The organism is Bradyrhizobium sp. Mp27, from assembly GCF_029953005.1.
In the GTDB taxonomy this organism is placed as follows: Bacteria; Pseudomonadota; Alphaproteobacteria; order Rhizobiales; family Xanthobacteraceae; genus Bradyrhizobium; species Bradyrhizobium barranii.
Genome location: NZ_JASAUS010000033.1, coordinates 1 through 56,885 on the forward strand (window position 1 = coordinate 1; position 56,885 = coordinate 56,885).

Below are 56,885 nucleotides of genomic sequence, written 5' to 3' on the forward strand. Positions count from 1 at the left end.
CGTCAACGCATACAACGACAGAGCCGAGCCCTTCGTCTGGACCAAGAAAAAGGTCCGTCAACGCCGTTTCAAAGGCCGCCGTATCACTCAGCTCTGATTCCGGGTACTAGCATGAATTTCAACGTCCTGTCCTCCCCTGCCAGCAGCTGCATCGGCCCATGCGCCTCGCCCACCCGTCAGCTCAAGACGCCGCTTGCGCTCGCCTCTCGATCAACGGCGCCGCGTCGTGATGGAGCGCGTAACACTCGTAGCCGCAATAGGGCAGCAGCGTCTTCGCGTCGCGCAGATAGCCGCCGCTGATCTCCTCGCAGCACCATAGACAGAATGTCTTGCGGAAAGGGGTCCTGCCGTTCACCAATATGAATCTCACGTGGCACCTCCCAACGCAAAGCAGTAGACCGTGTCGACCAGAGAGGCGGACGGCGGCGGCGCGCAAAGATGGTTACGACCGTCGGGATTGTCCCTGTTTCGCTCGACCTTCTGGGATGGAATGAGGATGTACTTCCCGTCTTCCCGGCGCCGCGCGTAGATCCGGCCGTCGACGTATCGCACCTCGGTCGGATAGCAATCCGCGCTGTTGCAGCAGCTGAGCACGGGATTATCGGGCATGTGCCAGCTGGAATAGAACTTCTCGTGCAGGAGCTGATCCTGGAGCGGATGATGACGATGTGCACCATCCTGTCCGAGCTCGTCGGCCTTTACTCCCGTTACCAACGGAAGCGGCAGCGCGATCATCAAGAGGAGCTTGCAAGCACGGTTCAGCACGCAGCCTCCGGTTCAGAATTGCCGAATGGAGCCGATCGAAGGGCTAGTCCTCATGCCACCTGAAATCGAAACAACCATCGGCGGTCGCGTTCGCGGCGCGCCCTGAAGCGATCGAGACATTTTCTGGAGCACAGCGGCGTTCGCCAGGAATAATATCGGATCAGGCCAAACTTGCCGCTACAGACAGCGCAGGCTTTTACAGCAGGACCGCGCTCGGAGTGTTCAGGCGTATCGCACATCATGCTCTCCTCCCGGCTCTCATGGTCGTGGCTTCGCGCGTACGCTGACGCCCGACCATCCACGCTCGTTACTGAAATGCGGCCTCTCAATCGCGACCAGCCAATCGTGCGGCAGGTCGGGCAATGGACGCGGAGCTATCAGCAGCACATCGAGCTAATCGCCGGCTTGTGGCCTTGCACATCGCGTCCCTTCGATGGTTGTAAGACTAGTCCGCATGCAACGGACGACTCAATTGTACGGAGGTAAATGTGCGCTATGACTTGGGATGCGCGAGCTATACGTAGGTTTGTCCCGTAGTTTTTCGGGCCTTCGCCGCACCTTCGCAACGAGACGGCGCAAGGCCGGCAAGCTGCACGGCTGCCGCGAGTTTCGTCGCGGAGTCTACTTTGGTCGGAGGGAATTGCTCCCCTGGTTGCAAAGTGCTCTACTTGCTTCGACCCCTGCGAGCCGGGACGCCCGCGATGATGCCTGGCCAAATCGCGAAATTTGGGAATTCGGCCGCACAATTGCTGCTCGGCGGCCTCGCGGCGCTTCGATCTTTCGGCACCGGCGAGAAGGACAGTTCCGCGGTCGGTGATGACTCGCGACAGGACATCGTCGATCTACGCGACGCCGTGAAGCAGTGGCGCGAGGTGTTCGAGCACAATCCGGTCATGTACTTCATGGTCGATCCGGCCGGGACGGTGCTCAACGTGAACACGTTTGGCGCCGCACAATTGGGTTACACGGCGACCGAGTTGACCGGCCAATCCGTACTGAACGTCTTTTTCGAGGAAGACCGCGACTTCGTCCGTCAATGCGTAGGGCTGTGCCTGGAAACCGTGGACCAGTCGCACACCTGGGAAATTCGCAAGATCCGCAAGGACGGCTCGGTTCTCTGGGTCCGTGAAAACGCCAAGGCGATGCTGCGCGGCGACGGCACGCCGGTCGTGCTGGTCGCCTGCGAAAACATCACCCAGCGCAAAGAAGCGGAGGATGCGCTGCGGCAGAGCGAGGCCTACCTCGCCCAGGCTCAGGAACTAAGCCGCACCGGCAGCTTTGGCTTGAGCCCCGCGACCGACGAGATCTTCTGGTCGAGGGAAACCTTTCGCATTTTCCAATGTGACCCGACCATGCAGCCGAACCTGGGCTTCGTGTTTCAGCGCATCCATCCGGAGGACCGCGATGCGGTCCGCAAGACCCTTGATCGAGCCTTCCGCGAAGCGGAGGATTTCGACCATGAATATCGCCTGTTGATGCCGGATGGATCCATCAAATATCTCCATTCCGTGGCACGCGCGGTGAGACATGAATCCGGGCGCATCGCGTTCGCCGGCGCTGTCACCGATGTCACGATTGCAAAGGAGACAGAACAGAGGCTGCGCCGCAGTGAGGCCTATCTGGCCGAGGCCCAACGCCTCAGCCATACGAGCAGCTGGGCCTGGGACGTGCGTCGTCAGGAGTTTGCCTATCGATCGGCTGAACTCTACCGCCTGTTCGGATTTGAGCCGGACCAGATCGATATCCCGGCGCGGGCTTTCCAGCAACGGATCCTCGCCGATGACTTTCGACGAATTGCCGATGTGGAACGTCGCGCAATCCACCAGGGGGAGCCCTTCCAAATCGACTTTCGGATTGCGCGTCCGGACGGCTCGATAAGACGTGTCCATACGGAGGGACATCCCGTGAAAGGCGGCGATGGCGATGTGATGGAAATCATCGGCACGCACGTGGACGTCACCGAGCAGTTCGTCGCAAAAGAAGCCCTGCAAAAGGCCTTTGACGAGCTCAAGCAATCGGAGCAACGATTCCGCGACTATGCCGAAACCGCATCGGACTGGTTTTGGGAGACCGGGCCGGATCACCGCATCACACGGATATCGGAACACGCCGATACGGCCAGTCCGGTGCCGACGGGCTTGATCGGGCTGACCCGTTGGGACATTCCGCCCGATGCCGAGTTCGAGCCCGAGAAATGGGAGCAGCATCGCGCGGCGCTCGATGCCCACCTTCCGTTCCGCGACCTGGTTTACCGCAGCAAGGATCGCAACGGATCTCCGATTTACGTGCGCACCAGCGGCAAGCCCTTCCATGACGAGAACGGTAACTTCCTCGGCTACAGGGGCGTCAGCAGCGACGTGACGGCGGCGATCCGCACCGAGCAGGCCGAAGATGCCCTGCGCAAAGCGCAAGCCGAGCTCGCTCATGTCACGCGCATCACGACGCTCGGCGAGCTCACCGCCTCGATTGCCCACGAAATCAACCAGCCTCTCGCCGCCGTCATTTCCAATGCCGACGCCTGCATCGGCTGGCTCGGCCGCGACCCGGCCGATCTCGACGCTGCGCGCCGTTCGGTGGAATGGATCGTCGAGGACGCCAATCGGGCCAGCGAGGTGATCCGCCGGATCCGGGCGCTCGCGAAAAAGACCGAGATCGAGATGGTCCCAGTCGACATCAATCAGGTCGTGAGGGAGGTGATGGCTCTCGTGCGGCGCGAGCTCGCCACCCATGCCGTGTCGGTGCGGATGGAGTTGTCGTCCGGCCTGCCCAACATTTGCGGCGATCGGATCCAGCTCCAGCAGGTGCTGATCAACCTCGTCATGAACGGGATCGAAGCCATGCAAGCCAATGTCCAGCTCCCGCGCGAGCTGGCGATTCGCTCCAGTCAGGACGGCGACGGGCACCTGCTCCTTACCGTGACAGATCGCGGTGTCGGCCTTGACAGCGACGTGACCGACCGCATGTTCATGCCGTTCTTCACCACAAAGTCGAGCGGCCTGGGGATGGGACTGTCGATCTGCCGATCGATCATCGAGGCTCACGCGGGCCGGCTGTCGGCATTTCAAAATGATGGGAGCGGTGCAACATTCCAGATTGCCCTGCCCTTCCCACAAGAGGCCGCGTCGTGACTGACCAGGCCAAGCCAACACAGGTGCACGCACAAGCGGGGGCCGATGATCCGATCGTCCTGATCGTCGATGACGATCCGTCGATGCGGCGGGCGCTCACCAATCTCTTCCAATCGGTCGGCCTCAGGGTGGAGGCCTTCGGCTCGGCGGCGGAGGTCTTGGAAGCCAAGCCGCCGGTGGTCCCCAGTTGCCTCGTGCTCGACATCCGCCTGCCCGGCTCGAGCGGCTTCGACCTCCAGGCGGACCTCGTGAAGGCCGACATTCGCACGCCCATCATCTTCATCACCGGTCATGGCGATATCCCGATGACCGTCAGGGCCATGAAGAGTGGCGCCATCGATTTTCTGACCAAGCCGGTGCGCGACCAGGACATGCTGGATGCAGTCCAGGCTGCGATCGAACGCGATCGCAGGCGGCGCGATGCCGAGAAGTCGGTATCAAGCGTGCGCGCTCGCTTTGAAGGCCTGACGGCGCGTCAACGGGACATTCTCGCCCTGGTTGCGTCCGGCCTGATGAACAAGCAAGTCGCTGCCGAGCTCGGATTGGCTGAGATTACCGTCAAGATCTATCGCGGGCAGATCATGCGGAAGATGGGCGCGAAGTCATTGGCCGATCTCGTCAGAATGACCGAGACGCTCGGAATCCCACGCCCGGGGGGAAAAGTGCAAACCTAAGTATGCTTTTCAAGCTCGCCCCGAGGGCCCAACCTCCGGTGGGTGCTGTACCATGATCGGCGGCTCCCCGATCAGGAGCGATCATCTTGTCAGTCCTCTCGGTCATTTCCATCATTGACGATGATCCATCAGTCCGCCTCGCGACGAACAATCTCCTGACGTCGCGGGGATATACCGTCTGCATCTTTGGCTCCGCTCTCGAATTTCTCCAGTCGGCCGAACTGAAGACGACGTCCTGCGTGATCGCGGATGTGCAGATGTCGGTCATGGGCGGGGTTGATCTCCTGATGCATATGCGCGGCCTTGGTCACCGGACGCCGTTCATCTTCATGACCGCCTTTCCCGACGATGCCGTGCGCGACCGCGCGCTGAAAGCTGGCGCCATCTGCTTTCTCGCGAAACCGTTTTCAACGCCGGCTCTGATCAATTGCCTGGAGAAGGCCCTGTCGAAGCACAGCGAAGCCAAGACGTAACGCCGCGCCGCCACGGGTGCGGCGACTTGACGTTGTGGCCGGATCCGAAGAGGCAAGCCGCCTCAATCCACCTTGATGTTAGCGGCCTTGATAATTGGCCACCATTTGGCGATTTCCGCCTTCTGGCGGGCACCGAGCGCTTCGGGCGTGAGCTGATCCTTGGGCGTCATCTCAAGGCCCTGGCTCTCGAGCTGCTTCTTCACGGGGGGATCGTTCAGCGCTTCCACGGCGGCCGCATTGAGCTTGGTAACGATCTCCTTCGGCGTGCCCTTCGGCACCCAAAGGCCCGACCACAACGTCATGTTGAAGCCTTTCAGCCCCGCCTCGGCGGCCGTCGGAATGTCCGGCGCCGACGAGAGCCGCTTGTCGTCGGTAATGGCATAGGCGCGGATCGTGCCGGCGCGGACCTGGTTGATGGAGTTGGAGGTCTGATCGATGATGACGTCAATCTGGCCGGCGATGAGATCGTTCAGCGCGGGCGCCGTGCCGCGATACGGCACATATTGCAGCTTGATGCCGCTGACGCTCTCGAAATAGACACCGGCGATATGGCTGCCGGAGCCCGCGCCGGCGGTGCCGGCGGTCGGCGGCGACGGCCGCGACTTCAGCCACTCGATGAGCTCCTTCAGCGAAGTCGCGGGCACCGCGTTCTTGCTCACCACGATCATCGGATTGCTCGGCAGCAGCACCACCGGCTCGAGATCCGCGACGAGGTCGTATTTGAGCTTGTAGACGGCGCCGTTGGCAACATGGGTGCCGAGATGACCGAAGGAGATGGTGTAGCCGTCCGGCGCCGATTGCACGGCGCGCCCGACGCCGATCGAGCCGCCCGCGCCGGTGACATTCTCGATCACCAGCGGCTGGCCGAGCGTCACCCGCATGCGCTCGGCGAGCACGCGCGCCATCGCGTCCGACGGGCCTCCGGCGGCGAAGGGAACGATAACGGTGATGGGATGCGAGGGATAGTCGTCGGCGCGCGCGGCGCCGGTCACAGCGAGAATACCGAGCAGCCCGGCCCAGATGGCTTTCTTCATTGTCTTCTCCCCAGCGATGTCTTTGTTGTTTTTTGCGCCCTCCCGCGTACGGGAAGAGGGATCGGTCGTGAAGAGACGAAATGACGCGCCAGAGCGCGATCATCGCGCTCCGGCGGTCTGGTCGTGCCTAGAACTGCGTGTAGTCGATCGGCTTGTGGCGATCGAGCGTGCGGGTCACCGGCGGCAGCGGGTATTTCAAGCCGGTCGCGCAGTTGAACAGCATCACGCGGTCGGTCTTGCTGACGCGGCCGTCGGCAAGGCTGTCCTTGTAGGCGGCGTAGGTCGCGGCACCCTCGGGACAGAGCAACAGCCCCTCCTCGCGTGCGACTTCGTTCAGCGCCGCCGAGATCTTGTCGTCGTCGACCGCAATGGCGAAACCCTTGCTCTCGCGCACGGCGCGCAGGATCAGGAAGTCGCCGATCGCCTGCGGCACGCGGATGCCCGACGCAATCGTGCGGGCGTCCTCCCAGCGCGTCGCGTGCTCGGTGCCGGCGTCATAGGCCCGCACCATCGGCGCGCAACCCGACGCCTGCACCGCGACCATGCGCGGGCGCTTGGAGCCGATGAACCCGATCTTCTCCAGCTCGTCGAAGGCCTTCCACATGCCGATCAGGCCGGTGCCGCCGCCGGTCGGATAGAAGATCACGTCGGGCACGTCCCAGCCGAGCTGCTCGGCGAGCTCCAGGCCCATCGTCTTCTTGCCCTCGATGCGGTACGGCTCCTTGAGCGTGGACGTATCGAACCAGCCGACTTTTGCCTTGCCTTCGCCGACGATCTTGCCGCAATCGTCGATATAGCCGTTGACGCGATAGACGGTCGCACCCTGAAGCTCGATCTCGCTGACGTTCACCTCGGGCGTGTCGGCCGGGCAGAAGATCGTGGTCTTGATACCGCACGACGTGGCATAAGCCGCGAGCGCCGCGCCGGCATTGCCGTTGGTCGGCATCGCCATGTGCTTGATGCCGAGCGCCTTGCCCATCGACACCGCCATCACGAGGCCGCGCGCCTTGAACGAGCCGGTCGGCAGGCGTCCCTCGTCCTTGACGATGATCTCGCCGCCGCCAAGCTTGGCGCCAAGCTTCGGCAGCCGGATCAGCGGCGTCGTGACCTCGCCGAGCGAGACGATGTCCTTGCATTTGCGCACAGGCAAGAGCTCGCGGTAGCGCCACATGTCGCCGGGACGCTGGGCAAGCGCATCCTTGGTCAGCGCCTTCTTCACGCCCGCGAGGTCGTAGCGCACCAAAAGCGGCTTGCCGGCCTTGGAGAGATTGTGGACCTGGTCGGCGGCGTAATGATCGCCCTCCATCGCGCATTCCAGGTGCGTGACGAAGGTCGGGCGTTCGATGGTGAGATTGTCGTTATCGTGCATGGGTTGGTTTCCTTCTTATTTTACAAACGTCTCTCTGCTCGTCATTGCGAGCGAAGCGAAGCAATCCAGAATCTTTCCGCAGACACCGTCTGGATTGCTTCGCTGCGCGCGCAATGACGGCGGCGGGCGGCAATGGCGCCCATCAAATATTCAACACCCTTCCATACGCATCAAGCACGGCTTCCTTCATCATCTCCGACAGGGTCGGATGCGGGAACACCGTGTGCATCAGCTCTTCTTCGGTCGTCTCCAGGTTCATCGCGACGACGTAGCCCTGGATCAGCTCGGTGACTTCAGCACCGACCATGTGGGCCCCGAGGAGCTGGCCGGTCTTCTTGTCGAAGATCACCTTGACCAGGCCCTGGTCTTCGCCGAGCGCAATCGCCTTGCCGTTGCCGACGAACGGGAAACGGCCGACGCGGATCTCCCGGCCGCTTTCCTTGGCCTTGGCTTCGGTGAGGCCGACGGAGGCGACCTGCGGCTGGCAATAGGTGCAGCCCGGGATCAGGTTCTTGTCGATGGGATGCGGATGCAGGCCCTTGATGGCCTCGACGCAGATCACGCCTTCATGCTCGGCCTTGTGCGCCAACATCGGCGGACCGGCGACGTCGCCGATGGCGTAGATGCCGGGGACGTTGGTCTTGCCGTAGCCGTCGATCACGATACAGCCGCGGTCGGTCTTCACGCCGAGCTTTTCCAGGCCGAGATCCTCGATATTGCCGACGACGCCGACCGCCGAGATCACGCGCTCGAACTCGGTGGTGACGGGCTTCCCCTTGCCGTCGTCGATGGTGGCGACGACGCTGTCGGCCTTCTTCTCCAGCTTCGTGACCTTGGTCGAGGACATGATCTTGATGCCCTGCTTCTCCAGCCGCTTGCGCGCAAGGCCGGCGATCTCGGCGTCCTCGACGGGCAGGATCTGCGGCAGCACCTCGACCACGGTGACGTCGGAGCCCATGGTGTGGAAGAACGAGGCGAACTCGATGCCGATCGCGCCGGAGCCGACGACCAGCAGCGATTTCGGCATCTTCTCCGGGACCATCGCCTCGAAATAGGTCCAGATCAGCTTCTTGTCGGGCTCGAGCCCCGGCAGCACGCGCGGCCGCGCCCCGGTCGCAATGATGATGTGCTTGGCTTGGTAGCTCCCCTCGCCCAGCGCACCCTTGGGGCCCTCGACGTCGGACTTCTTCACGGTGACCTTGCCGGGCGCGTCGATCGAGGCCGCGCCCCAGATCACGCTGACCTTGTTCTTCTTCATCAGGAAACCGACGCCGTCGTTCAGCCGCTTCGAGACGCCGCGCGAACGCTGCACCACCGCCTTCGGGTCGAACGAGACCTTCTCCGCCGACAGGCCGTAATCCTTGGCGTGCTGCATGTAGTGGTAGATCTCGGCGGAGCGCAGCAGCGCCTTGGTTGGAATGCAGCCCCAGTTCAGGCAGATGCCGCCGAGATAGGATTTCTCGACGATCGCAACCTTGAAGCCAAGCTGGGCGGCTCGGATCGCGGTGACATAGCCGCCGGGGCCGGAGCCGATGATGATGACGTCGAAGGATGTATCGGCCATGGCGGCTCCCGTTCAACTCAAGCGGTCGTTGCGCCGCGGGCGCGGCGATTGCGGATGTAGCTTCTGATCAGCCATTCCGAGAGAATGGCGGCCGCCATGACGGCGAAGATTGTGAGCGCGATCGGCGCCCAGATGTTGCGCGACAGCGCCTCGCCGGCGAAGAAGGCGGAGTCAACGATGTCGCGGCCGAGCGGGCTGAGCGTGAGGATCAGCGAGACCAGCATCGAGATCCCGGGCCAGCGCGTCGTCATGCGCCATCTCAGACCATCATCATGACGGGATTTTCGATCAGCTGCTTGAACGCGCCGATCAGCTCGGCGCCAAGCGCGCCGTCGATGGCGCGGTGATCACAGGACAAGGTCACGCTCATCATGTGCGCAATCTCGATCTTGCCGCCACGGACGACGGGCCGCTCCTCGCTGGTGCCGACCGCGAGGATCGTCGCATGCGGCGGATTGATCACGGCGGTGAAGTGGCTGATACCGAACATGCCAAGGTTGGAGACCGCGGTGGTGCCGCCCTGGTATTCCTCGGGCTTCAGCTTGCGCGAGCGGGCGCGCGCGGCAAAATCCTTCATCTCGTTGGAGATGGTGGAGAGCGTCTTGGTCTCTGCCTTGCGGATGATCGGCGTGATCAGGCCGCCGGGCATCGCCACGGCGACACCGACGTCGGAATGGTGGTGCTTGACCATGCCGCTTTCGGTCCAGCTCACATTGCAGTTCGGGATTCTCTGGAGCGCAACGGCCATCGCCTTGATGACGAAGTCGTTGACCGAGATCTTGTAGAGCGGCTTCTTCTCCTTGTCCTTGGGAGCAGCCGCATTGATCTCCTCGCGCGCGGCGAGCAGCTTGCCGATGTCGCAGTCGATGGTGAGGTAGAAGTGCGGGACGTTCTGGATCGATGCGGTCAGGCGCTGCGCGATCGTGCGGCGCATGCCGTCGTGCGGGACGATCTCGTAGGAGCCGGGCTCGAACAGCGACAGGATCTGCTTGTCCGACATGGTCGGCGCGATCGAGGGCGCCCCCGACGGCGCAGCGGCAGGCGCCTTCAGGCCCTTGCCGGACTTGGCCTGCTCGACGTCACGCGCCACCACGCGGCCGTGCGGGCCGGTGCCCGTCACCATCGACACGTCGATGCCTGCATCCTTGGCGAGACGGCGCGCGAGCGGCGATGAGAACACGCGGCCGCCATGGCCGTTGCTCTGCGCGGCTGGAGCAGCGGCCTGCGGCGCCGGTGCAGCGGCAGGCGACGGCGCAGCCTTGGGTGCGGCAGGCATAGCTGCGGGAGCCGGCGCGGCGGCGGGCGCTTCAGCAGCTTTCGGAGGTGCGGCCGAAGCAGTGGGCTTGGCGGCACCAGCCGCCTTCACGTCCTCGCCCTCGCCGGCGAGCACGGCGATCACGTCGTTGACCGGGACGTCCTGCGTGCCCTCGGGCACGAGGATCTTGGCGATCGTGCCTTCGTCGATCGCCTCGACCTCCATGGTCGCCTTGTCGGTCTCGATCTCGGCGATGACATCGCCGGATTTGACCTTGTCGCCTTCCTTCTTCAGCCATTTGGCGAGGTTGCCCTTCTCCATTGTCGGCGAGAGAGCGGGCATCAGGATGTTGATGGGCATGCTGACCTCAAGAAGAACTTTGCAATACGTCGTCTCCGACAGCGAAGACGACCAGGTTTAGTTGCCGATGTCGCCCTGCCACAGGCGCTCGTTGGCAGGGATGGAACGCCAATTCTTCATCATGGTGATGGAGCGGTCGTCGGCAAGGTCGATCCAGGGGATGTCGAACTTGTCGAGGATGTCCTTGGAGCCCGGGAAGGTGACGGATTCCCCGATCACCACCAGCTTCACCTTGAACAGAGCGAGTGCGCCGGCGCACATCGAGCATGGCGACAGCGTGGTGTACATGACGGTGTCGTGGAACGAGATCACGCCGGCTTCGCGCAGGCAGCTCATCTCGCCGTGGAGGATGACGTTCTTTTCCTGCACGCGGTTATTGTGGCCGCGGGCGATGATCTCATTGCCGCGCGTCAGCACGGCGCCGATCGGCAGGCCGCCCTGCGCGATCGAGGCCTCCGCCTCGCGGATCGCCTCCAGCATGAAATCGAAATGACGGGCTTCGATCGCCACGATCAGTGCCCCTTCCCGCGCGGTGTCGTCGTGCCCGTATCGGTCGGCCGTTCAATCTCCGCCTGGAACATCTCGAGGATCCGGCTCAGCGCGTCCTCCTCGGTATATTCGCTCTCGCGCGCATAGGCGCGCGCGGCGTGACGGGCGAGATCGACGAGCAGGAGGCCCCACATGTCGGGCTCCTCGAAGGCGCGCTGGAACGCCATCGACAGCCCGCCGTCCAGCACGAATACGCGCAGGATCTCGACCGCATCGTCGCGGGCGAGGACGTCGGGTGGCAATGGCTGCTCCTTCGGGCCCGCCATGATCTACCTGTAGCAGACGGCTTTGGCGGCCTCGACCACTTCGGCTGCCGACGGCAGCGCGAGCTTCTCCAGGTTCGCGGCATAGGGCATCGGGACGTCCTTGCCGGAGACGCGCGCGACCGGCGCATCCAGATAGTCGAAGGCGTTCTCCATGATGCGCGCGGCGATCTCGGCGCCGACGCCGCTCTGCGCCCAGCCCTCTTCCACCGTGACCGCACGACCGGTCTTCTTGACCGAGTTGACGATGGTCTCGGTGTCCATCGGCCGCAGCGTGCGCAGGTCGATCACCTCGGCCTCGATACCGTCCTTGGCGAGTTCGTCGGCGGCCTTCAGCGCATAGGTCATGCCGTTCGACCAGGAGATGATGGTGACATGGCTGCCCGAACGCACGATGCGCGCCTTGCCGATCGGGATGACGAAGTCATCGAGCTTCGGCACTTCGCCGGTATGGCCGTAGAGCACCTCGTTCTCGAGGAAGATCACCGGATTGGGGTCGCGGATCGCAGCCTTGAGCAGGCCCTTGTAGTCCGCTGCGGAGAACGGCGCGACCACCTTGAGACCCGGGACGTTGGAATACCAGGACGAGTAGTCCTGGCTGTGCTGGGCGGCGACGCGCGCGGCGGCGCCGTTCGGGCCGCGGAACACGATCGAGCAGCCCATCTGGCCGCCGGACATGTAGAGCGTCTTCGCCGCTGAGTTGATGATCTGGTCGATCGCCTGCATGGCGAAGTTGAAGGTCATGAACTCGACGATCGGCTTCAGCCCGGTCATGGCAGCGCCGACGCCGATGCCGGCAAAGCCGTGTTCGGTGATCGGCGTGTCGATCACGCGCCTGGCGCCGAACTCCTGGAGCAGGCCCTGCGTCACCTTGTAGGCGCCCTGGTATTCGGCGACCTCTTCGCCCATCACGAAGACGTCGGCGTCGCGGCGCATCTCTTCGGCCATCGCGTCGCGCAGCGCTTCGCGGATGGTCTGCGTTACCATCTCGGTGCCGGCGGGCACTTCGGGATCGGGTTCGGCGACGGCCTGGGGTGCAGGCGCGGCCTTGGGCGCCGAGATCATCGGCTTGCCTTCGCCGACCGGCGAGCGGGATTCGGCGACTTCCTGCGCGACGCTCGGCGCGGGCGCGGCCGGCGCCTTGGCGAGATCGGCGGCCGTCTCGCCATCGGCGAGAATGGTCGCGATCGGCGTGTTCACGGCAACGTCGGCGGTGCCCTCGGGGATCAGGATCTTGCCGAGCGTACCTTCATCGGTCGCCTCGACCTCCATGGTCGCCTTGTCGGTCTCGATCTCGGCGATGACGTCGCCCGACTTGATCGTCTCGCCCTCTTTCTTCAGCCACTTGGCAAGGTTGCCCTTCTCCATCGTGGGCGACAACGCGGGCATCAGCACTTGAATTGGCATATCGACTCCAAGAGAAAGCTTGCGCGCGTTCAGCGATAAATGTCGGTCCAGAGCTCGGCGGCATCCGGCTCGGGATCATGCTGGGCGAAGTCGGCGGACGCATTGACGATGTCGCGGACCTCGGCGTCGATCGCCTTGAGATCGGCCTCGCTCACCTTGGCCGCGAGCAGGCGGTTGCGCACCTGCTCGATCGGGTCCTGGTCGTGGCGGACTTTTTCGACCTCTTCGCGCGTTCTGTACTTGGCGGGGTCGGACATCGAGTGGCCGCGATAGCGGTAGGTCTGCATCTCCAGGATGAAGGGGCCCTTGCCGGCACGGCACCAGGCCGCCGCCTCCTCGCCCGCGGCCTTCACGGCGCGGACATCCATGCCGTCGACCTGCATGCCGGGGATGTTGAAGGACGCGCCGCGCTTGGAGAAATCCTGCTGTGCCGAAGCGCGCGACACCGCGGTGCCCATGGCGTAGCGGTTGTTCTCGATGACGTAGATCACCGGCAGCTTCCAGAGCTCCGCCATGTTGAAGCTCTCATAGACCTGGCCCTGGTTGGCCGCGCCGTCGCCGAAATAGGTGACGCTGACATTGTCGTTACCACGATAATGGTTGGCGAAGGCCAGACCCGTGCCGAGCGAGACCTGGGCGCCGACGATGCCGTGGCCGCCGTAGAAGTGCTTCTCCTTGCTGAACATGTGCATGGAGCCGCCCTTGCCCTTGGAATAGCCGCCGCGCCGGCCGGTGAGCTCGGCCATGACGCCGTTGGCCTCCATGCCGGTGGCAAGCATATGACCGTGGTCGCGATAGCCGGTGATGACCTGATCGCCCTGCTTGAGGGCCATCTGCATGCCGACCACCACGGCCTCCTGGCCGATATAGAGGTGGCAGAAGCCGCCGATCGCGCCCATGCCGTAGAGCTGGCCGGCCTTTTCCTCGAACCGCCGGATCAGGAGCATGTCGCGGAGCGCTTTGAGCTCCTGCTCTCTGGTGAATTCCGGGGGCGAACCGCCGTCGGTCTTGTCCTGTGGAGTGCTTGCGGCGGCTTTCTTGGGTGCGGCCATGGGAATTCCGGGTCAGAGAAAACTTCAGCCCTCTCTAACCCAAGTCAAACGCCCTTGGAAAGGACCGCGGCGGCATGGCTCGACTTTCATTATGCCGCACTGCAACGTGGCCGAAACTTTGCAAAACCTTTGGCGCCGATCGGGCAACTTTAGCTCACCGGTCAGCGAAGGGAACGTGAGCAGCCAACGCAAAGAAATCGGACGCGCTGTTTTGTATCCGAAATCCCACGCGCGTCCGATTCGCCGTGCCGGCCTTACCAGCCCAACTCGCGTAAATACGCGGCGCGGACGGCAACGCCGGTATGCGTGAAGTCGCTGAAGACCCCATCGACGCCGAGCCGGTAGAATTTGAGATATTCAAGGCTCGGGTCGCCGCGATAGTCGGCAGCAAGATATTTCTTCTCGTTCCGAAACGTGAAGACATGGACGAAAAGACCGAGCTTGTGCGCGTCCGCGACAAGGCTGGTCGCGTCCTGCGTCGAAGCCTCCGGCGTCGATCCCTTGTAGGGCGTGCCGTCGGCATTTGCGTCCTTCCACGGCGCGATCTTGAGCGGAACGATATATGCCTTCCACGGACCGATGCCCTCGGCATAGGTCTTGATCTCGGCAAGCCCCTCGGGCGTCAGCATCGCATCGTACAAGCGCGCATCGCCCGCAACCGTCCAGTCGAACGGGCGCGAATTCGTGATGTTGTTGAGGAGAACCTTGCCGGTTTTGAAGTCGATTCCGTTGCCGTCGACGAGTTGGACCTGCCGCGTCTGGAGGCCGTGGCTGCGCATATATTTCAGGCTGCCGGGTTCGAAGCTCTGGACCAGGATGGGAGCGTCCTTGGTATTGAGGCTGTTATCCCTGATGATCTTGATCAAGGCATCCTCGAGCGGACGGCTGCCGGCCGCGCCGCAGCCATTGGCGATCGCCTGGGCATTGTTCCAGGTCGGGTTCTTGGTTTCGGGATAGACGAGGCTGGACCGCCCGGTCTCCTTGCTCTTGACCTTGGCGATGTCGATGACGTCCTGGAAGCTGATGATCGAGAGCTTGCCGTTGAAGACTTTCGGCCGCTCGTTGGCCGCGTCATAGGTGGTGCCGCCGATCCATTGCTTCAGCTCGGCCATGGTGAAGTCGCTGATCGACCAATCGTTGGTATGATCCTCGCCGTCCACGATCAGCGACTTCAGCACCGACTTGGGATCGGCCGGGTCGCTGAGATCCGTCAGGTAGTCGGCAGGCACGCCGGTGGCCGACGGGGCCTTGACGCGCACACCGGGCACGGTGCGCTTGCGGGCGGCGACGGCCGCATTGGTCTTCGCCACCTCGGCAATGTTGGTGTTGTCGCTCAGCCAGGGGTTATGACGCACGACCAGAACGCAATCCTTGGTCAGGTGCAAATCCTCTTCGAGTGCATCGGTCCCGAGCGCCGCGGCGAGGTCGTACGACGCCTCGGTCTCTTCAGGTACCAGGCCCGGCAAGCCGCGATGGCCAAGGACCAGTGGCGCCTTTCCATCGACGGTCAGGAAGGGCTTGGCGCTGGCCGGCGCCGGGCCGGACTGTGCAAAGGCCATCGACAGCGGCAGCACTGCCGCGCCGAGCAGCATCGCTGCGACACTCATTGTCCGTCCTGAACGACTGTTCCGCATCACCAAGCCTCCGTCTTTGCCCGGCATCGCTTCGAATGCCGCGGGCGCCGAACCGGATACGGTCGGCGCTGTCGTATTGTCTCAAGACTCTGACAGACGGATGACGACGGAGAGGGCAGCGCAAAGTTGCGCCACCCTCTCCTACCCCATCAGATCTTGCCCGATCGGATCTAGCCCGATCAGAAGAAGCCAAGCTTCTTCGGGCTGTAGCTGACCAGGAGATTCTTGGTCTGCTGGTAGTGATCGAGCATCATCTTGTGGGTCTCGCGACCGACGCCCGACTGCTTGTAGCCGCCGAACGCGGCATGCGCAGGATAGGCATGGTAGCAGTTGGTCCAGACCCGGCCGGCCTGGATGGCCCGGCCGAAGCGGTAGCAGCGGTTGGCATCGCGACTCCAGACGCCGGCTCCCAAGCCGTAGAGCGTGTCGTTGGCGATCGCGAGCGCTTCGTCATCGGTCTTGAAGGTTGTGACCGAGACGACGGGACCAAAGATCTCCTCCTGGAAGATTCGCATCTTGTTGTGGCCCTCGAACACCGTCGGCTGGACGTAGAAGCCGCCGGACAGATCGCCGCCGAGCTCGGCACGGCCGCCGCCGGCCAGCACCTTGGCGCCCTCCTGCTTGCCGATGTCGATATAGGAGAGGATCTTGGCGAGCTGCTCGCTGGATGCCTGCGCGCCGATCATGGTGTCGGCCGCACGCGGATCGCCCTGCTTGATCGCGGCGACGCGCTTCAGCGCCCGCTCCATGAAGCGGTCGTAGATGTCGGCGTGGACAATCGCCCGGCTCGGACAGGTGCAGACCTCGCCCTGGTTCAGCGCGAACATCACAAAACCTTCGATCGCCTTGTCGAAGAAGTCGTCGTCCTCGGCGGTGACGTCGTTGAAGAAGATGTTCGGCGACTTGCCGCCGAGCTCGAGCGTGACCGGGATCAGGTTCTGGCTGGCATATTGCATGATCAGCCGGCCCGTGGAGGTCTCGCCGGTGAAGGCGATTTTCGCGATCCGCGGGCTGGACGCGAGCGGCTTGCCGGCTTCGAGGCCAAAGCCATTGACGATGTTGAGGACGCCGGGCGGCAGGAGATCGCCGATGATCTCGGCCCAGACCATGATCGAGGCCGGGGTCTGCTCGGCCGGCTTGAGCACGACGCAATTACCGGCGGCGAGCGCCGGCGCGAGCTTCCAGCACGCCATCAGCAGCGGGAAGTTCCAGGGGATGATCTGGCCGACCACGCCGAGCGGCTCGTGGAAATGATAGGCGATGGTGTCGTGGTCGATCTCGCCGATCGAGCCTTCCTGTGCGCGCACCACGCCGGCGAAATAGCGGAAATGATCGATCGCGAGTGGCAGGTCGGCGGCGCGGGTCTCGCGGATCGGCTTGCCGTTGTCCCAGGTCTCGGCAATCGCAAGACGCTCCAGATTCTCTTCCATCCGGTCGGCGATCCGGTTCAGGATCGCGGCGCGCTCGGCGACGCTGGTGCGTCCCCAGGCGCCCTTGGCGGCGTGCGCCGCATCGAGGGCGGCATCGACGTCCTGCGCATCGGAACGCGCGATCTTGCAGACGATCTGGCCGTTCACCGGCGAGGCGTTGTCAAAGTACTTGCCGGAGATTGGCGCGACGAATTTGCCGCCGATGAAATTGTCATAGCGTTCGGCGAAGGGAACCTGGGTGACGCCGAGGAATTCCACCTTGTTCATTGATCACTCCCGATGTTTGCTGTTTGCGCAATTCGTCGCGTGTTCACGACTTGCGCCGACGATGTCGCGGGAGCGTTTTCCTGTCAGCCCGGGCGGGAGCGATGTCCGGGGTAACCTGTCGCAGTTCTGCGACAGTCATGGGCGAGGCAAGCGCCCTCAGTGCTTCAGCTCGAACCGCTTGAGCTTCCTGTGCAGCGTGGCGCGACTGACGCCGAGCGCCTTGGCGGCGGCCGAAACATTGCCGCCCGCGCGCAGCAGCGCCCGCTGCAACACCGCGCGCTGGCCGCCCGCAAGCTGGTCATGCGCGGGTTCGCCGCCGAGGAGGTCAGCCGCGGGCACCGGCTGCAAGGGACGACCGGGCGCAACACCTAATCCCACCCGCGCGGACCGGGTCGCGCCGATCACGAGATCATCCGCATCGACCGCGACGAGGCCGCCGGCCTGGCCGTCGGCGCCTTGCGTCAGCACGATGCGGGCATGGGCGAAGGCGCGGCGAAACAGATCAGCCTCGATTCGCCTCGCCGCCTCACCTGCCGCGAGCGCGATCAGATTGGAAAACGCATCGGTCCGGTCGGCGCGGCAGGAGGAGACATCGAGCACGCCCGCAAACGCCGCCTCGTGGTCGTAGATTGGAACGGCGGTGCAGCTCAGAAGCGTGTTGCGGGTGAAGAAATGCTGGTCGCGGTCGATCGTCAGCGGGCGCTGCTCGACGACGCAGGTGCCGATGCCGTTGGTGCCTTCATGCTCCTCGCTCCAGAGCGCGCCGGTCCACAGGCCCCAGGCTTGGAACGTCGCATCGTCCACCGCCGTGCCGCGGCGGTCGACCGGCACGCCCGCACCGTCGGCCAGCAGCACGCAGCAGCCGCTCGCGCCGACCGCCTGATAGAGCCTGTCCATCGCGCCTCGCGCGGCGGCGAGCAGCGGCCCGACGCGCTCGCGCGCCTGCCGCAACTCGACATCACTCAGCCGCATCGGCGCGCTGCGGCCGGCGGGATCGAGATGATGCAATCGGGACGAACGGCGCCATGAGGCCACCAGCGCAGAGCGCGCGGCCTGGCCCGACGCAATGGCGGCCTCGACGCGGGCCGCGTGATGCCGGGACATTGGCCCATTCATCACTGTTTCCTCCGGGTGGCAGTCTAGGCTGCGCCGGCACGGCCCGGTTGATCTGCGTCAACTCAGGCCGACGGCGGCAGAAGCCATGGGGCCGTTGCTGCGTTGCCGTCAAGGCGGCAGCCCGGTTCCAAGCCTAAGACTTTCGGTAGAATTGCTACACGGTCGTCGGATTTCGGCAGCGGCTTTCGATGCCGGTTTCGAATGCTGCGGAAAGCGCTACTTCGCCGGGATCATCCGAACGAGATCGTGCGGATTGACATAGTCGAGCTGATAGCGCGCCCGCTCGTCCAGCATGTCAGGATCGATCCGCGACGTCCGCAGCAGCGACACGCGCTGCTCGCTCTTCGCGCGCTCGCGCTTGAGCTGGGCGAGCTCGCTCGTCAGCGCGATGATCTCCTGGTCGAGTTCCTGGCGGGCGTTGAGACCGTATTTGCCGGTGTAGGCGTTGACGCCGAAATAGCCGACGATAGCGGCCGCCATCGCATAGAGGGCAAGGCCGGTCAGGATCGATTTCAGGCGCGCGCGGGAGACCATCCTGGGAAGATGCGGCAGGTTGGTTAAGGGAGTGCTAATCGCTTCCCCCTTCGCGTTCCAATCGCTACCCCCAGCCGTCATGCCCGGCCTTGTGCCGGGCATCCACGTTCTTCGTCACCACGAGCCAAGAAGTGGATGGCCGGGACATCTAGCGCGAAGACGCGCTTCGCGCTTTTGCCCGGCCATGACGAAGAAAGACCTCAGCCGTGGTGTTTGGCCACGTGCGCAGCAAACGCGTCGATATAGGCCTGGAGGACGGGCTTCAGAGATTCCTTGGTCAGGTTCCCCTCCGCATCGAAGGCATCGCCGACCGCGTTCAGATAGATCTCCGGCTGCTGCAGGATCGGGCCGGCAATGCCCGGCAGGATGTTCTGCAGCGTCTTGGCGGCGCTGACGCCACCGAGCGGGCCCGGCGAGTTCGAGATGATGCCGACCGGCTTGCCGTTGAACGAGCTCTTGCCATAGGGGCGCGAAGCGACGTCGATGGCGTTCTTGAGCACACCCGGGATGGCGCGGTTGTATTCGGGGGTGACGAAGATGACGCCGTCCGACTTTTGCAGCTTCTCGCGGAAGGCCAGCCAGTCCGCTGGCGGCGCGCCCTCGAGGTCCTGGTTAAAGAACGAGATGCCTGCCAGCGTGACGACCTCGAGCTTGAGCGAGGCCGGCGCGAGCTTTGCGATCGCATTGGCGATCTTCAGCGAAAAGCTGTCCTTGCGCAGGCTGCCGGCGATCACGACGATGTTGTAGGCCATGGATTGTCCTTGGGGGCTTGAGCGGAAGTTCCGGGGCGGCACTTAAGCGATCCGGGTCGATGGATGCAAGTGCATGAACCGGTCCTGTTTGGAAACGCTGAGTTTCTCGAAAGCAGATGGTCGCTACGATCCAAAAACAATCAGGCCGCCCGAAGGCGGCCTGATGTTTCTCGCAAACCCCTGGCCCGGTTCAGATCGTCGGATTCCAGGCCGACGGGAGCGCCGTCCTTCTCGACATGCCCCACCGATGGGAAGGTGAAGTGGAAACCGATCACGGTCGCCTTCTCGGCCGCCGCCATGTCATAGAATTTGTGGCGGGTGGCCTGCGCCAGCGCGGCGTCGTTGTCGAACGCCACATGCCAATCCGGATTGCGCAGGAAGAACTCCGGAATGTTGGTGACGTCAGACTGGATCAGCACCTTCTTGTCGCCAGAGGCTACCGCGAACGAGGTATGACCCGGCGTATGGCCGGGCGTCGCGATCGAGGTGATGCCCGGGGCGACCTCCTTGCCCCACTCGTATTTCGTGACCTTGGATTCGAGGCCGGCAAAGGTCTTCTTCACGTTGGCGAAGTAGTTCTTCGTCATGTCGTTCGGAGCCTTGGCCGCGTTCTCGTCGCTCGCCCAGAACTCCCAATCCTTCGCCGGCACCATGATCTCCGCATTCGGGAACGCGAGCGCGCCGTCGGCGAGACGAATGCCGTTGGTGTGATCAGGATGGAGATGCGACAGCAGCACGACGTCGATGTTCTTCGGGTCGACGCCGGCAGCGGCGAGGTTCTGCAGCGTCCGGCCGACCGCGCCCTTGCTCGGCTCGAGATTGGCAACGCCGTTGCCGGTGTCGATCAGGACCAGCTTCGAGCCGGTGTTGATGAGCTGCGGATTGAACGGCACCGTGACCATGCCCTTCGGCATGTACGCCGCCTCACCTGCGGCCAGCGCTTCCTCCTTCGGCAGGTTGACCACGAACTTGTCCGGCATCGGGAAGGTGCGCGCGCCGTCGTTGATCGAGGTGCACTCGTAGCTGCCGACCTTGTAGCGATAGAAGCCCGGCGCCTGCGCCCCGCTTGGCGGCACCGAGGCACTGGCAGTGGTCGCTCCAAGTCCGGTTACGGACGCCGCGCCAATAGCGGCCGCGCCCGCGAGCAGGTCGCGGCGATTCAGATCAGTCATGGAAGTGTCCCCTTCTATGCTTGCGGTTGCCCCGCTTTCAATTGCGGCGCGAATGTTCCCCCGCTTCGCTCAGAAGGCAAGTCCTTCTTTGGATGGTGTGCCGCGGCACATCACGAAGATTTATTCGGGTTGATGAGGAATTTTTCGCCGGTGGCCCGTTTGGCGTAGACTGCGATGTTGGCGGGATCGAGCGCCTCCTGAAGCGACACCACCTTGGTGTAGTGGCTGGCGAAGGTCGTCTTCAATTCGTCGACGACGCGCTGGCGCAGCCTGGCTCCGTCCGCCTGCCCGATCTTCATCAGGAACGGAAACAGCAGCCAGCCGCCGACGCCCCAGGCCATGCCGAAGCCGCGGGGCAGCTCGATCGGGCGGATGTCGAGCGCGCCGTAGACGTAGACCTGCTTGTGCACGTTGGAGCCGTAGCGGCTGTATTCCTTGGCGGTCTTGTTGATCGCGGCTTCCATGCAGTTGAGGATGTCGCCGGCCAGCTTGCCGCCGCCGATGGCATCGAAGGCGATGGTGGCGCCGGTCTCGACCAGCGCATTGGTGAGATCGCCGAGGAAGCTCGGTGCGGTGGAATCGACGACGTATTTGGCGCCGATCTTGTGCAGGATGTCGGCCTGCTCCTTGCTGCGCACGATGTTGACCAACGGAATGCCGTCCTTGATGCAGATCCTGTTCAGCATCTGGCCGAGATTGGAGGCGGCCGCGGTGTGCACCAGCGCCTTGTGCCCCTCGCGCCGCATGGTCTCTGTCATGCCGAGCGCGGTCAGCGGATTGACGAAGCAGGAGGCGCCTTCCGCCGGGGTGGTGCCAGCCGGCAGCGGCAGGCACTCGCGCACTTTCAGCGTGCGGTACTGCGCGTACATCGCGCCGCCGATCATGGCGACGGTCTTGCCCATCAATGCCTTCGCGGCATCGGACGAGCCGGTCTTGATGACGACGCCCGCGCCTTCGTTACCAACCGGCATGGACTCGTCGAGCCGGCCGGCCATCGCCCGCATCGCGCCCTCCGGCACCTTCGCGGTGATGACAGGAGCGTCCTTGCTGCCGGACGCCTTCGCCGTGCTCATATCGGCCGCGCCGACGAGGAGGCCGAGGTCGGACGGGTTGATCGGCGCCGCCTCGACGCGGACGACGACCTCGTCCGCGGCGGGCTCGGGGGTCGGCACGTCGACGAGCGCGATTTCGAGCTCTCCGCTGGTCTTGATCAGCGAACGCAGTTGCAGTCCGGTCTTGCCGTCGCTCATGTCGATCCTCCCTGTCCTTGCCAGAGCGCCGGCTTATGCCAGCGCCTTCAGTGCCGCCTTGCCGCCGTAGAGTGCCTGCTTGCCGAGCTGTTGCTCGATGCGCAGGAGCTGATTGTATTTGGCGGTGCGGTCGGAACGCGCAAGGGAGCCGGTCTTGATCTGCCCGCAATTGGTGGCGACCGCGAGGTCGGCGATGGTGGAATCCTCGGTCTCGCCGGAGCGGTGCGACATCACCGAGGTATAGCCGGCCTTGTGCGCCATCTCGACGGCAGCGAGCGTCTCGGTCAGCGTACCGATCTGGTTGACCTTGATCAGGATCGAATTGGCGCGGCCGGCCTTGATGCCTTCGGCCAGGCGCTTGACGTTGGTGACGAAGAGATCGTCGCCGACCAGCTGGCACTTCTTGCCGATGAGGTCGGTGAGCTCCTTCCAGCCGTCCATGTCGTCTTCCGACATGCCGTCCTCGATGGTCACGATCGGATAGCGCGACACCAGGTCCGCGAGGTACTTGGCCTGCTCGGAGATCGAGCGGGTCTTCCCCTCGCCTTCATAGACGTACTTGCCGTCCTTGAAGAACTCGGTCGAGGCGCAGTCGAGGCCGATCACGATGTCGGTGCCGGCCTTGTAGCCCGCCTTGCCGATCGCGTTCATGACGAATTCGAGCGCGGCGTCCGCCGACGGCAGGTTCGGGGCGAAACCGCCCTCGTCGCCGACATTGGTGTTGTGGCCGGCCTTCTTCAGCTCGGACTTCAAGGTGTGGAACACTTCCGCGCCGTAGCGCAGGCCCTCGGCAAAGGACGACGCGCCGACGGGAAGGATCATGAACTCCTGGAAGTCGATCGGATTGTCGGCATGCACGCCGCCATTGATGATGTTCATCATCGGCACCGGCAACAGCCGCGCCGAGGTGCCGCCGACGTAACGATAGAGCGGCATGTCGAGCGAGTTCGCGGCAGCCTTGGCGCAGGCGAGCGAGACGCCGAGGATGGCGTTGGCGCCCAGCCGGCTCTTGTTCGGCGTACCGTCGAGGTCGATCATGATCTGGTCGATCTGGGCCTGCTGCTCGACATCGAGGCCGCTCAGGGCCTCGAAGATCTCGCCATTGACGGCGCCAACCGCCTTGGTGACGCCCTTGCCGAGATAGCGGGCCTTGTCGCCATCGCGCAGTTCCACCGCCTCATGGGCGCCTGTGGAGGCGCCGGACGGCACCGCGGCACGGCCGAGCGCACCATCTTCCAGCACGACGTCGACCTCGACGGTGGGATTGCCACGGCTGTCGAGAATTTCGCGGCCGATGATGTCGATGATGGCGGTCATGATGTGCACTTCCGTTCGTTAGGGCTGATCGGTGCCGGGGGTCTTACACGGGCCGCAAGCAAATGTGAACGCTTGGACGGCGTGCTTCGACTGACGCGTGAGCGGGCTCGGACTATCCTTGAAGTCGCCTGCTCTGCGCGTCCAACCTCAATCTGAAACAGTCGGGGTAACGCCATGAACCGCCGCCAGTTTCTTGCCTCGAGCACCGCCCTCCTCGCCGTCCGCCCAAGTTTTGCGCAGGAAGGCCTGTTCCGGACGAAATATTTCCCCATCAGCGCCGGCATCGGCCTGCACGACCTCGCCCCCGCTCGCGACGGCACGGTCTGGTTCACGGCGCAGGGCAAGGGCATGCTGGGCAGGCTCGACCCCCGGGATGGCAGTTTCAAGACAGTCAGCCTCGGTCAGGGCGCAGCACCACACGGCGTGACGATCGGCCCCGACGGTGCCCCCTGGATCACCGAGGGCGGCCAGAACGCGATCGCCCGGGTCGATCCCGGCGATCTCAAGGTCACGCTGTTCCGCCTTCCCGAAAAATTCGCTTCCGCCAATCTCAACACCGGCGTGTTCGACAAGGAAGGCACCTACTGGTTCACCGGCCAGTCCGGCTATTACGGCCGGCTCAAGCCGGGATCGGGCGAGATGGACGTGTTCAGGGCGCCCAGGGGTGTTGGCCCCTACGGCATCGCGGTGACGCCCAAGGGTGAGGTCTGGTACGCCTCGCTGGCCGGCAGCCATATCGCGAAGATTGATCTTGCGACCGGCAATGCCGCCATCGTCGAGCCGCCGACGCCGAGCCAGGGGGCGCGGCGGGTCTGGTCAGATTCGATGAGCCGGATCTGGGTCAGCGAGTGGAACAGCGGTCACGTCTCGGTGCACGATCCCGCCAACGGCTCCTGGAAAACCTGGAAGCTGCCGGGCGATCGCCCCCGCACCTATGCCGTCTATGTCGACGACAAGGACAAGGTCTGGCTGACGGATTTCTCCGCCAATGCCATCGTCCGCTTCGATCCCACGACCGAACGGTTCAACGTTTTCGCCAGCGACAAGGCCAATGCCAATGTGCGCCAGCTCGACGGTCGCCCGGGCGAACTGTGGGGCTGCGAGTCCGGCAACGACCGGATCGTCATGATCCAGACGATCGCGGTTGGTTGACGACGGCGTCATTTGCGTCCATCCCGGCATCCTCTGGAGCGCGATCTTATCGCGCTCCGGTTTTTAGTTGAGCATGATCTTTCGGAAAACCGGTGCCCACTTTTCCGGATCATGCTCGAACAGGATGTGACGACGATGGCGAAGAAATCCCTCCAGCTCGGCCGCGCGGTCGAATGGCCGCACACACCGGAAGAAGCCCAGCTCGACCGCGTGCCCAATCCGCAAAAGGGCACGGACTATCTGGTGCGCTTCACCGTGCCGGAATTCACCTCGCTGTGCCCGGTCACGGGACAACCGGATTTCGCGCATCTGATGATCGACTACGCGCCCGGCCCGTGGCTGCTGGAGTCGAAGTCGCTCAAGCTCTACATCGCGAGCTTCCGCAATCACGGCGCATTCCACGAGGATTGCACCGTCATGATCGGCAAGCGCATCGCGAGCGAGATCAAGCCGAAGTTCCTGCGCATCGGCGGCTACTGGTATCCGCGCGGCGGGATCCCGATCGACGTGTTCTGGCAGACCGGCCGCGTGCCGAAGGGATTGTGGGTGCCGGAACAAGGCGTCGCACCGTATCGCGGGCGGGGTTAGTTGGAGACGAATGACGATGACATCGATATCAGCAACATTCCGCAACATCGCCTTCGGCGTTCTAACCGTCCTGTGGCTGACCGGCGCGGCCGAAGCTGCCGAGGTCCATGTGATGATCTCGGGCGGATTGACGGCTGCCTACAAGGCGCTCGTGCCGGAATTCGAAAAGGCCACCGGCAACAAAGTGCTGACGGAATATGGGCCGTCGATGGGGACGACCACCAATGCGATCCCGGTCCGGCTGGAGCGCGGCGAACCCGCCGATGTCCTGATCATGGTGGGCTATGCCCTCACCGACCTCGCCGGCAAGGGCAAGGTCGTGGCCGGCAGCCAGGTCGACCTCACCAGATCACCGATCGGCGTTGCCGTGAAATCGGGTGCGCCGAAGCCGGATATCGGCTCGGTGGAGGCGGTCAAGCGCGCGCTGCTGGCGGCGAAGACGATCGCCTATTCCGATAGCGCCAGCGGTGTCTACGTCTCGACCGAGATGTTCGACAAGCTCGGCATCGCCGACGTCATGAAGGACAAGGCACGAAAGATTCCGGCAACGCCGGTCGGCGAGATCGTCGCGCACGGCGAGGCCGAGCTAGGCTTCCAGCAGATCAGCGAGCTGAAGCCCGTGAAGGGCATCGATATCGTGGGACCGCTGCCGAACGAATTGCAGAAGATCACGATCTTCTCGGCCGGGATCGCGGCCGGTTCGAAGGAGCCCGAGGCCGGCCGTGCCCTCATAAAATTCCTCGCCTCCCCCGCCGCACGCGAAGCGATCATCGCAAGCGGGATGGAGCCGATCCCGGCGGGGGGCGCGAATTGAGGCAGGCCTACTCCACGCGCTGCTCCTGATACGCCCTCAACAGATTGGCTTCGCCACTCTTAGTCAATCGGAGGCTGCTGAGGTCTTCTTGACCGGACCGAGATCGCGCGCCGGATAGTTGGCGCCGGATTCGACGATGTGTCGTCGCACTGCTGCAACGAGCGCGGCGAGATCGCGAGACTCGATCGCATCGACGATCTCGACATGGTGTGCCGCACTTCTCTGCAGCTCGGCGTTCGACGGCCACAAAGCAATCGGCCCTGGTCTGGCGCGATTTCTGATCTCCACGATGAGGCTGGCGAGCGATTGGTTCGCTGCATGGCGATAGATCTCGTCGTGAAAGGCTGCGTTGGTATTTGCCTGATCCGCCTTGCTGCCGCGCGCCACAGCATCTTCGAAGATTTGCTGAGCCTGCTTGATCTTCTTGAGTTCGTCGGGGCCGATATTCGGTAGCGCCTGCGTGGCCGCTTCAACCTCGAGCAGCGTGCGGATCGCCAATATCTCGCGAACGACGTTCAAGTCGGGTTGTGCGACCCGGTATCCGCGATTGTCGACATGCGTCACCATCCCGCTTGCGGCAAGCTGGGTCAGCGCACTCCGGACGTCAAACCGTTTGGCAGCGAAGGCTTCTTCCAGGTCGATCTGGCGCAACCATTCGCCGGGCCGGTAGTCGCCTTGCAGGATGGCGGCACCGATTTCCGCCGCCAACAGCCTCTTCTGCTCCTTCCGTACTTTCATGGCTGCTTCCCTTTTTGGAGCGCTTGACTTGCCAAGACCATTTGCGCACAAATTGGCGCCAATAAATGCGCATAACAAATCGCGGCGGCCGGAGGAACAGTAGATGTCAGGCATCGATCGTAGAAGCTTAATGGTGATGTCGGTTCTCGGCGCCACGATGGGGCTCCGGGGCACGGCCCAGGCGGCGCCGAACGGGTATCCCGAGAATTATCAGAAGATCATCGACGACGCCCATAACGAGGGCAGCCTCCTCATTTACTCGATCATGTCGCCGGAAAACTGGCGTCCCGTGATCGAGGGCTTCAACAAGCTCTCCCCGAAGATCAAGGTCGAGACCCTGGATCTCCCGGCCTCCCGCGAGAGCTTCGAGCGATATCTGGCCGAGCGGAGCACCAACAGCCGCACCTGCGACCTCATCGCGACGGCCGATCCGGGCGGATGGATCGATTTCCAGGAGCGCGGTGAAGTCCTCGACTACGTCTCGCCTGAGGCGAAGGCCTGGCCGGATTGGTCAAAGCCGTTTCCCGGCGTCTACACCGTCTCGTCCGACCCCATGGCGCTGATCTGGAACAACACGCTGGTGGCCGACGGCAAGCGTCCCAAGACACTTGCCGAGTTCGTCGAGCTTGCGGTCGCAAACGAGAAGACCTGGCGCAACCGCATCACCAGCTACGGCGTGCATCAAACGACTTTCGGCTACGGCATCAGCTACGCGTTCGTGAAGAAGCACGGCGAAAAGGCCTGGGACTGGTTCGCCCAACTTGCAAAGCTTTCGCCCCGATTCGAGCGTTCCGGCGGCCCAATGACCGAGAAGGTCACCTCCGGCGAATACACCATGGGCTTCTTCGTTTCGGCCATCACCTTCTGGCCGCGCCTGAACGATCCGGCGCGGGCAAAGATCCTCGGCTGGAGCTTCATCGGAGACGGTCAGCCGGTCGTGCTGCGTGGCATCGCGATTCCGAAGGGATCGAAGAACGTCAACGCAGCAAAACTGATGCTCGACTACGTCGTCTCGGAGGACGGTCAGCGCGCATTCGGACGGGGCGGCCTGACGCCGGCACGCCCCGGTGTGAAGCCGGGCGACGGAATTCGCCACACCTACTCGTCGATCGTGGAAGCCGTCGGCGAGCAGAACATCTGCTACATCGGCTACGATCGGGACGCGGTGCGGGACTACGACAGCTTCCTCGCGCGCTGGAAAAAGACCTTCAATGTCGCTTGACGCAAGCAGCGCGCTGGGGTCGTCGGCCGCGGACGCTTTGCCGAAGCCGCTGCCCGGCCGCGATACCGTCATCCAGTACGGCATGGCGCTGCTGACAATCGTCCTGATCGCAGCGCCTCTCCTGCCCGTTCTCTATCAATCTTTCCTGGATCGTGCGCTCTACGATTCCGGCCAGCAACTGACGCTGGGCAATTTCGGGCGCCTGCTTCGCACCGACGGCTTCGCGCTCGTCATCTGGAACACGTTCGTGTTCGCCACCCTCACCACCGTGATTTCGCAGACGCTGGGCACGCTGGCGGCGGTGCTGTTCGGCCGCACCGACATGCCGTTTGCGCGGCTGTTTGGCGAGCTCTTCCTGTGGCCGATCTATCTCTCGGCGCTGGTATTGTCGTTCGGCTGGTACACGATCTACGGACCGGCCGGCTACCTCACGCTTCTGGTTCAGTCGATCTTCGACGGCGCGCCCTGGAATCTCTACTCGCTGCCGGGCATGGCGATGATCGCAGGCGTCTCGCAAGCACCGGTCGCCTACATCTACTGCATGTCGTCGGCCTCGATCACCGATCCGACTTTGGAGGAAGCCGCGCGCGTGACCGGCGCCGGCACCTTGAGGACCTTGTGGCGGATCACGCTGCCGCTCCTCATGCCGGCGATCGCCTATAGCGCAGTGCTCAATTTCACGGTGGGACTGGAGCTGCTCGCAATTCCGCTGGTGTTCGGAGATCCCGCCGGCATCACTGTGCTGACCACGTTCCTCTACAACAACGGCGTGGCGTCGGCCCGCCCCGATCACGGGCTGGTGGCAACGGCTGCCGTGCTGATGCTTGCCGTCGTCTGCGTGCTGGTGTGGCTACAAGGACGCTTGCTCGGCAATACAAGACGCTTCGTCACGCTCGGCGGCAAGGCCACGCGACCGCGCCCTTTCCGCCTGAACAGCCTGCGCTGGCCGCTTTGCATCGTCTCGGCGATCTACATCACCGCAACCGTCGTGATGCCGATCGGCGCGCTGCTGCTGCGCGCCTTCACCAGCCTGCTGTCGCCGATGGTGCCGATCAGCGAGGTGCTGACGCTCGGCAACTTCGCCAACATGCTCGAATACCCGGTCTACCCGCGTTCGATCTGGAACTCGCTGATCGTCAGTTCGGTCGGTGGCGTCGTCGCCACTGCGATGGTCGCCCTGATCGCCATCATCGTACTGCGGTCCGACTTCCGCTGGCGTGGCGCGCTACACTACATCGCGCTGTTTCCCCGTGCCGTGCCCGGCGTCGTCGCCGGCATCGGTTTCTTCTACGCGTTTGCGCTCGTGCCTGGCCTGGGCGGCCTCCGAAACACGATCTGGATTCTGGTTGCCGCCTTCACGATGCACTTCATTCCTGTGGGGCTCGGTGCGGTTGCTCCGATGTTGTTGCAGATGAGCCCGGATTTCGATCGCGCCGCCCGTACGCAGGGCGCGGACTGGTGGACGACGAGCCGGCGCATCGTTTTGCCTTTATTGCGGCCGGCACTCGTTGCCTGCTTCATCATCCTCTTCATCACGTTCTTCAAGGAATACACGACAGCGATCTTCCTGTTCGCACCCGGCAGCGAAGTGATCGGGACCACGCTGCTCCAGGCATGGACGCAGGGCGAGGTCGGTCTGGTGTCCGCGCTGGCGACCATCCAGATCCTGGTGATCGGCGTCTGTGTCACGGCGGCGCGCGCTTTTCTCGGAGTGAAGCTTTATGGCTGAGTTGCTGATCGAGAACCTGCACAAGCGGTACGGACCGGTCAAAGCGATCGACGACGTCAACATCCACGTTGCCGATGGCGAGTTCGTCACGCTGCTGGGGCCGTCAGGGTGCGGCAAGTCAACAACGCTCGGCGCCATTGCCGGACTGGATCAACCGACGAGCGGACGTATCCGCGTGGGCAACAAGACCTATTTCGACGGAGAAAAGGGAATCTTCCTGCCGCCGGAAGCGCGCCATTGCGGGCTCGTGTTCCAGAGCTACGCTTTGTGGCCACACATGACGGTCTATGACAACGTCGTGTTTCCGCTCAAGCTGCGCAAGGTATCGACCGCCGACTGCAAGCGCCGCGTCGAGGAGAGTCTCGCTCTCGTCGAGATGGAGCGCTTTCAGGACCGCTATCCGCATCAGCTCTCGGGCGGCCAGCAGCAGCGTGTCGCGCTCGCGCGAACGTTGGTCTACCAGCCCGAAATCCTCCTGCTCGACGAGCCCCTGTCGAATCTCGACGCAAAGCTGCGCGATCGCGCCCGGACCTGGCTTGCCGAACTGCGCACGCGCCTCGGCCTGACGACGATCTACGTGACGCACGACCAGGTCGAAGCGCTGGCTCTGTCCGACCGCATCGTGGTCATGAATGGCGGCCGCATCAGCCAGATCGGGTCGCCCCAAGAGATCTACACGCGGCCGGCAGACAGTTTCGTCGCCGACTTCATCGGAACGACCAATTTCCTGAACGGCGACGTGGTCGGGGCGCCCGACGGCGACGGACAGACACTGGTCAGTCTCGCCATGGTCAGCGCGTTCTGATCAAGTCCGACAGACGTCCATCCCTCGGCGACAAGGTCACGTTTGCCTATCGCCCCGAGCAGATGCGCCTGGCGGCGGCCAACGATCAGGCGATCGGAGGTTCGATCGTTGAAGCCGACGTGGTCAGCCATTCCTATGTTGGCGGCCGATGGCAAATCGGATTGAGCGTCGGCGGAAATCAGATCCGCATCGAAACCCAGGAGGCAACGACTGACCGCCAGTTGCGCCTGTGGCTGCCTGTCACCGGCGGCATCCTGTTTACAGAACGGAACCATGGCAAATCCCACTGACGCCACCTCTCCCGAAAGCGGACTGCATCAGGCCGACTACACCCCCGGTGTCCGCGGCCCGCTGACAGGGCTCCGCGTCATCGACCTCTCGAGGCTGGTCGCAGGCAATCTGCTCACCCAGCATCTCGCCGACTTCGGCGCCGACGTCATCAAGGTCGAGCCGCGCGAAGGCGATACGCTGCGCGGCTGGCGCACCAAGGGTGTCGAAACCAACTGGAAGATCCATTCGCGCAACAAGCGCAGCATCTGCCTGGAATTCCGTCACGACGAAGCGGTGCCGCTGATCCGCAAGATGATTCCCGGCGCCGCGATGCTGGTCGAGAGTTTCCGTCCCGGCACGCTCGAGCAGATGGGGCTATCGCCGGAGGAACTGCTGCGGCTAGAGCCCAAGCTCGTGATCGTTCGCATATCGGGATGGGGCAGACCGGCCCCTATCATCGCCGGCCCGGCTTCGGGACATTGGTGGAAGGCTTTTCGGGCTTCGCCGAGATGAACGGCTTCCCCGATCGTGAGCCGGTATTGCCGCCTATGTATCTGGCCGATGCCCTGTCCGGTCTCACCGGAGCGTTCGCAGCCATGGCGGCGCTGCGGGAAGTCGAGATCAACGGCGGAAAGGGACAGGTGATCGACCTGCCGTTGCTCGACCCGATCGTCAACTCGCTCGGGCCCCAGGCGGCAAATTACCGTTTGACCGGCGTGGTCAAACCGCGCAGCGGGAGCCGCTCGAGCGGCTCGGTACCGCGCAATGTCTACCGCACGCTCGATGGCGGCTGGGTTTGCCTGTCGGCATCCACGCAAGGCATGGCGATGCGGGTGCTGCGTTCGATCGGCCGCCCGGAGCTCTGCGAGGATCCAAAGTTCAAGACCAACGAGCAGAGGCTCGTCCATGTCGCCGAACTCGACAAGATCATCGGCGATTTCATAGCGACACGAACGGTCGACGACAACGTCGCCTTCTTCGAGGCGGCCGAGGTCACGATCGGTCCGGTCAACGACACCGTCCGCTTGATGAACGATCGCCACGTGCAGGCCCGCGGACTGCTGGCCGACTATCCCGACGAGGACATGGGAACGTTCCCGATGCACGCCGTCCCGGTACGCCTGTCCGAGACGCCCGGAAGCATCCGGACGCCTGCGCCACGCCTCGGTCAGCACAGCCGCACCATCCTGGCCGAAGCCGGCCTCAGCCCTGACGACATCGATGCCGCCCTCGCCTCGGGCGTTGTGAAGGAAACCAGCACATGACAGTTGAACGAAAATTCCCGGTCTGGCGCTCTGCGCTGTTCGTACCCGCGAACGTCGAGCGGTTCGTGGTCAAGGCCGTCGAGCGCGGCGCGGACGCGCTGATCATCGATCTCGAGGACAGCGTGCCGCTGGCTGAAAAGGCCAATGCTCGAAAGCTGATCCCGGGCATCGTGAAGCGCTTTCGCGACACCGGAAGTTCGGATGTCATGGTGCGGATCAACCAGCCGCTCGAATTGGCGGTGCCCGATCTGGAAGCGGCTGTCATCGCCGGAGTGGACGCGATCAAGATCACCAAGGTCGAAGGCGCCGAGCATCTGCGTCTGCTCGACGAGATGGTGACCAGACTGGAGATCGAGCGCGGATTGCCCATCGGCAAGATCTGGTTTGTCGGCCTGATCGAGGCGCCCGGTCCTCTCTCGAGGGCTCACGAGATCGCGCGATCGATCCCGCGGCTGGCCGGCATTTCACTGGGTGCGGAAGATTATGCCACCGCCATCGGCGCCAAGCCGACGGAGGAAACCCTGTTGATGCCAAAGCAACAGGTCGTGCAGGCAGCCCGCGCCGCCGGCATCATGCCGCTCGGCACCATCGGCTCAGTCGCCGATTTCTCCGATCTGGAAGGATACACAAGGATAGTCAGGCGCTCCGCGGACTTTGGCTTCGTGGGCTCTGCCTGCATCCATCCGTCGCTGGTGCCGATCCTCAACGAGGGTTTCAGCCCCTCCGCGAAGGAGGTGGCCGACGCCGAGCGCGTCGTTGCGCTCAACAAGCAAGCGGCTGCCGAGGGACGTGCATCCTTTGCCATCGACGGCAAGATGATTGATATTCCGATCGTGCAGCGAGCCGAAGCGCTGCTCGAGCGCGCGCAAGCAATCGCCGGCCGCGCGCATCGCCCTCGTTGATTGTGGTCCCCCAGCGCGGCGCGAAGCGCTGTCTCTGGGGACCAAGGACGATTCGATAGAGCGCGCGCCAGCGCTTACGCCACCGCCCTCACCTTGCTGATGAAGCCGTCGACCTCCGACGTCAGCGAGGTCGACTGGCTCGACAGGTTGGCGGCGGCCTTCAGCACGCCGGACGCGGCGCGGCCGGTCTCGTTCGCGGCTGACGACACGGTTGCGATGTTGCGGGTGACGGTCGAGGTCGCTTCCGCCGTGTGCTGCACGGTGTTTGCGATCTCGGCGGTGGCCTTGTTCTGCTCCTCGATGGCGGCGGCGATGACGCGGTTGATGCTCGAGACCTCCTCGATGGTCTTGACGATGCCGTCGATCGCCGAGACCGCCTTCTGCGTCGCCCCCTGGATCTCCGTGATCTGGGCGCTGATCTCTTCGGTCGCCTTCGCCGTCTGGGAGGCCAGGTTCTTCACCTCGCTCGCCACCACCGCAAAACCTCTACCGGACTCGCCGGCTCGGGCTGCCTCGATCGTCGCGTTCAGCGCCAGAAGGTTGGTCTGGCCGGCGATCGAGGTGATGAGGCCGATGACCTCGCCGATGCGATCGGCGCCGTCGGCAAGCGCGCGCATGGTGCTGTCGGTTTCCTTGACGGTGACGACCGCCTGCTCGGTGGCCCGCGTCGCCTGCTCGACCTGACGGTTGATCTCGCGGATCGAGGCGTTGAGCTCCTCCGCCGCAGCCGCCACGGTCTGCACGCCGCCGCCGACCTGGTCGGCGAGCGTCGAGGCCGAGCCGGCCTGGGTCTGGGCCTCGGCTGCCGTGCCCGACATCGAGCGCGCGGTCGTCTCCAGCTCGCCCGAGGCGCTCGACAGCGTCTGTACCATCTGGCCGATGCGGCTCTCGAATTGCCGCACGAGGCCGGACAATTCGGATGCACGCTTCTCCTTGTCGGCGCGCTCGGCGGCCTGGTCGCCGGACAGGCGCTCGGCGTTGATCATGGCCTCCTTGAACACCTGGAGCGCCGCGGCCATGCGGCCGATCTCGTCGTTGCGGCCGAGGCCCGGCACCTCGCCGGCAAAATCATGCGCCGCGAAACGAGACATGACGCCGGTGATCGCGGTCAGCGGCCGGGTGACGCGGTTGCGCATCAGCATCAGCCCGCCGATGGTCAGCGCCAGCGAGGCCGGCACCAGCAGGCCGAACAGGATCAGGCTGAAGCGGGCGCGCGAGGCGCCCTCCTCGGCCCGCGAGATCATGTTGGCGAGCGCGGTTTGCGTGACGATGACGACATTGTTGGCGCCGACAAGCTGACGATCGCGGTAGTCGATGCCTGCGACGCCGGCGGGCTCGCCGGCGAGCAGCTTGGTCGCAATGGCATTACGTTCGTCGCTGAGCGCGCCGGAGATTTCCGGCTCGGCGTTACGGATCGCCTGCAGCAGCTCGGGCGAGGCCACATTCGGGCCGAGATCGCGCACGACCACCCAGGACTGCTGGATGCGGCCGCGCAGATCGGCGAAGGTGACGCCATCGGCGGCGGTCCAGGTCTTGTTGGCGAGGATCGAGGAGAACTGGATCAGAATGGTCTGGCCGGCATTGGCGCGGGCCTGCCAGGAGGCCTGCTTGGCGATCAGGAGGCGATCGACCACGGGGTCGATCAGCGTCATCGCGTTGTCGACATGGGCGGTGACGTCGCCGATCGCATCCATATAGGCGTCGCTGATCTTGGCCCAGCTCGGTTGCAGGTTCGCATCACGCGCCGCCTTCTCCTGCTTCAGCGCAGCGACCGCGCGCGGCCGCAACTCCTCCAGCTGCGCCCAGATGCCGCGGAGCTTGTCGAGCTTTTCGGCAAGACCGGGCGCTTCAGCGGAGGTGAGGCTCTGCAAGGCCTGCGCGTAATTCTTCTGCACCGCCGCTCGCTGCTCGGCGAGGCTGTTCATGACGCTGTCTGGCGCGGGGGCGGCCGACGCCAGATAGCTCAGCGTGTCACCGCGCTCCAGGCGGAAAATCACGAGCGTATTGGTCAGAGCGCGGCTGGCGACCGCGAGCGAGACGATGCGGTTGCTGTCCGAGTAGCGGGTGACCGCGAGCTTCAGCGCATAGGCACAGATGACGACGAGAACGAGACCGAGAGACCCAACCACCGCCCCGAGGATGCGGGCGACTGAACGCTGCTTTTGCATCGACTGATCCATATTGCTGCCAAGACGCGGTTCGCGGGCAATCTAAGGAGCGAACGATGAGATTTGATTTAAGATTGAACGGCTTTAGCTACCAATCTCTTCCGGGAAAATACGGAAATCGGTAGTTCGATACTCCCCTCAGACCCGTGCGTCCGAGGGTGCCCTCTGCTTGAGCAGCCGGGCGCAGACGAGACCCAGCACCATCATGATCGCGGCGCTCGCGAGCAGGGTCGGGACCTTGCCACCGTGCTGGAGGCCAAGGCCATAGGCGATCGGGCCGACGGTCTGCCCCATGAAGAAGAAGAACGAATGCAACGACATCGCCGTTGCCCGCGCCCCGATCGACAGCTCGCTGGCAAAGACCTGCAGGCAGCCGTGGATCATGTAGAAGCCCCAGCCCATCGCCAGCATGCTGGCGAATTGCAGCTTCCATCCGGGACCGAAGGCGAGCACGCCGAGCTGCAGTCCGACGAGGCCTGCGCCCGCAATCATCATGCCCCTGACGCCGAGCCACGGCAGGAACCGTGAGACTGTGAAAGTGTAGAACAGTCCGCCGATCGCAAAGCCCGCGATCACGATGCCCGCGATCGACGGCGACTTCTCGCCGAGATCGAACAGCAGCGCCGCGATGAACGGAAACAGGCCGAATACGCAGCAGCCCTCGACGAAGACCGCCGAGTAGCAGTAGCGCGTGTTGGGATTGGCGAAGATGGTCCGGTAGCCCTGCCGCAGGGCCTTCAGATCCGTCTTCGGCGGCGCCGTCAGCGCGGCACCGCGAAAGCCCGCGGCCACCGCAACGGCCGCGATCAGGCCGAGCGCGCCGAGCATCATGAGCACACCGCGCCAGCCGATGAGTTCACCGATGATGCCGGAGGCGGTCGCACCGAGCAGATTGCCGGTCATCGAACCTGCAAGCGTGCGGCCGATCGCGACCTGCCGCTTGGCGGGTGCGACGAGGTCGGCGGTCAGGCCGAGGGCGACCGGAAACACGCCACCGGAGGCGATACCGGCGAGGATGCGGCTCGCGAACAGGCCCGAGAACGTGGTCGCGACCGCGCCAAGAATGCAGGAGACGCCAAGCAGCGCCAGGCACAACGTCATCAACCGCGCCTTGCCGAACAGATCGGCAGCCGCTCCGATCACCGGCTGAACCAGCGCGTAGATCAAGGCGTAGCCGGCCGCGATGCTGGCGGCCGTCGTGATACTGATCGAAAAATCTTCCGCGACATGCGGCAGGACGGGATCGAGCGCGCGCGTGGACAACGCCGCCGAGAAGCTCGCGAGCGCGATGATATTGATCGCGGGCGGAAACTTCTGGTCGGACGACGGCCCGGTCGCAGGCTGGGACATCAGCGCGTTGTGCTTTTCGTCACCGCGTCGAATGCCATCAGCGTGCGGATCAGCCCTTCGAACTCGCGCAGCGGCACCATGTTGGGCCCGTCCGAGGGCGCGCGATCAGGGTCGGGATGGGTCTCGATGAAGACGCCGGCAACGCCGACCGCGACGGCTGCGCGCGCCAGCACCGGCACGAACTCACGCTCGCCGCCCGAGGACGTCCCCTTCCCGCCCGGCTGCTGCACCGAATGGGTGGCGTCGAAGATCACGGGCGCGCCGGTGGTGCGCGCCAGGATCGGCAGCGCGCGCATGTCGGAGACCAGCGTGTTGTAGCCGAACGAGGCGCCGCGCTCGGTGACGAGCACGTTGGGATTGTTCGCGGTCGTGATCTTGGTCACGACATTGGCCATGTCCCAGGGCGCGAGGAATTGCCCCTTCTTGACGTTGACGACCTTGCCCGTTGCGGCGGCCGCCAGCAGCAGATCGGTCTGCCGGCACAGGAAGGCCGGGATCTGGAGGATGTCCACGGCTTGCGCCACCTCGGCGCACTGCGCGGCGTCATGCACGTCGGTCAGGACCGGCAAGCCGAGGGAGGCGCGGATCTCGGCGAAGATCGGCAGCGACTGCGCCAGCCCGAGGCCGCGCGCAGCCGATGCACTGGTGCGGTTGGCCTTGTCGAACGAGGTCTTGTAGACGAGGCCGACCTTCAGCCGCGCGGCGATCTCCTTCAGCGCGGAGGCCACCTCCAGCGCGTGCTGGCGGCTTTCGAGCTGGCACGGCCCGGCAATGATCGAGATCGGCAGATCGTTGCCGAACCTGACCGAGCCAATGGTGACGACCGGCGCCGCTGAATTCGAAGAGCTCAAGGCAAATTCCCTCGTTTCGCCGCGACCATAGCGGCGATGAGGGGCGGATCAACCCCATTCAGACTGGGCCGTCAGAATATCAGGGTTGCGCCGGGGGCCCCGGCGCGCGCCGCGCGGGAGCCGCTACTTGACCGACGAGAACGCGGTCGGCGTCAGGAGCTGGCTGACGATGTTGCCGACGATCTGGCCGTCCGCTTCGCTCTCGGCACGCGCCTTCATCCAGTCCGGGTCGGTCATGAACTTGCCCCACTTCGCTTCGCGGTCGGCGAGCGAATCCCACGCCAGGAAATAGGTCAGCTCCTGGTTGGATTCGCCGATCAGCGTGGTGAAGAACCCGGCCTGCTTGATGCCGTGCTTCTCCCAGAGCTTCAGCGTGACCGTCTCGAACCGCTTCAGGAGCGCCGGCAGGCGGCCGGGCACGCAACGGTAGATGCGCATTTCATAGATCATTCTTGTTCCTCCCTGATGACGTCGGGGGTTATAACGGCTGGCCGTGACGGTGTCTTCGGCGCTGCCCGATACCGCCCGTGGCGTCTGGCGCATGGCTTGCCGGCCCCGATCGCACCCGGTTCCCGTAATGCTGCCGCAATGATGCTGCCGCTACAACGCTTCGGTTGAGGCTCAGGTGCGGATCATGCGGATTTTGCTCGTCGAGGATGAAGCGGAGATGGCCGGGGCGCTGGCCTCGGCGCTCAAGCGGTACGACATGATCGTCGATCACGTGCCAACGCTTGCCGAGGCCGAAGAGGCCATTTCCGCCGACGTGCACGCCGCCGTGCTGCTCGATCGCCAGCTGCCCGACGGCGACGGTCTTGCCCTGATTCCGAAACTGAGAGCGCGCGCCGACGGTGTGCCGATCCTCGTGTTGACGGCACGCGGCGAGCTCGCCGATCGCGTCGCCGGGCTCGACAGCGGGGCGGATGATTATCTGGCAAAACCATTCGCGGTGGAGGAACTGCTGGCGCGCCTGCGCGCGGTGTTGCGCCGGCCCGCCGGGCTCCAGCCCGACATCATCCGCGCCGGCCGCCTCGCCTTCGATTTCGGCCATCGCGAGGCGAGCGTCGACGGGGCTCCGCTCGAACTGCCGCGGCGGGAGCTCCTTGTGCTCGAAGCCCTGGTCCGCCGTATGGGCCGGACCGTGCTGCGATCGGCGCTGGAGGAAGCGGTCTACAGTTTCGACGACGAGATCCAGTCGAACGCACTCGATACGCATGTCTCGCGGCTGCGCCGCAAGCTTGCCGAAGCCGACGCGCACGTGGAGATCCACGGCATCCGCGGCGTCGGCTATCTCCTGAAGAAACTGCCGTGAGCAGGCACTCCGACCCATATTGCCTGCGCTCTCGGCTGAGCTGGCGCCTGCTTTCGCTCCAGGCCGCGCTGTTGGTCGCCTTGGTCGTCGTCATCATCGGCGCGCTGTGCGCTACAGGCTTCGTGCTGGTCCAACGGGACGAAGACCGCGTGATCGACGTCGTGCAGAGCGCGCTCGCGCGCGACGCAGCCGGCGGTCTGACGCTGCGGCCGACGGCCGAGCTGAAAGCGTTGCGCGAGGAGACCCCCGACCTCTGGTTGCTGGTTCGCGACAGGCAGGGGCATTCGCTCAGTGAAGGCTCCGTGCCGGCTGAATTCGCCGGGATCGGCGGCGCCCTCGACCAGATCAGCCAGGCGCGGCTCGGCTGGCAGCTCCTCGAGGACGATCCACGCAAGCCGGCGGCGCGGTTGAAACGCATCGACACGGACGCCGGCAACGTGCAGGTCATCACGGCGACGCAGGGCAAGCTCAGCGGCGCCAAGGCGGTGTTCACGACGTCGCTGGTGTTGCTGGGCATCGCACTCCCCGGCCTGCTGTTGATGGGGACCGCGACGTTCATCGCGACGCCGATGGTCGTGCAGCGCGCTTTCAGAGGATTGGACGCGACCGCAGACCAGGCCCGGCGGATCGATATCCATCAGCGCGGCGCGCGGCTGTCGGTGGAGCAGATTCCGCTTGAGGTCGTACCGCTGGTGGCCGCGGTCAATGACGCTCTCGCGCGGCTCGATCAGGGTTACGCCCGCCACAAGCGCTTCGTTGCCGACGCCGCGCACGAGCTGCGTACGCCGATCGCGATCCTGAACACGCGCCTGGAGTCATTACCGTCGGGACCGGACAAGACCCGCCTGATCGAGGATGCGGCGCGGCTCGCGACGCTTGCCGAGCAATTGCTGGATATCCAGCGGCTCGACCGTTGCGGGCATCCATTCGTGCCGGTCGACCTGGTCTCCGTCGCGCAAGGCGTTGCCGCCGACCTCGCACCGCTGGCGATCGCGGCTGGCTATGAGCTGTCCTTCGACGCGCCTGCCGCGCGGATCGACGTACTCGGCGACGCGGCCGCGCTCGAACGCGCGCTCACCAACCTCGTGCAGAATGCCATCCAGCACGGCCCTCGCCGCGGCACGATCGTCATTCGCGTCAGCCGTCCCGCCAGCATCGAAGTCACCGACGAGGGCGCGGGCATTCCGGCCGATCAGCGCGAGCTGATCTTCGAGCCGTTCTACCGGCTCACGCCGCTCGATCGCGGCGCCGGCCTTGGCCTCAACATGGTGCACGAGATCATGCTCCTGCATGGCGGTCACGTTTCGGTCCTGGACGGACCGAACGGCGGTGCATGCTTCAGGATCACGCTGCCGCCCCTGCAACAGGGCTGATTCAATTCGTCTCTGCGTCTCAAGCGCAATGCTGTCGCAATGCGCTCAGGCGACTCTTCGACCGCCTCACCTCTGATTTGCGAGGCGCAATCGAAATGCCGGAGTGCGCATGCCCAACGATTTCCTCTCATTCTTCCTGTCCTGGATGTCGGCCCCGCGGCGGGTCGGCGCGATCGCGCCTTCGGGCGCTGCCCTAGCCGATCTCATCACCCGCGAGATCACCGCAACGACAGGCCCGATCCTCGAGCTCGGCCCCGGCACCGGCGCTTTCACCTACAAGCTCCTGAAACGCGGCGTGCGCCAGCAGGACCTCACGCTGATCGAATACGGCTCAGACTTCACGAAGCTCCTGCAAATCCGTTTTCCCGGCGCGCGCGTGTTGTGGATGGATGCGGGACGGCTCACGACGGAGCGGCTCTATGACGGCGCGCCGGTCGGCGCCGTGGTCAGCGGCCTGCCGCTGCTCAATATGTCGACGCGCAAGGTCGTCTCCATCATCGGCGGTGCGTTCCGTTACGTCCGCCCGGGAGGCGCGTTCTATCAGTTCACCTACGGGATGAGCTGCCCCGTGCCGCGGCCGGTGCTCGACCGGCTGGGCTTGCGGGCAAAACTGGTGGATCGCGCCTTGCTGAACGTGCCACCGGCCGCCGTCTACAAGCTGACGCGACGGCCCCAGATGAAGATCGTCACGGAAACGCTTGCGCCCGATGCCTCAATGCCGGTCGCGCCGGCGCCGATGCACCTCGTGCGCGACTACACCGCCGCGCCCTGAGGCATCACACCAGCCGCGACTGCACCATCGCCGCCTGAATGAACGAGGCGAAGAGAGGATGAGGCTCGAAGGGCCGCGATTTCAGCTCGGGATGGAACTGGACGCCGATGAACCAGGGATGATCCTCGTACTCGACGATCTCCGGCAGCACGCCGTCGGGCGAGAGGCCGGAGAACTTCAGACCGTGCTGCTCGAGGCGGTCCTTGTAGGCGGTGTTGACCTCGTAGCGGTGGCGGTGGCGCTCGGAAATCTCGGTGGCGCCGCCATAGACCTGCGAGACGCGGCTGCCGCGGTTGAGCGCCGCGGGATAGGCGCCCAGACGCATCGTGCCGCCGAGATCGCCGGCCTTGGAGCGCTTCTCGAGCTCGTTGCCACGCAGCCATTCGGTCATCAGGCCGACCAGCGGCTCCTTGGTCGGGCCGAACTCGGTGGAGTTGGCGTCCTCGATGCCGACGAGGTTTCGCGCGGCCTCGATCACCGCCATCTGCATGCCGAAGCAGATGCCGAAATACGGCACGTCGCGCTCGCGCGCGAACTGCGCCGCGCGGATCTTGCCTTCGGCGCCGCGCTGGCCGAAGCCGCCCGGCACCAGAATGCCGTTGACGTGTTCGAGGAACGGTGCGGGATCTTCCTTCTCGAAGATCTCGCTCTCGATCCAGTCGAGATTGACCTTCACCTTGTTGGCGATGCCGCCATGCGAGAGCGCCTCGATCAGCGACTTATACGCATCCTTCATGCCGGTATATTTGCCGACGATGGCGATGGTGACGTTGCCTTCGGGATTGCGGACGCGCTCGTTGATCTGCTGCCAGCTTCGCAGCTCCGGCGGAATCCGCGAGCCGATGCCGAAGGCGGCGAGCACTTCGTCGTCCAGGCCCGCGTTATGATAGGCCTCGGGCACGGCGTAGATGTTGTCGACGTCGCGCGCCTCGATCACGGCGCTTTCGCGCACGTTGCAGAACAGCCCCAGCTTGCGCCGCTCTTCCTTCGGGATCTCGCGGTCGGTGCGGCAGAGCAGGATGTCCGGCTGGATGCCGATCGAGCGCAGCTCCTTCACCGAGTGCTGCGTCGGTTTGGTCTTCAGCTCGCCCGCGCTCGGGATGTAAGGCAGCAGCGTCAGATGGATGTAGACGGCATGATCACGCGGCAGCTCGTTCTTGAGCTGACGGATCGCCTCGAAGAAAGGCAGGCCCTCGATGTCGCCGACGGTGCCGCCGATCTCGACCAGCACGAAGTCGTAATCGTCATTGCCGGAAAGGACGAATTCCTTGATGGCGTTGGTGACGTGCGGAACCACCTGGATGGTCGCGCCGAGATAATCGCCGCGGCGCTCCTTGGAGATGATGTCCTGGTAAATGCGCCCGGTGGTGATGTTGTCCTGCTTGGTCGCAGGCCGGCCGGTGAAACGCTCGTAGTGACCGAGATCGAGATCGGTCTCCGCGCCATCATCGGTCACGAACACTTCGCCGTGCTGATACGGCGACATCGTTCCGGGATCGAGGTTGAGATAGGGGTCGAGCTTGCGGAGGCGGACCTTGTAGCCCCGGGCTTGCAACAGGGCACCGAGTGCCGCTGAAGCCAGACCTTTGCCGAGCGAAGAGACCACGCCGCCGGTGATGAATATGTACCGCGCCATGGGACTTAACCTCTAATCCCTCGAATTCGATTCGCCAAAGCGATTCGTATTCCGCCCCAAATAATTTGCGGGCCTGTGGGTGAGCCAAAACTAAGAGTGGTGACAGAGCCTTGATGGGGATTTTTGATGCAGGACGGTAGAAGCCGCCCTGCATGGCCCCCCTGCTTTATTGCGAGCGCGGCACCTGCGGGCCGGCTGGCGCCTGGTTCTGCTGCTGTTCGTCGGCCTTCTTCAGCGAATCCAGGATGCCGCCCGAGGTCGGCGGCGCGATCGGAGAGCCTCCGGCCGGCTGGGTCTGAGACGCCGGCGCGCCGATGATCGACGTTGGCGCACGGCTGTAGCCGGCATGCCAGGACAGGAACAGGCTGGTCAGGAAGAAGCCCGCAGCCAGAATCGCGGTGGTCCGCGTCAAAAGATTCGCGGTGCCGCGGCTCGACATGAAGCCCGCGCCTCCGCCCATGCCGAGGCCGCCGCCTTCCGACTTCTGGAGCAGGACGGCGCCGATCATGACGGCGACGATCATGAGGTGAATGACGATGACAACGGTCTGCATAGTGTCCTTCCGTCACAAGCCGACAGCGCCGAGACGGCGGCCGATCGCGCTTCGCGGGTTTTCCTGAAGTTGCGCGGTGTTACACGATCGGAAGAGGCATTGCCACCCCCCGATCGGCCACGGCCGCGCTTTGAGATTAGCTAGGGGCAGCCCTTCGCAATCGCAAGGAAATCGGCCGCCTTCAGGCTGGCGCCGCCGACTAGCGCGCCGTTGACGTTTTTCACGGACATCAGCTCGGCCGCGTTCGACGGCTTGACCGAGCCGCCATAGAGGATGCGCATCCTGGTCCCGTCCGCCCTGAACCGGGAGGTCAGGAGTTCCCGGATAAAGCTATGAATCTGCTCGACATCCTGGGCCGTCGGGGTCAGGCCAGTGCCGATCGCCCAGACCGGCTCATAGGCCACGACCAGGTTGGCGGCGGTCGAACCCTCCGGCAGCGAGCCGTCGAGCTGGCCACGCAGGATGTCCAGGGTCTGGCCGGCATCGCGCTGGCCTTGCGTCTCACCGATGCAGACGATCGCGGTGATGCCGGCGCGCCAGGCGGCCTCGGCCTTCTGCCGGATCAGGGCATCGCCCTCGCCGTGGTCGGCGCGGCGCTCGGAATGGCCGACGATGATGGCGGTCGCACCGGCATCGGCCAGCATTTCGGCCGCGATATCGCCGGTATGGGCGCCGGAGGCCTTGGGGTGGCAATCCTGCGCCCCCGCCGCGACCTTGCTGCCGCGCGCCTTGTCGGCGAAGGCCGCGATCAGGGTCGCGGGCGGGCAGACCAGCAGGTCGGCCTTGGCGGCCACCTCTGCCGCGCCTTTGAGCATGGCGTCGAATTCGGCAGCCGAGTCCTTGAGGCCGTTCATTTTCCAATTGCCGGCGATCAGCGGTCGGATGGCGTCGGTCATGTCAATTTCCAGCAAAATGAGGTTTGTGCATGCGCTAGCAGAGCTGTCGCGGCAGTTCCAGAGAGCTGAGGGCTTTAACCGCAGCGTCGAGGGACCGCGTGGCCTGAGGTTGCGGGGGGAAAGCCACCACTTTATGATGATTGATCAATTTGGTGACGCGCTTTTGCGGAATCTGCATTAAGACGCGCTCCCGTTCCCCTCCTGCCAAACAAGTTGGACCAAATGCTTCGAGGAATGCGCAAGGCCTCATCAAACTGGCTCGGCAAGACCATTATGGCCGTGGTGATGGGCGTGTTGATCATCAGTTTCGGCGTTTGGGGCATCGCCGACATCTTCAAAGGCTTCGGGCAGTCCACGGTGGCCAAGGTCGGCAGCACCGAGATTTCGTTGAACGAGTTCCGGCAGACCTATACCGACCGGCTGCAACAGATCAGCCGCCAGTTCGGCCGGCCGCTGACGCCTGACCAGGCGCGTGCCTTCGGCCTCGACCGTCAGGTGCTCCAGCAGACGATCGCGGAAGCCGCCCTCGACGAAGAAGCCCGCCGGCTCGGGCTCGGCCAGTCCGACGAGCAGATCCGCCAGGTCATCATGAACGACCCCAACTTCAAGGGCGTCGGCGGCAGCTTCGATCCGAACCGCTTCCAGGCCGTGATCCGCAATTTCGGCTATACCGAGCAGCGCTACGTCTCCGAGCAGCGCAAGGTGTCGCTGCGCCGGCAGATCACCGGCACGATCGGCGCCGGCCTCGAACCGCCGAAGGCCATGATCGACGCGCTGACGCGCTTCCAGAACGAGCAGCGCGCGATCGAATTCGTCAGGCTCGACGCCGCGCAGGCCGGCACCATCGACGCTCCCTCGCCCGAAGCCCTCGCCGCCTATTTCGAGGATCACAAGGTCCAGTTCCGCGCGCCCGAATATCGCAAGATTTCCTTCGTCGTGGTCTCGCCGGAAGAGATCGGCAAATGGAGCGAGGTCTCCGACGAGGACGCCAAGAAGGTGTTCGACCAGCGCAAGGACCGGCTCGGCACGCCGGAGAAGCGCCAGATCCATCAGATCGTATTCCCCAACGTCGCCGAGGCGCAGGCCGCACGCGAGCGTCTCGCCGGCGGGATGTCGTTCGAGGACCTCGGCAAGGAGCGCGGGCTGAGCAGCTCCGATGTCGATCTCGGGCTCGTGACCAAATCGTCGCTCGACCCCGCGGTCGGCGATGCCGCCTTCGCGCTTCCCGCAGGCGAGATCAGCCAGCCGATCCAGGGCCGTCTCGGCACGTCCATCGTCAAGGTCGACAAGATCGAACCGGGCAGTGAAGCGAACTACGCCAGCCTTGTCGGCGACATCAAGCGCGAGATCGCCACCGAGCGCGCCCGCGTCAAGGTCAACGATCTCCGCGACAAGATGGAAGACGAGCGCGGCGGCGGCGCCAGCGTGATCGACGCGGCGCAGAAGCTCGGCCTCACGGCCGTGACCATCGACGCCGTCGACCGCTCCGGGCGTGCCCCGAACGGCCAGCCCGTCACCAGCATCCCGCAGGGCCTCGACGTGGTGTCGCAGGCCTTCAACACCGATGTCGGCGTTGACAACGACGCGATCTCGTTCAAGGGCGGCTATGTCTGGTACGACGTGCTCGCCATCACGCCCTCGCGCGACCGCAATCTCGACGAGGTGCGCGACCAGGTCGAGGCGCGCTGGCGCCAGGACCAGATCGCCGCCAAGCTGAAGACCAAGGCGACCGAGATGGTGCAAAAGCTCGAACAGGGCGGCAAGCTCGCTGACGAGGCCGCCGCGATCAACGCCAAGGTCGAGACCGCCTCCGGCTTCAAGCGCGACGACTCGCCCGCCGGTGTGCCCGCCAACGTCGTTGCGGCCGCCTTCCGCACCGCGAAGGACGGGGTCGGACAGACCGCCGTGAACGGCGGCAGCGAGGTGATCGTCTTCCGCGTCACCGACATCGTCGAACCCGCGGTCGACGCCGCGTCCGACGCGGTGAAGAAGCTGAAGGACAGCCTCGACCGCGCGCTGACCGACGAGCAGGTCGCCTCCTACGTCAACAAGCTTGAAACCGACATCGGGACCACCATTAATCAGGCCGCCTTCGCGCAGGTGACCGGCGCGAACCAGTGAGTTGAAAGCACGCGATGGACGACCTGAAATCGATCATTGGAAAAGTGGCGACCGGCGCCAGCCTGTCGCGTGACGAAGCGGCTTCCGCCTTCGACGCCATGATGTCCGGCGAGGCCACACCCTCGCAGATGGGTGGCCTCCTGATGGCGCTGCGGGTGCGCGGCGAGACCGTGGACGAAATCACCGGCGCGGTCTCGGCGATGCGCTCCAAGATGCTCACAGTCGACGCGCCCGCGGACGCGGTCGACATCGTCGGCACCGGTGGTGACGGCTCCGGCTCGGTCAACGTCTCGACCTGCGCGTCCTTCATCGTCTCGGGCACCGGCCTGCCGGTGGCCAAGCACGGCAACCGTGCGCTGTCGTCGCGCTCGGGCGCCGCCGACGTGCTGGCGTCGCTCGGCGTGAAGATCGACCTCAGGCCCGAGCAGGTCGGCCGCTGTGTGCGCGAATGCGGCATCGGCTTCATGTTCGCCCCTGCCCACCATCCGGCGATGAAGAACGTCGGCCCGACCCGGGTCGAGCTCGCGACACGCACGATCTTCAATCTGCTCGGCCCCCTGTCGAACCCGGCCGGCGTCAAGCGCCAGATGGTCGGCGTGTTCTCGCGGCAATGGGTGCAGCCGCTGGCGCAGGTGCTGAAAAACCTCGGCTCGGAATCCGCCTGGGTGGTGCATGGCTCCGACGGCCTCGACGAGATCACCCTCACCGGCCCGACCTTCGTCTCCGCGCTCCATAATGGCGAGATCCGGAATTTCGAGGTGACGCCGGAGGACGCCGGCCTGCCGCGCTGCGATCCCGGTGCGCTCAGGGGCGGTGACGCCGACGCCAATGCGATCGCCTTGCAGAGCGTGCTCGACGGCAAGCCGAGCCCCTATCGCGACGTCGCGCTGATCAACGCCGCTGCTGCGCTAGTCGTGGCCGGTCACGCCAAGGACCTCAAGGAGGGCGTTGCGATCGGCGCGAAGTCGCTCGACAGCGGCGCGGCGAGCGCGCGGCTGAAGCATCTGATCGCGGTCTCGAACGGTTGAGCCTGACATGTCGGACATCCTGACCAAGATCGAAGCCTACAAGCGCGAAGAGATCGCAGCCGCCAAGCGCGCGCAGCCGCTCTCGGAAGTCGAGGCCAAGGCCAAGGCGCAAGGAGCCCCACGCGGCTTCGTGCGCGCGATCAAGGCCAAGCACGCCAATGGCGACTACGCGCTGATTGCCGAGGTCAAGAAAGCCTCGCCGTCGAAGGGGCTGATCCGCGCCGATTTCGATCCGCCGCTGCTCGCCAAGGCCTACGAGGCCGGCGGTGCGGCCTGTCTGTCGGTCCTGACCGACACGCCCTCGTTCCAGGGCCATCTCGACTTCATGGTGGCGGCGCGCGCGGCGACGTCGCTCCCGGTGCTGCGCAAGGATTTCATGTTCGACACCTATCAGGTGATTGAAGCGCGCGCGCATGGCGCCGACAGCATCCTGATCATCATGGCCGCGCTCGACGATGCCACCGCCAAGGATCTCGAGGACGCCGCCCTCGCCTACGGCATGGACGTGCTGATCGAAATCCATGACCGCGCCGAGCTCGACCGCGCGCTGAAGCTGCGTTCGCCGATGATCGGCGTCAACAACCGCAATTTGCGCACCTTCGAGACCACGCTCGCGACCAGCGAGACGCTGGCGCCGCTGATCCCTGCGGAACGGCTGATGGTCGGCGAGAGCGGCATCTTCACGCCCGCCGATCTCGCCCGGCTCGAGCGCGTCGGCATGTCGACCTTCCTGGTCGGCGAGAGCCTGATGCGGCAGGCCGACGTGACCGCCGCCACCCGCACGCTGCTCGCGCGCGAGAACGTGCCGCGCGCGACGGGTACGCGCTGACATGGCGCGCAAGCCCGCCAAGGCCAGGCAATCCAAGACGAAAGCCGGCCCTGCCCTCACCCATATCGGCGTCTCCGGCGAGGCGCGGATGGTGGACGTGTCGGACAAGCCCGCGACCGAGCGGCTCGCGGTCGCCGAAGGCCACGTCATCATGACCAAGGCGACGCTTGATCTCATCGTCTCGGGCAACGCCAAGAAAGGCGACGTGCTCGGCACCGCGCGCATCGCCGGCATCATGGCCGCCAAACGCACCTCGGAGCTGATCCCGCTCTGTCATCCCCTCGCGCTGTCGAAGGTCACGGTCGACATCGAGCCCGACGCGAAGCTGCCAGGCTGCCTCGTTCGCGCCAGCGTGAAGGTGACGGGCCCGACCGGCGTCGAGATGGAGGCGCTCACAGCGGTGTCGGTCGCCTGCCTGACCATCTACGACATGATCAAGGCGGTCGAACGCGGCGTGCGCATCGAGGGCATCCACCTGGTCGAGAAGTTCGGCGGCAAGTCGGGCCACTACCGCGCCTGAGCGCCGCGCGATCTATTTCGCCTCGCGCTGCCGCTCGCGATAGGCGCGCGTCTTCATCCGGTTGCCGCACAGCGTCGACATGCACCACCGCCGCGTCGATGGTTTCGAGCGGTCGAAGAACACCCGGCGGCATTCCTCCGACGCGCACATCTTCAACCGGTCCAGCGTTCCCACAAGCGTCGCGTCATGAAGCTCGATCGCGATGGCCGACAGGCCTGCGAGCGCATCCTCGCGCGCTGCCGACAGCATCGCGCCACGGCCTGCGCGCGCCTCCACCCGCAACGGAAACGGCGCGAGCGCCTCATTGAGCGTGCCGAGAACGCTCCTGTTCCGGGGCCGCTCGGCGGGCTCACATTGCAGATAGGCGCGCAAGGCGCCGCGCAGTCGTAGCGCGGTCTCAAACATCGCGGGCGTGACACGCCCGCCCTCGGCGCCAAGGCCGCGTTCCCGCATCCAGTCCGCAAGTTCCTTCGGCCCGCCAAGCTCATCGCTCTCCGGATGCTCCACGCCGAAATGCGTGAAGTGGCGAACATCGAGCGTGTTGGCGAAATCGTAGACGTTCGCCAGCGTGTCGGGAACCTGGAATTTGCGCGACTCTTTCGACATCGGAACACCAAAGATTGGAAACACCAGTAAAACAGATTTACTGGTTGACAGCAAGCGACACCTGTGTGCTACTTATACTGGTGTCGACTCCTTTGGGATCGAGCACCCATTGCGATCACCAGAACGGAGACCCCGAGCCGATGACCGATGCCCTGCACTATCTCGAACTCACCGCGCTCGCAGCACGCCTCAAGGCGCGCGACATCTCCGCGCTGGACGTGACGCGCGCGCAACTCGACCGTATCGACGCCATGGACCGGGATCTCGGCAGCTACGTTCATGTGATGGCGGAAACCGCGATCGCAGAGGCAAAAGCCGCGGACGCCGAAATCGCACAGGGCCGGTATCGCGGACCGCTGCACGGCGTGCCGATTGCGCTCAAGGACCTATTCTGGACCAAGGGCATTCCGACTGCGGCCGGCACCACGCTTCATCGCGACTTTCGTCCCCGCGAAGACGCAACCGTCGTGCGCCGGCTCAAGGACGCGGGCGCCGTGATACTCGGCAAGCTGCAACTCACCGAGGGCGCCTATTCCGACCACCATCCATTGGTGACGCCGCCGAAGAATCCGTGGAATGCGAGTTACTGGCCGGGCATTTCGTCCAGTGGCTCGGCGGTCGCAACCGCTGCGGGGCTTTGCTTCGGCTCACTCGGCTCCGACACCGGCGGTTCGATCCGCTGGCCCTGTGCCGCCAACGGGCTGACCGGATTGAAGCCGAGCTGGGGTCGCGTCAGCCGACACGGCGCGTTCGAGCTCGCCGCGACGCTCGACCATGTCGGACCGATCGGCCGCAGCGCGGCCGATGCGGGCGCGCTGCTCGGCGTCATTGCCGGACACGACCCCAACGACCCGACCTCGGCGTTCAATCCGGTGCCCGACTATCTGGCCGCGGCCGCACAGGACGTGCGGGGCTTGCGGATCGGCGTCGATGCCGCCTGGAACAGCGACGACGTGGACGTTACGACACAGCGCGTGCTGGCAGATGCCATCGATGCGTTCCGTGCGCTCGGCGCCGGCATCGTCGACGTCAGATTTCCCGACGTCATGCAGGCGATTGCCGACTGGACACCGAATTGTGCGGTGGAAGCTGCGGTCGCGCACGAGGCGACCTATCCTGCCCGCAAGAACGAGTATGGTCCGATGCTCGCCTCACTGATCGAGGCCGGTCGGGCTCTCTCTGCTCTCGATTATCAAAAGATCCTGCTGCGGCGGCTGGCGCTGCGCGGCCGGGTCGCCGCGCTGTTCGAGACCATTGACCTGCTGCTGATCCCGGTACACCCGTTCCCGCCGGTGACGCTCGCCATGATCCAGACGCTCGGCGAGCAGCCGGATCTGATCGCGAAGCTGCAGCGATACACCTGCCCGTTCGACGTGACCGGTCATCCCACGATCACGCTACCGGGTGGTGCATCGGCAGACGGACTGCCGATCGCGTTCCAGCTCGTCGCCGCTCATCTCGACGAGGCCATGCTCGTGCGCGCCGGCGCGGCGTTCCAGCGTGCCACGTCCTGGCACCGTCGCCATCCTTCTCTCACCTCGCGGAGGCAGCATTGACCATTCAATCGACGCTCGCTCAGCGAGGCATTTTCCGTGGCTGGTTCGTCGTCGCGGCGGCATTTGCCGTCATGTTCGTCGGCTTCGGCTCCGCCTACACGTTCAGCGCATTTCTGGAGCCGCTCCAGCACGATTTCGGCGCCTCGCGCGGTTCGATCTCGCTGGTGTTTTCGATTGCGGGCTTTCTGTACTTCGCGCTTGGGCTCGTCAGCGGTCCCCTCGCCGACCGGCTCGGTTCGCGTCCGCTGGCCATAGCCGGCATGATCCTGATCGCGGTCGGACTTGCGGCCGCGAGCGCGGCACGTTCCCTTGTCGAGGTCTATCTCGCCTACGGGCTGGGCGTCGGCCTTGGCCTCGGCTGCGCCTATGTTCCCGCGATCGGCGCGGTGCAACGCTGGTTCGTCAAGCGCCGCGGCTTCGCCTCCGGGCTCGCGGTGAGCGGCATCGGGCTCGGTACGCTGGCGATGCCGCCGCTCGCCTCGTTGTTGATCACATCGGTGGGCTGGCGCGGCGCCTATCTGGTGCTGGGCGCGATCGCGCTGGTGCTGGGCGGCGGAGCGTCGCTGCTGATCGAGAACGGTCCGAAGCACCGCGGCCTCGGACCCGACGGCGATCCGCCTCGCGAGGCCGCGGGCGCAAGCAATGCCGACGGCGCTTCGGTGCGCGACGCCGTCCGGTCGACGCGGTTCGTCGCCCTCTACGTATCATGTCTGGTCTGCTCGTTCGGCGCCTTCGTCCCGTTCGTCCATCTCGTGCCTTACGCGCGCGACCACGGGGTCGCGGCGTCCTCTGCGGTGCTGCTGCTCGGCGTGATCGGGGCCGGCAGCACCGCAGGCCGCTTCTTTCTCGGCGCGCTCGCCGACCGGATGGGCCGCGACCGCTCGCTCATCATGGTCCTGGTCGGAATGGCGTTCGCGATGGCGATCTGGGCCATCGCCGCCGATGTCTGGACCCTCGCCGCTTTTGCCTTCGTCTACGGCGTGTTCTACGGCGGCTGGGTCGCGGTGCTGCCCGCTGTGGTCATGGACTATTTTGGCGGACGCAACGTCAGCGGAATCATCGGTATTCTCTACACCAGCGTGGCGTTCGGCACGCTGGTTGGTCCGAGTGCGGCCGGCTTCGCCTATGACGTCAACCACAGCTATACGTTGCCGATCCTGATCAGCGCCGCCGCGAACGTCGTCGCGGCGCTGATCGTGGCGGCGATATTGGCGCGCAACGGAGCCCACGCGATCAGCGCAGCGAAGAGCTGATCGACCCGAACTTGGCGTTCAGCTTGGAGCCCATGCCGTTCACGACGGAAATGATGGCCAGCGCGATGCCGGCGGCAATCAGACCGTATTCGATCGCGGTCGCACCACGCTCGTCGGCGAGGAAGTTCTTCAAGGTGTTTGTCATCGTCGCGTCCTCTCTGTGTCGTCGGCAGGCATGTTCGCAAATCACGTGCCAATGCCGACTTGTGGATCGCCAACATCTTAGATGGTTAAGCCTTGGTTGACCGTGGCACGACCGGCAGGAATTGACCGGCATCGCGAGAGCTTCCGGCAATTCCTGCACGCCTTGCGTCGCGCGCATCGATCGCTTTTGTACGCGGCCGTTCATGTCGCATTAACCGCGCTTCCTAACTTCGCCTCCACATCGTTTCCGTAAACCAACGGATGTTCCTGGGATCAAGAAGCGATCCTGACGTGTGCACGGCAACGATCGACATGATGACGAAATACGGCAGTCGCCTCTTTGACCAGGTCTTCGTGCGCAGCGAACCGATCCGCTGGCTGGTGGTGGGCGGCACGCTGCTGATCGCGGCCATCGCCATTGGCTCGGTCCTGATGGCGCAGAATTTCCGAGAGCGCGCACTGCGCAACAGCGGGCGCGAGCTGGAAAACACAGTCCTGCTGCTCGCTCATCATTTCGATCAGCAGTTGCAGGATTTCGCGGTCATCCAGAAGGATTTCGTCGACCACGTCCGCGCAACCGGCATCGCAAGCGCCGAGGACTATCGCAAACGCCTCTCCGGCCAGGACGTTCACCGGATGCTGCGCTCGAAGATCGAGGCGCTGCCCTATATGGGCGGCGTCAACATCATCGATGCCGAAGGCAATCTCATCAACTCCTCGACGGCATGGCCGGCCCCCAAAGTGAACGTCGCCGATCGCGCCTATTTTCGCACTTTCAAATACGATCCTTACTCGCCGAACGTGCTGATCGAGCCGGTGCACAGCCGCGTCTCCGGCGCCTGGACCATCCTGATCGTGCGCAAGATCGTGGGACCGAACGGCGAGTTCATGGGCGTGGTCGGACGCGGCATCGAACCGGCCAATTTCGAGAAGTTCTTCGCCTCCGTCGTGCTCGGCGAAGGCGCCACGATCTCGATGCTGCATCGCGACGGCACGCTGCTCGCTCGCTATCCCCATTCAAGCGAGCAGATGGGCAGGAATTTCAAGACCGGCCCGTTCGAGCAGCAGAGGATCTTCGGGCTCGATCACTTCGCCGGCCGCATCATGAGCCCCGTCGACGGAGAAGACCGTCTGATCTCCTCGCGCGCCCTGCCCCACTTCCCGATCCTGATGATGGCCACCACGACGCGCGCGGCGGCGCTGACGGACTGGCGCGAGCAGATCGGCATCCTGATCTCGGTTGCGGGCGCCTCCGCGCTCGCCATCGCGGGCGTGCTGATCGCGATCGTGCGCAAGCTGCTGGAGCAGCACCGCGCCTCCCGCGAGCGGCTGACGCTGGAGAAGCAGCGCCTCGACCGCGCCGTGAACAACATGACGCAGGGCCTGCTGCTGTTCGACGCCGAGCGGCGGCTGGTGATCTGCAACCAGCGCTACATCGAGATGTACGGCCTGTCAGCCGAGGTGGTGAAGCCCGGCTCCAGCTTCCACGACATCATTGCCCACCGCAAGGCGACCGGCTCGTTCAGTGGTGACATCGGCGACTATGTCGTCCGTGTGCTGCGCGACATCCATGTGCGCAACTCCATGGTGATCGACACCTCCGACGGGCGCTCGATCCACATCCTCAACGAGCCGCTCGCGGACGGCGGCTGGGTGGCGACCCACGAAGACATCACCGAGCGCCGGCGCATCGAGGAGCGCATCACCCACCTCGCCCATTACGACGCGCTGACCGACCTGCCCAACCGCACCATGTTCCACGAGCATCTGCGCGCGGAGCTCGCCGCCATCGCCGGTGGCGAAGAGATCGCGGTGCATTACATCGACATCGACGAGTTCAAGGGGGTCAACGACGCGCTCGGCCATCTCGTCGGCGACGAGCTGTTGAAATCGATCGCGACGAGCCTCAGCCGCTGCGTTGGTCCGGCGGACTTCGTGGCGCGGCTAGGCGGCGACGAATTCGCCATTGTGCAGAGCGCGGTGACGTCGCTGGAACAGGTCAACGAGCTCGTCGCGCGGGTCTTCCAGGCCATCCGCATGCCGTTCGACTGCATGGGCCATCATCTCACCGCGGATGCCAGTATCGGCATCGCGCTGGCGCCACGACACGGCGCCGCGCTGGACCAGATCCTGAAGAATGCGGACATGGCGATGTATGCCGCCAAGGCCGCCGGACGCCGCACCTATCGCTTCTTCGAGCCGGAGATGGACGCCAAGGTCCGCGAGCGGCGGCAGCTCGAGATCGATCTGCGCCACGCCATCGCCCAAGGTGGGCTCGAAGGCGGGCTCGAGGTCTACTACCAGCCCTGTCTCGCTCTGAAGGACGACCGCATCACCGGCTGCGAAGCGCTGGTACGCTGGCGCCATCCCGAGCGCGGTATGGTCTCACCCGCCGAGTTCATCCCGATCGCCGAAGACACCGGCCTGATCAACGAGATCGGTGAATGGGTGCTGGCCACCGCCTGCCGCGATGCCGCCAACTGGCCCGACGACATCCGCCTCGCCGTCAACGTCTCACCGGTTCAGTTCAAGAGCGGCACGCTGGCGCTGAAGATCATGGCGGCCCTTGCCGCCTCCAATTTGCCGGCGAGCCGGCTCGAGCTCGAGATCACCGAGGCCGTGCTGATCCGCGACGACGACACCGCGCTTGCGATCCTGCACCAACTCCGCGCCATCGGCGTACGGATCGCGCTCGACGATTTCGGCACCGGCTACTCCTCGCTGAGCTATCTGCACCGCTTCCCGTTCGACAAGATCAAGATCGACCGCTGCTTCGTCAGCGACATCGCCGGTCCCGACGGCTCCGCCAGCATCGTGCAGGCCGTCGTCAACCTGGCTGCCGCCCGCCGCATGACCACCACGGCCGAGGGCGTCGAGACCGAGGAGCAGCAGCGCTTGCTCCGCGCGCTCGGGTGCTCCGAGATGCAGGGCCATCTGTTCAGTGCCGCAAAACCGGCCGACAAGGTGCTGGAGCTGTTCGCGCTGCATCGCAGCCGCCTCGCCCAGCGCGGCGGCGAGGAAAGCCGGCGCCGCGAGGCAAGCTAGGGCGGTCTTCCCAACAATTGGAAGCGTCACCGCACGAATTCGCCCGGGAGCGGTCATCCGCTCCCGGGCGATATCTGGACGTCGTAAGGCTTAGTTCGGTACCGCCGCCTTCGGCGCAGGCTTGGCGGCGACCGCATTCGCGGTCACGCCGTGCAGGAAGTCGTAGGCCGCATGCAGGGCCTTGTCGTCCTTCTCTTCCGGCGGGACGTAGGACTGCGATCCGGTCTGCTCGGTGCCGTCGGCGGCCTGCAGATGGCCGCGCATCTGGGACTCCGCCATGGTATCCATGCGGCCCTTCAGCTCGGGCGGCACGTCCTGGAGAATCTCGATGTCGGGCGCGATGCCCTGGGCCTGGATCGAGCGGCCCGACGGCGTGTAGTAGCGCGCCGTGGTCAGCGCAAGCGCGCCATTGCCGGCGCCGAGCGGAATGATGGTCTGCACCGAGCCCTTGCCGAACGAGCGCGTGCCGATGATCGTGGCACGCTTGTGGTCATGCAGCGCGCCTGCGACGATCTCCGAGGCCGAAGCCGAGCCGCCATTGACCAGAATCACCAACGGCTTGCCCTTGGTGAGATCGCCGCCATGGGCGGTGAAGCGCTGGGTCTCTTCGGGATTGCGGCCGCGGGTCGAGACGACCTCGCCGCGCTGAAGGAAGGCACTCGACACCGAGACGGCCTGGTCGAGCAAGCCGCCCGGATTGTTGCGCAGGTCCATCACGTAGCCGACCAGCTTCTCCGGCGGGACCTCCTTGGAGATCGACGCGATCGCCTTCTTCAGGCCGTCGGTGGTCTGCTCATTGAACGAGGTGACGCGGATATAGCCGATGTCGCCGTTCTCGACGTGGAAGCGCACCGGACGCACATGGATGATCTCGCGCTTGATCGCGACGTCGAGCGGGGCGTCGGCGCCCTTGCGCACGATGGTGAGCTTGGTCTGGGTATCGACCGGCCCCTTCATCTTGTTGACGGCCTGCTCGAGCGTCATGCCCTGCACGGCATCGCCGTCGATCTTGCTGATGAGGTCGCCGGACATGATCCCGGCCTTGGACGCCGGCGTGTCGTCGATCGGCGAGACGACCTTGACCAGGCCGTCCTCCATCGTGACCTCGATGCCGAGCCCGCCGAACTCGCCGGAGGTGGTCTCCTGCATCTCGGTCCAGGCTTTGTCGTTCATGTAGCGTGAATGCGGATCGAGCGAGGTCACCATGCCGGTGATCGCGCCTTCGATCAGCTTGGAATTGTCGGGCTTCTCGACATAGCTCGCCTTCACCCGCTCGAACACTTCGCCGAACAGATTGAGCCGGGAATAGGCATCATCCGCGCTCGCTGCCGCCCGTGCCGCCCATACTCCACCGTGCGGGCTGGCGACCAGAAGGGTTAGACACGCTCCCGTGAGTGCGCCCAGGGGGAACAGCAGGTTTTTCCGCATGGATAGGCTGGCCTTCTTGCTTGGAGCTTGGGAGGCGCCATGCAAATGGCGATCCAGCCCGCTGTTCACAATACCATTCTGGTTTCTTCAAGGCCGGGACGCCACGCCGGCGGGTACATCGTAAAAATCCCTTCGCCCGGGCCTAAACTTTTGGCAACGTTCCGAAACCGTTTCGCGCAACGCGGGAATCGGCCGGCCGGCCGACGCTTCTCAGCTATGCGATTTTAGGATGGTTTTGGAGGGCCGGACACGATACGCGATGACAATAACGCTTCAAATTCTCGGGAGGACAACAATGAACGACGCGCCCCGCATCCGGCCGGAAAGGAACGTCGAACTCGGCGCCAGCGCCGAGCCATTCCAGAACCTGCACGAATTCATCCGCAAGGCGCGCGCCAACCTCAACCAGAACGCCTGGGACTATATCGTCGGCGCCGCCGAGACCGAGACCACGATGCGCCGCAACCGCATGGCGCTCGACGAGATCGCCTTCCGGCCGCGCGTGCTGCGCGACGTCCGCGAGGTCGACGGCTCGGTCGAGCTGTTCGGGCGCAGGATGCGGCTGCCGGTGGTGCTGGCCCCTGTCGGCGCACTGGA

Annotated in this window: 51 protein-coding genes and 2 pseudogenes (1 of these 53 running past the window's edge); 23 read left to right on the forward strand and 30 right to left on the reverse strand. The window is 64.6% G+C overall.

Annotated elements, in window-relative coordinates; translation table 11 throughout:
* Positions 1-181 precede the first annotated feature (181 nt).
* Entirely contained in the window at positions 182-370 is a 189-nt protein-coding gene (locus QJT78_RS18545) for a hypothetical protein (protein ID WP_155257808.1), read from the reverse strand.
* On the reverse strand, positions 367-765 hold the full coding sequence (locus QJT78_RS18550) for a hypothetical protein (RefSeq protein ID WP_014495024.1): 399 nt from the start codon (positions 763-765) through the stop codon (positions 367-369). The genes QJT78_RS18545 and QJT78_RS18550 overlap by 4 nt, the downstream gene beginning before the upstream one ends.
* 701 nt (positions 766-1,466) lie before the next feature.
* On the opposite strand from QJT78_RS18550, the gene QJT78_RS18555 reads away from it, so the two are divergent.
* From QJT78_RS18555 to QJT78_RS18565, 3 genes are all read left to right on the forward strand, one after another.
* Positions 1,467-3,893 (forward strand): PAS domain S-box protein, encoded by a 2,427-nt coding sequence (locus tag QJT78_RS18555; protein WP_038953108.1) that lies wholly within the window; start codon positions 1,467-1,469, stop codon positions 3,891-3,893.
* Complete coding sequence (locus QJT78_RS18560) at positions 3,890-4,567, forward strand: response regulator transcription factor (RefSeq protein WP_028149587.1); 678 nt, start codon at positions 3,890-3,892, stop codon at positions 4,565-4,567. The genes QJT78_RS18555 and QJT78_RS18560 overlap by 4 nt, the downstream gene beginning before the upstream one ends.
* A gap of 86 nt (positions 4,568-4,653) precedes the next feature.
* A complete protein-coding gene (locus tag QJT78_RS18565; RefSeq protein ID WP_028149588.1) occupies positions 4,654-5,040 on the forward strand; it encodes a response regulator in 387 nt (128 codons plus the stop codon).
* A 62-nt stretch (positions 5,041-5,102) separates the two neighbouring features.
* Here QJT78_RS18565 and QJT78_RS18570 read toward each other — a convergent pair whose 3' ends face one another.
* The 17 genes and pseudogenes from QJT78_RS18570 to eno form a co-directional block, all read right to left on the reverse strand.
* Positions 5,103-6,074, reverse strand: a complete 972-nt coding sequence (locus QJT78_RS18570) for a tripartite tricarboxylate transporter substrate binding protein BugD (RefSeq protein ID WP_028149589.1) — start codon at positions 6,072-6,074, stop codon at positions 5,103-5,105.
* Positions 6,075-6,201: 127 nt separating this feature from the next.
* Positions 6,202-7,443 (reverse strand): threonine synthase, encoded by a 1,242-nt coding sequence (locus QJT78_RS18575; protein WP_028149590.1) that lies wholly within the window; start codon positions 7,441-7,443, stop codon positions 6,202-6,204.
* Between the two features lie 142 nt (positions 7,444-7,585).
* Positions 7,586-9,007, reverse strand: a complete 1,422-nt coding sequence (gene lpdA, locus QJT78_RS18580; protein WP_038943067.1) for a dihydrolipoyl dehydrogenase — start codon at positions 9,005-9,007, stop codon at positions 7,586-7,588.
* A gap of 17 nt (positions 9,008-9,024) precedes the next feature.
* Positions 9,025-9,258, reverse strand: coding sequence for a hypothetical protein (locus QJT78_RS18585; protein ID WP_028149592.1), 234 nt, complete (start codon positions 9,256-9,258; stop codon positions 9,025-9,027).
* Positions 9,259-9,266: 8 nt separating this feature from the next.
* Entirely contained in the window at positions 9,267-10,622 is a 1,356-nt protein-coding gene (locus QJT78_RS18590) for a pyruvate dehydrogenase complex dihydrolipoamide acetyltransferase (protein ID WP_028149593.1), read from the reverse strand.
* Positions 10,623-10,679: 57 nt separating this feature from the next.
* Positions 10,680-11,132: a nucleoside deaminase gene (locus QJT78_RS18595; RefSeq protein ID WP_028149594.1), complete on the reverse strand. Its 453-nt coding sequence runs from the start codon at positions 11,130-11,132 to the stop codon at positions 10,680-10,682.
* A gap of 2 nt (positions 11,133-11,134) precedes the next feature.
* A complete protein-coding gene (locus QJT78_RS18600; RefSeq protein ID WP_028149595.1) occupies positions 11,135-11,437 on the reverse strand; it encodes a DUF5076 domain-containing protein in 303 nt (100 codons plus the stop codon).
* Positions 11,438-11,440: 3 nt separating this feature from the next.
* Entirely contained in the window at positions 11,441-12,841 is a 1,401-nt protein-coding gene (locus QJT78_RS18605) for a pyruvate dehydrogenase complex E1 component subunit beta (RefSeq protein WP_028149596.1), read from the reverse strand.
* Between the two features lie 29 nt (positions 12,842-12,870).
* Positions 12,871-13,893, reverse strand: a complete 1,023-nt coding sequence (gene pdhA / locus QJT78_RS18610) for a pyruvate dehydrogenase (acetyl-transferring) E1 component subunit alpha (protein ID WP_014495012.1) — start codon at positions 13,891-13,893, stop codon at positions 12,871-12,873.
* Positions 13,894-14,147: 254 nt separating this feature from the next.
* A complete protein-coding gene (locus QJT78_RS18615) occupies positions 14,148-15,500 on the reverse strand; it encodes a glycerophosphodiester phosphodiesterase family protein (RefSeq protein ID WP_038975827.1) in 1,353 nt (450 codons plus the stop codon).
* A gap of 206 nt (positions 15,501-15,706) precedes the next feature.
* Entirely contained in the window at positions 15,707-17,224 is a 1,518-nt protein-coding gene (gene adh / locus QJT78_RS18620; RefSeq protein WP_028149598.1) for an aldehyde dehydrogenase, read from the reverse strand.
* A gap of 156 nt (positions 17,225-17,380) precedes the next feature.
* Positions 17,381-18,340 carry a GAF domain-containing protein gene (locus QJT78_RS18625; RefSeq protein ID WP_038943065.1) on the reverse strand — a complete coding sequence of 320 codons (960 nt, stop codon included), beginning with the start codon at positions 18,338-18,340 and terminating at the stop codon, positions 17,381-17,383.
* A 216-nt stretch (positions 18,341-18,556) separates the two neighbouring features.
* Positions 18,557-18,874 carry a septum formation initiator family protein gene (locus QJT78_RS18630; RefSeq protein ID WP_028149600.1) on the reverse strand — a complete coding sequence of 106 codons (318 nt, stop codon included), beginning with the start codon at positions 18,872-18,874 and terminating at the stop codon, positions 18,557-18,559.
* Positions 18,875-19,074: 200 nt separating this feature from the next.
* On the reverse strand, positions 19,075-19,626 hold the full coding sequence (locus QJT78_RS18635; RefSeq protein WP_028149601.1) for an NAD(P)H-dependent oxidoreductase: 552 nt from the start codon (positions 19,624-19,626) through the stop codon (positions 19,075-19,077).
* Positions 19,627-19,816: 190 nt separating this feature from the next.
* Positions 19,817-20,798 (reverse strand): annotated as a pseudogene (locus QJT78_RS18640) (MBL fold metallo-hydrolase).
* Between the two features lie 110 nt (positions 20,799-20,908).
* On the reverse strand, positions 20,909-22,048 hold the full coding sequence (locus tag QJT78_RS18645; RefSeq protein ID WP_028149602.1) for a zinc-binding dehydrogenase: 1,140 nt from the start codon (positions 22,046-22,048) through the stop codon (positions 20,909-20,911).
* A 33-nt stretch (positions 22,049-22,081) separates the two neighbouring features.
* On the reverse strand, positions 22,082-23,365 hold the full coding sequence (eno, locus tag QJT78_RS18650) for a phosphopyruvate hydratase (protein WP_028149603.1): 1,284 nt from the start codon (positions 23,363-23,365) through the stop codon (positions 22,082-22,084).
* Positions 23,366-23,539: 174 nt separating this feature from the next.
* Here eno and QJT78_RS18655 point away from each other — a divergent pair, with 174 nt between their 5' ends.
* The 3 genes from QJT78_RS18655 (at position 23,540) to QJT78_RS18665 (ending at position 25,919) form a co-directional block, all read left to right on the forward strand.
* Positions 23,540-24,517 (forward strand): lyase, encoded by a 978-nt coding sequence (locus tag QJT78_RS18655; RefSeq protein WP_281460273.1) that lies wholly within the window; start codon positions 23,540-23,542, stop codon positions 24,515-24,517.
* 111 nt (positions 24,518-24,628) lie between these two features.
* Entirely contained in the window at positions 24,629-25,105 is a 477-nt protein-coding gene (queF, locus tag QJT78_RS18660; RefSeq protein ID WP_041960296.1) for a preQ(1) synthase, read from the forward strand.
* Positions 25,106-25,121: 16 nt separating this feature from the next.
* Positions 25,122-25,919, forward strand: coding sequence for a substrate-binding domain-containing protein (locus QJT78_RS18665; RefSeq protein WP_028149606.1), 798 nt, complete (start codon positions 25,122-25,124; stop codon positions 25,917-25,919).
* A gap of 63 nt (positions 25,920-25,982) precedes the next feature.
* Here QJT78_RS18665 and QJT78_RS18670 read toward each other — a convergent pair whose 3' ends face one another.
* Positions 25,983-26,771: a GntR family transcriptional regulator gene (locus QJT78_RS18670; RefSeq protein ID WP_080586558.1), complete on the reverse strand. Its 789-nt coding sequence runs from the start codon at positions 26,769-26,771 to the stop codon at positions 25,983-25,985.
* Between QJT78_RS18670 and QJT78_RS18675 the strand changes: the two genes are divergently transcribed.
* The 6 genes and pseudogenes from QJT78_RS18675 (at position 26,761) to QJT78_RS18700 (ending at position 32,850) form a co-directional block, all read left to right on the forward strand.
* A complete protein-coding gene (locus QJT78_RS18675; RefSeq protein WP_240537571.1) occupies positions 26,761-27,879 on the forward strand; it encodes an extracellular solute-binding protein in 1,119 nt (372 codons plus the stop codon). The genes QJT78_RS18670 and QJT78_RS18675 overlap by 11 nt on opposite strands.
* Positions 27,869-29,608 (forward strand): iron ABC transporter permease, encoded by a 1,740-nt coding sequence (locus QJT78_RS18680; RefSeq protein ID WP_028149609.1) that lies wholly within the window; start codon positions 27,869-27,871, stop codon positions 29,606-29,608. The genes QJT78_RS18675 and QJT78_RS18680 overlap by 11 nt, the downstream gene beginning before the upstream one ends.
* Positions 29,601-30,413, forward strand: coding sequence for an ABC transporter ATP-binding protein (locus tag QJT78_RS18685; protein ID WP_202801341.1), 813 nt, complete (start codon positions 29,601-29,603; stop codon positions 30,411-30,413). The genes QJT78_RS18680 and QJT78_RS18685 overlap by 8 nt, the downstream gene beginning before the upstream one ends.
* 62 nt (positions 30,414-30,475) lie before the next feature.
* Complete coding sequence (locus tag QJT78_RS18690) at positions 30,476-30,703, forward strand: hypothetical protein (RefSeq protein WP_202801340.1); 228 nt, start codon at positions 30,476-30,478, stop codon at positions 30,701-30,703.
* A pseudogene (locus QJT78_RS18695) lies at positions 30,687-31,948 on the forward strand (CoA transferase). Before QJT78_RS18690 ends, QJT78_RS18695 begins: the two are co-directional and overlap by 17 nt.
* Entirely contained in the window at positions 31,945-32,850 is a 906-nt protein-coding gene (locus tag QJT78_RS18700; protein ID WP_028149612.1) for a CoA ester lyase, read from the forward strand. The pseudogene QJT78_RS18695 and the gene QJT78_RS18700 overlap by 4 nt, the downstream one beginning before the upstream one ends.
* A gap of 74 nt (positions 32,851-32,924) precedes the next feature.
* Here the strand turns inward: QJT78_RS18700 and QJT78_RS18705 are convergent, their stop codons facing one another.
* The 4 genes from QJT78_RS18705 to QJT78_RS18720 form a co-directional block, all read right to left on the reverse strand.
* Entirely contained in the window at positions 32,925-35,018 is a 2,094-nt protein-coding gene (locus QJT78_RS18705; protein WP_028149613.1) for a HAMP domain-containing methyl-accepting chemotaxis protein, read from the reverse strand.
* A 138-nt stretch (positions 35,019-35,156) separates the two neighbouring features.
* Entirely contained in the window at positions 35,157-36,368 is a 1,212-nt protein-coding gene (locus QJT78_RS18710) for an MFS transporter (RefSeq protein WP_028149614.1), read from the reverse strand.
* Entirely contained in the window at positions 36,368-37,219 is an 852-nt protein-coding gene (gene kdsA, locus QJT78_RS18715; protein ID WP_028149615.1) for a 3-deoxy-8-phosphooctulonate synthase, read from the reverse strand. Before kdsA ends, QJT78_RS18710 begins: the two co-directional genes overlap by 1 nt.
* A 123-nt stretch (positions 37,220-37,342) precedes the next feature.
* A complete protein-coding gene (locus QJT78_RS18720; protein ID WP_028149616.1) occupies positions 37,343-37,669 on the reverse strand; it encodes an NIPSNAP family protein in 327 nt (108 codons plus the stop codon).
* Between the two features lie 184 nt (positions 37,670-37,853).
* On the opposite strand from QJT78_RS18720, the gene QJT78_RS18725 reads away from it, so the two are divergent.
* From QJT78_RS18725 to QJT78_RS18735, 3 genes are all read left to right on the forward strand, one after another.
* Entirely contained in the window at positions 37,854-38,528 is a 675-nt protein-coding gene (locus QJT78_RS18725) for a response regulator transcription factor (protein ID WP_028149617.1), read from the forward strand.
* Positions 38,525-39,901 carry a HAMP domain-containing sensor histidine kinase gene (locus tag QJT78_RS18730; RefSeq protein ID WP_038943060.1) on the forward strand — a complete coding sequence of 459 codons (1,377 nt, stop codon included), beginning with the start codon at positions 38,525-38,527 and terminating at the stop codon, positions 39,899-39,901. Before QJT78_RS18725 ends, QJT78_RS18730 begins: the two co-directional genes overlap by 4 nt.
* 109 nt (positions 39,902-40,010) lie before the next feature.
* Positions 40,011-40,673: an rRNA adenine N-6-methyltransferase family protein gene (locus QJT78_RS18735; protein WP_038943059.1), complete on the forward strand. Its 663-nt coding sequence runs from the start codon at positions 40,011-40,013 to the stop codon at positions 40,671-40,673.
* Between the two features lie 4 nt (positions 40,674-40,677).
* On the opposite strand, the gene QJT78_RS18740 is transcribed toward QJT78_RS18735, so the two are convergent.
* From QJT78_RS18740 to tpiA, 3 genes are all read right to left on the reverse strand, one after another.
* Positions 40,678-42,309 (reverse strand): CTP synthase, encoded by a 1,632-nt coding sequence (locus QJT78_RS18740; RefSeq protein WP_014494987.1) that lies wholly within the window; start codon positions 42,307-42,309, stop codon positions 40,678-40,680.
* Positions 42,310-42,475: 166 nt separating this feature from the next.
* Positions 42,476-42,862: a preprotein translocase subunit SecG gene (gene secG, locus QJT78_RS18745; RefSeq protein ID WP_028149620.1), complete on the reverse strand. Its 387-nt coding sequence runs from the start codon at positions 42,860-42,862 to the stop codon at positions 42,476-42,478.
* Between the two features lie 140 nt (positions 42,863-43,002).
* The gene (gene tpiA, locus QJT78_RS18750; protein WP_028149621.1) at positions 43,003-43,758 is read right to left on the reverse strand and encodes a triose-phosphate isomerase; all 756 of its coding nucleotides are present in this window, start codon (positions 43,756-43,758) and stop codon (positions 43,003-43,005) included.
* A 222-nt stretch (positions 43,759-43,980) separates the two neighbouring features.
* Between tpiA and QJT78_RS18755 the strand changes: the two genes are divergently transcribed.
* From QJT78_RS18755 to moaC, 4 genes are read left to right on the forward strand one after another with little or no spacing between them, the layout of a single operon-like run.
* Positions 43,981-45,879: a SurA N-terminal domain-containing protein gene (locus tag QJT78_RS18755; RefSeq protein ID WP_038943056.1), complete on the forward strand. Its 1,899-nt coding sequence runs from the start codon at positions 43,981-43,983 to the stop codon at positions 45,877-45,879.
* Between the two features lie 14 nt (positions 45,880-45,893).
* Complete coding sequence (gene trpD / locus QJT78_RS18760) at positions 45,894-46,907, forward strand: anthranilate phosphoribosyltransferase (RefSeq protein ID WP_028149624.1); 1,014 nt, start codon at positions 45,894-45,896, stop codon at positions 46,905-46,907.
* A 7-nt stretch (positions 46,908-46,914) separates the two neighbouring features.
* The gene (gene trpC, locus QJT78_RS18765; protein WP_028149625.1) at positions 46,915-47,736 is read left to right on the forward strand and encodes an indole-3-glycerol phosphate synthase TrpC; all 822 of its coding nucleotides are present in this window, start codon (positions 46,915-46,917) and stop codon (positions 47,734-47,736) included.
* A gap of 1 nt (position 47,737) precedes the next feature.
* On the forward strand, positions 47,738-48,256 hold the full coding sequence (gene moaC, locus QJT78_RS18770) for a cyclic pyranopterin monophosphate synthase MoaC (RefSeq protein WP_028149626.1): 519 nt from the start codon (positions 47,738-47,740) through the stop codon (positions 48,254-48,256).
* A 12-nt stretch (positions 48,257-48,268) separates the two neighbouring features.
* Here moaC and QJT78_RS18775 read toward each other — a convergent pair whose 3' ends face one another.
* Complete coding sequence (locus QJT78_RS18775) at positions 48,269-48,862, reverse strand: CGNR zinc finger domain-containing protein (protein WP_014494980.1); 594 nt, start codon at positions 48,860-48,862, stop codon at positions 48,269-48,271.
* A gap of 140 nt (positions 48,863-49,002) precedes the next feature.
* Between QJT78_RS18775 and QJT78_RS18780 the strand changes: the two genes are divergently transcribed.
* Entirely contained in the window at positions 49,003-50,418 is a 1,416-nt protein-coding gene (locus QJT78_RS18780; protein WP_028149627.1) for an amidase, read from the forward strand.
* Complete coding sequence (locus QJT78_RS18785; protein ID WP_038943054.1) at positions 50,415-51,671, forward strand: MFS transporter; 1,257 nt, start codon at positions 50,415-50,417, stop codon at positions 51,669-51,671. The genes QJT78_RS18780 and QJT78_RS18785 overlap by 4 nt, the downstream gene beginning before the upstream one ends.
* Here the strand turns inward: QJT78_RS18785 and QJT78_RS18790 are convergent.
* Positions 51,652-51,816: a Flp family type IVb pilin gene (locus QJT78_RS18790; RefSeq protein ID WP_028149628.1), complete on the reverse strand. Its 165-nt coding sequence runs from the start codon at positions 51,814-51,816 to the stop codon at positions 51,652-51,654. The two genes, QJT78_RS18785 and QJT78_RS18790, sit on opposite strands and share 20 nt — an antisense overlap.
* A 311-nt stretch (positions 51,817-52,127) precedes the next feature.
* On the opposite strand from QJT78_RS18790, the gene QJT78_RS18795 reads away from it, so the two are divergent.
* Positions 52,128-54,860: an EAL domain-containing protein gene (locus tag QJT78_RS18795; protein ID WP_038943053.1), complete on the forward strand. Its 2,733-nt coding sequence runs from the start codon at positions 52,128-52,130 to the stop codon at positions 54,858-54,860.
* Positions 54,861-54,950: 90 nt separating this feature from the next.
* Here QJT78_RS18795 and QJT78_RS18800 read toward each other — a convergent pair whose 3' ends face one another.
* Complete coding sequence (locus tag QJT78_RS18800; protein WP_028149630.1) at positions 54,951-56,288, reverse strand: S41 family peptidase; 1,338 nt, start codon at positions 56,286-56,288, stop codon at positions 54,951-54,953.
* A 295-nt stretch (positions 56,289-56,583) separates the two neighbouring features.
* Between QJT78_RS18800 and QJT78_RS18805 the strand changes: the two genes are divergently transcribed.
* Positions 56,584-56,885 carry the beginning of an alpha-hydroxy acid oxidase gene (locus QJT78_RS18805; RefSeq protein ID WP_038943051.1) on the forward strand. The gene runs 832 nt beyond the window's last position, so 302 of the gene's 1,134 nt are visible here — the first part of the coding sequence; it begins with the start codon at positions 56,584-56,586; its stop codon lies beyond the right edge, outside the window.

Bases quoted from the DNA above. Each gene is read 5' to 3' on its own strand.
- QJT78_RS18555 (WP_038953108.1), top strand. From the start codon at position 1,467: ATGATGCCTGGCCAAATCGCGAAATTTGGGAATTCGGCCGCACAATTG.
- QJT78_RS18570 (WP_028149589.1), bottom strand. From the start codon at position 6,074: ATGAAGAAAGCCATCTGGGCCGGGCTGCTCGGTATTCTCGCTGTGACC.
- QJT78_RS18575 (WP_028149590.1), bottom strand. From the start codon at position 7,443: ATGCACGATAACGACAATCTCACCATCGAACGCCCGACCTTCGTCACG.
- lpdA (WP_038943067.1), bottom strand. From the start codon at position 9,007: ATGGCCGATACATCCTTCGACGTCATCATCATCGGCTCCGGCCCCGGC.
- QJT78_RS18585 (WP_028149592.1), bottom strand. From the start codon at position 9,258: ATGACGACGCGCTGGCCCGGGATCTCGATGCTGGTCTCGCTGATCCTC.
- QJT78_RS18590 (WP_028149593.1), bottom strand. From the start codon at position 10,622: ATGCCCATCAACATCCTGATGCCCGCTCTCTCGCCGACAATGGAGAAG.
- QJT78_RS18600 (WP_028149595.1), bottom strand. From the start codon at position 11,437: ATGGCGGGCCCGAAGGAGCAGCCATTGCCACCCGACGTCCTCGCCCGC.
- QJT78_RS18605 (WP_028149596.1), bottom strand. From the start codon at position 12,841: ATGCCAATTCAAGTGCTGATGCCCGCGTTGTCGCCCACGATGGAGAAG.
- pdhA (WP_014495012.1), bottom strand. From the start codon at position 13,893: ATGGCCGCACCCAAGAAAGCCGCCGCAAGCACTCCACAGGACAAGACC.
- QJT78_RS18615 (WP_038975827.1), bottom strand. From the start codon at position 15,500: ATGAGTGTCGCAGCGATGCTGCTCGGCGCGGCAGTGCTGCCGCTGTCG.
- adh (WP_028149598.1), bottom strand. From the start codon at position 17,224: ATGAACAAGGTGGAATTCCTCGGCGTCACCCAGGTTCCCTTCGCCGAA.
- QJT78_RS18625 (WP_038943065.1), bottom strand. From the start codon at position 18,340: ATGAATGGGCCAATGTCCCGGCATCACGCGGCCCGCGTCGAGGCCGCC.
- QJT78_RS18630 (WP_028149600.1), bottom strand. From the start codon at position 18,874: ATGGTCTCCCGCGCGCGCCTGAAATCGATCCTGACCGGCCTTGCCCTC.
- QJT78_RS18635 (WP_028149601.1), bottom strand. From the start codon at position 19,626: ATGGCCTACAACATCGTCGTGATCGCCGGCAGCCTGCGCAAGGACAGC.
- QJT78_RS18645 (WP_028149602.1), bottom strand. From the start codon at position 22,048: ATGAGCGACGGCAAGACCGGACTGCAACTGCGTTCGCTGATCAAGACC.
- eno (WP_028149603.1), bottom strand. From the start codon at position 23,365: ATGACCGCCATCATCGACATCATCGGCCGCGAAATTCTCGACAGCCGT.
- QJT78_RS18655 (WP_281460273.1), top strand. From the start codon at position 23,540: ATGAACCGCCGCCAGTTTCTTGCCTCGAGCACCGCCCTCCTCGCCGTC.
- queF (WP_041960296.1), top strand. From the start codon at position 24,629: ATGCTCGAACAGGATGTGACGACGATGGCGAAGAAATCCCTCCAGCTC.
- QJT78_RS18665 (WP_028149606.1), top strand. From the start codon at position 25,122: ATGACATCGATATCAGCAACATTCCGCAACATCGCCTTCGGCGTTCTA.
- QJT78_RS18675 (WP_240537571.1), top strand. From the start codon at position 26,761: ATGTCAGGCATCGATCGTAGAAGCTTAATGGTGATGTCGGTTCTCGGC.
- QJT78_RS18670 (WP_080586558.1), bottom strand. From the start codon at position 26,771: ATGCCTGACATCTACTGTTCCTCCGGCCGCCGCGATTTGTTATGCGCA.
- QJT78_RS18680 (WP_028149609.1), top strand. From the start codon at position 27,869: ATGTCGCTTGACGCAAGCAGCGCGCTGGGGTCGTCGGCCGCGGACGCT.
- QJT78_RS18685 (WP_202801341.1), top strand. From the start codon at position 29,601: ATGGCTGAGTTGCTGATCGAGAACCTGCACAAGCGGTACGGACCGGTC.
- QJT78_RS18690 (WP_202801340.1), top strand. From the start codon at position 30,476: ATGCGCCTGGCGGCGGCCAACGATCAGGCGATCGGAGGTTCGATCGTT.
- QJT78_RS18700 (WP_028149612.1), top strand. From the start codon at position 31,945: ATGACAGTTGAACGAAAATTCCCGGTCTGGCGCTCTGCGCTGTTCGTA.
- QJT78_RS18705 (WP_028149613.1), bottom strand. From the start codon at position 35,018: ATGCAAAAGCAGCGTTCAGTCGCCCGCATCCTCGGGGCGGTGGTTGGG.
- QJT78_RS18710 (WP_028149614.1), bottom strand. From the start codon at position 36,368: ATGTCCCAGCCTGCGACCGGGCCGTCGTCCGACCAGAAGTTTCCGCCC.
- QJT78_RS18720 (WP_028149616.1), bottom strand. From the start codon at position 37,669: ATGATCTATGAAATGCGCATCTACCGTTGCGTGCCCGGCCGCCTGCCG.
- QJT78_RS18725 (WP_028149617.1), top strand. From the start codon at position 37,854: ATGCGGATTTTGCTCGTCGAGGATGAAGCGGAGATGGCCGGGGCGCTG.
- QJT78_RS18735 (WP_038943059.1), top strand. From the start codon at position 40,011: ATGCCCAACGATTTCCTCTCATTCTTCCTGTCCTGGATGTCGGCCCCG.
- QJT78_RS18740 (WP_014494987.1), bottom strand. From the start codon at position 42,309: ATGGCGCGGTACATATTCATCACCGGCGGCGTGGTCTCTTCGCTCGGC.
- secG (WP_028149620.1), bottom strand. From the start codon at position 42,862: ATGCAGACCGTTGTCATCGTCATTCACCTCATGATCGTCGCCGTCATG.
- tpiA (WP_028149621.1), bottom strand. From the start codon at position 43,758: ATGACCGACGCCATCCGACCGCTGATCGCCGGCAATTGGAAAATGAAC.
- QJT78_RS18755 (WP_038943056.1), top strand. From the start codon at position 43,981: ATGCTTCGAGGAATGCGCAAGGCCTCATCAAACTGGCTCGGCAAGACC.
- trpD (WP_028149624.1), top strand. From the start codon at position 45,894: ATGGACGACCTGAAATCGATCATTGGAAAAGTGGCGACCGGCGCCAGC.
- trpC (WP_028149625.1), top strand. From the start codon at position 46,915: ATGTCGGACATCCTGACCAAGATCGAAGCCTACAAGCGCGAAGAGATC.
- moaC (WP_028149626.1), top strand. From the start codon at position 47,738: ATGGCGCGCAAGCCCGCCAAGGCCAGGCAATCCAAGACGAAAGCCGGC.
- QJT78_RS18775 (WP_014494980.1), bottom strand. From the start codon at position 48,862: ATGTCGAAAGAGTCGCGCAAATTCCAGGTTCCCGACACGCTGGCGAAC.
- QJT78_RS18780 (WP_028149627.1), top strand. From the start codon at position 49,003: ATGACCGATGCCCTGCACTATCTCGAACTCACCGCGCTCGCAGCACGC.
- QJT78_RS18790 (WP_028149628.1), bottom strand. From the start codon at position 51,816: ATGACAAACACCTTGAAGAACTTCCTCGCCGACGAGCGTGGTGCGACC.
- QJT78_RS18795 (WP_038943053.1), top strand. From the start codon at position 52,128: ATGATGACGAAATACGGCAGTCGCCTCTTTGACCAGGTCTTCGTGCGC.
- QJT78_RS18800 (WP_028149630.1), bottom strand. From the start codon at position 56,288: ATGCGGAAAAACCTGCTGTTCCCCCTGGGCGCACTCACGGGAGCGTGT.